This is a genomic window from Stenotrophomonas acidaminiphila, from assembly GCF_001431595.1.
GTDB lineage: Bacteria > Pseudomonadota > Gammaproteobacteria > Xanthomonadales > Xanthomonadaceae > Stenotrophomonas > Stenotrophomonas acidaminiphila.
On the sequence record NZ_LDJO01000026.1, the window covers coordinates 1 to 57,671 of the forward strand.

General features: G+C 70.6%; 43 protein-coding genes, 1 tRNA gene and 2 pseudogenes (1 of these 46 running past the window's edge). 13 read left to right on the forward strand and 33 right to left on the reverse strand.

Features of this window, described 5'->3' with window-relative positions:
- Nucleotides 1–1,158: transglycosylase domain-containing protein (locus ABB33_RS08340; protein ID WP_211260875.1), on the reverse strand; the 1,158-nt coding region annotated here is incomplete at its 3' end.
- A 96-nt stretch (nucleotides 1,159–1,254) separates the two neighbouring features.
- Between ABB33_RS08340 and ABB33_RS08345 the strand changes: the two genes are divergently transcribed.
- Entirely contained in the window at nucleotides 1,255–3,354 is a 2,100-nt protein-coding gene (locus tag ABB33_RS08345; RefSeq protein ID WP_056931821.1) for a glycosyltransferase, read from the forward strand.
- Here the strand turns inward: ABB33_RS08345 and ABB33_RS08350 are convergent.
- Together ABB33_RS08350 and ABB33_RS08355 are read right to left on the reverse strand one after the other, a co-directional pair.
- A complete protein-coding gene (locus ABB33_RS08350) occupies nucleotides 3,351–4,898 on the reverse strand; it encodes a hypothetical protein (protein ID WP_082595038.1) in 1,548 nt (515 codons plus the stop codon). The two genes, ABB33_RS08345 and ABB33_RS08350, sit on opposite strands and share 4 nt — an antisense overlap.
- Nucleotides 4,899–4,944: 46 nt before the next feature.
- Complete coding sequence (locus ABB33_RS08355) at nucleotides 4,945–7,107, reverse strand: RelA/SpoT family protein (protein WP_056931822.1); 2,163 nt, start codon at nucleotides 7,105–7,107, stop codon at nucleotides 4,945–4,947.
- A gap of 63 nt (nucleotides 7,108–7,170) precedes the next feature.
- Here ABB33_RS08355 and ABB33_RS08360 point away from each other — a divergent pair, with 63 nt between their 5' ends.
- Together ABB33_RS08360 and ABB33_RS08365 are read left to right on the forward strand one after the other, a co-directional pair.
- Nucleotides 7,171–7,683 carry a hypothetical protein gene (locus ABB33_RS08360; protein ID WP_056931823.1) on the forward strand — a complete coding sequence of 171 codons (513 nt, stop codon included), beginning with the start codon at nucleotides 7,171–7,173 and terminating at the stop codon, nucleotides 7,681–7,683.
- A gap of 82 nt (nucleotides 7,684–7,765) precedes the next feature.
- Complete coding sequence (locus ABB33_RS08365) at nucleotides 7,766–8,296, forward strand: DUF4124 domain-containing protein (protein WP_082595039.1); 531 nt, start codon at nucleotides 7,766–7,768, stop codon at nucleotides 8,294–8,296.
- A gap of 41 nt (nucleotides 8,297–8,337) precedes the next feature.
- On the opposite strand, the gene hrpA is transcribed toward ABB33_RS08365, so the two are convergent.
- Nucleotides 8,338–12,501: an ATP-dependent RNA helicase HrpA gene (gene hrpA / locus ABB33_RS08370; RefSeq protein ID WP_056931825.1), complete on the reverse strand. Its 4,164-nt coding sequence runs from the start codon at nucleotides 12,499–12,501 to the stop codon at nucleotides 8,338–8,340.
- An 88-nt stretch (nucleotides 12,502–12,589) separates the two neighbouring features.
- Between hrpA and ABB33_RS08375 the strand changes: the two genes are divergently transcribed.
- Both ABB33_RS08375 and recQ read left to right on the forward strand, forming a co-directional pair.
- Nucleotides 12,590–13,138 (forward strand): Dps family protein, encoded by a 549-nt coding sequence (locus tag ABB33_RS08375; RefSeq protein ID WP_054663957.1) that lies wholly within the window; start codon nucleotides 12,590–12,592, stop codon nucleotides 13,136–13,138.
- A 273-nt stretch (nucleotides 13,139–13,411) separates the two neighbouring features.
- Nucleotides 13,412–15,217: a DNA helicase RecQ gene (recQ, locus tag ABB33_RS08380; protein ID WP_056931826.1), complete on the forward strand. Its 1,806-nt coding sequence runs from the start codon at nucleotides 13,412–13,414 to the stop codon at nucleotides 15,215–15,217.
- Nucleotides 15,218–15,224: 7 nt separating this feature from the next.
- Here recQ and ABB33_RS08385 read toward each other — a convergent pair whose 3' ends face one another.
- The 19 genes from ABB33_RS08385 to ABB33_RS08475 form a co-directional block, all read right to left on the reverse strand.
- On the reverse strand, nucleotides 15,225–17,984 hold the full coding sequence (locus tag ABB33_RS08385; RefSeq protein ID WP_056931827.1) for a protein kinase domain-containing protein: 2,760 nt from the start codon (nucleotides 17,982–17,984) through the stop codon (nucleotides 15,225–15,227).
- On the reverse strand, nucleotides 17,984–18,535 hold the full coding sequence (locus ABB33_RS08390; RefSeq protein ID WP_054663948.1) for an ECF-type sigma factor: 552 nt from the start codon (nucleotides 18,533–18,535) through the stop codon (nucleotides 17,984–17,986). The genes ABB33_RS08385 and ABB33_RS08390 overlap by 1 nt, the downstream gene beginning before the upstream one ends.
- Nucleotides 18,536–18,679: 144 nt before the next feature.
- Nucleotides 18,680–18,755 (reverse strand) — tRNA-Lys (locus ABB33_RS08395).
- Between the two features lie 153 nt (nucleotides 18,756–18,908).
- Nucleotides 18,909–19,574, reverse strand: a complete 666-nt coding sequence (gene queC, locus ABB33_RS08400) for a 7-cyano-7-deazaguanine synthase QueC (RefSeq protein WP_054663945.1) — start codon at nucleotides 19,572–19,574, stop codon at nucleotides 18,909–18,911.
- A 79-nt stretch (nucleotides 19,575–19,653) separates the two neighbouring features.
- A complete protein-coding gene (queE, locus tag ABB33_RS08405) occupies nucleotides 19,654–20,355 on the reverse strand; it encodes a 7-carboxy-7-deazaguanine synthase QueE (RefSeq protein WP_054663942.1) in 702 nt (233 codons plus the stop codon).
- A 95-nt stretch (nucleotides 20,356–20,450) separates the two neighbouring features.
- Complete coding sequence (ybgF, locus tag ABB33_RS08410; RefSeq protein WP_054663939.1) at nucleotides 20,451–21,245, reverse strand: tol-pal system protein YbgF; 795 nt, start codon at nucleotides 21,243–21,245, stop codon at nucleotides 20,451–20,453.
- 3 nt (nucleotides 21,246–21,248) lie between these two features.
- Nucleotides 21,249–21,767 (reverse strand): peptidoglycan-associated lipoprotein Pal, encoded by a 519-nt coding sequence (gene pal / locus ABB33_RS08415; protein ID WP_054663937.1) that lies wholly within the window; start codon nucleotides 21,765–21,767, stop codon nucleotides 21,249–21,251.
- 64 nt (nucleotides 21,768–21,831) lie between these two features.
- Nucleotides 21,832–23,151, reverse strand: coding sequence for a Tol-Pal system beta propeller repeat protein TolB (gene tolB / locus ABB33_RS08420; protein ID WP_054663935.1), 1,320 nt, complete (start codon nucleotides 23,149–23,151; stop codon nucleotides 21,832–21,834).
- A 175-nt stretch (nucleotides 23,152–23,326) separates the two neighbouring features.
- The gene (gene tolA / locus ABB33_RS08425; protein ID WP_054663932.1) at nucleotides 23,327–24,403 is read right to left on the reverse strand and encodes a cell envelope integrity protein TolA; all 1,077 of its coding nucleotides are present in this window, start codon (nucleotides 24,401–24,403) and stop codon (nucleotides 23,327–23,329) included.
- Nucleotides 24,393–24,821 carry a protein TolR gene (gene tolR / locus ABB33_RS08430; RefSeq protein ID WP_054663929.1) on the reverse strand — a complete coding sequence of 143 codons (429 nt, stop codon included), beginning with the start codon at nucleotides 24,819–24,821 and terminating at the stop codon, nucleotides 24,393–24,395. The genes tolA and tolR overlap by 11 nt, the downstream gene beginning before the upstream one ends.
- Before the next feature lie 37 nt (nucleotides 24,822–24,858).
- Entirely contained in the window at nucleotides 24,859–25,635 is a 777-nt protein-coding gene (tolQ, locus tag ABB33_RS08435; RefSeq protein WP_054663926.1) for a protein TolQ, read from the reverse strand.
- A 10-nt stretch (nucleotides 25,636–25,645) separates the two neighbouring features.
- Entirely contained in the window at nucleotides 25,646–26,074 is a 429-nt protein-coding gene (ybgC, locus tag ABB33_RS08440) for a tol-pal system-associated acyl-CoA thioesterase (protein WP_056931828.1), read from the reverse strand.
- Complete coding sequence (ruvB, locus tag ABB33_RS08445) at nucleotides 26,067–27,107, reverse strand: Holliday junction branch migration DNA helicase RuvB (protein ID WP_054663920.1); 1,041 nt, start codon at nucleotides 27,105–27,107, stop codon at nucleotides 26,067–26,069. Before ruvB ends, ybgC begins: the two co-directional genes overlap by 8 nt.
- 135 nt (nucleotides 27,108–27,242) lie before the next feature.
- Complete coding sequence (locus ABB33_RS08450; protein ID WP_056931829.1) at nucleotides 27,243–29,159, reverse strand: potassium transporter Kup; 1,917 nt, start codon at nucleotides 29,157–29,159, stop codon at nucleotides 27,243–27,245.
- A gap of 36 nt (nucleotides 29,160–29,195) precedes the next feature.
- Nucleotides 29,196–29,783 carry a Holliday junction branch migration protein RuvA gene (gene ruvA / locus ABB33_RS08455; protein WP_054663915.1) on the reverse strand — a complete coding sequence of 196 codons (588 nt, stop codon included), beginning with the start codon at nucleotides 29,781–29,783 and terminating at the stop codon, nucleotides 29,196–29,198.
- 73 nt (nucleotides 29,784–29,856) lie between these two features.
- Nucleotides 29,857–30,378, reverse strand: a complete 522-nt coding sequence (ruvC, locus tag ABB33_RS08460; RefSeq protein ID WP_054663913.1) for a crossover junction endodeoxyribonuclease RuvC — start codon at nucleotides 30,376–30,378, stop codon at nucleotides 29,857–29,859.
- Nucleotides 30,379–30,453: 75 nt separating this feature from the next.
- Entirely contained in the window at nucleotides 30,454–31,200 is a 747-nt protein-coding gene (locus tag ABB33_RS08465; RefSeq protein ID WP_056931830.1) for a YebC/PmpR family DNA-binding transcriptional regulator, read from the reverse strand.
- Nucleotides 31,201–31,266: 66 nt separating this feature from the next.
- Nucleotides 31,267–31,917 (reverse strand): alpha/beta hydrolase family protein, encoded by a 651-nt coding sequence (locus ABB33_RS08470; RefSeq protein WP_056931831.1) that lies wholly within the window; start codon nucleotides 31,915–31,917, stop codon nucleotides 31,267–31,269.
- Between the two features lie 101 nt (nucleotides 31,918–32,018).
- Nucleotides 32,019–35,099: a TonB-dependent receptor gene (locus ABB33_RS08475; protein WP_056931832.1), complete on the reverse strand. Its 3,081-nt coding sequence runs from the start codon at nucleotides 35,097–35,099 to the stop codon at nucleotides 32,019–32,021.
- Nucleotides 35,100–35,286: 187 nt separating this feature from the next.
- Here ABB33_RS08475 and ABB33_RS08480 point away from each other — a divergent pair, with 187 nt between their 5' ends.
- Nucleotides 35,287–35,781, forward strand: coding sequence for an RNA polymerase sigma factor (locus ABB33_RS08480; RefSeq protein ID WP_182212515.1), 495 nt, complete (start codon nucleotides 35,287–35,289; stop codon nucleotides 35,779–35,781).
- Nucleotides 35,778–36,791: a FecR family protein gene (locus ABB33_RS08485; RefSeq protein WP_082393881.1), complete on the forward strand. Its 1,014-nt coding sequence runs from the start codon at nucleotides 35,778–35,780 to the stop codon at nucleotides 36,789–36,791. Before ABB33_RS08480 ends, ABB33_RS08485 begins: the two co-directional genes overlap by 4 nt.
- 44 nt (nucleotides 36,792–36,835) lie before the next feature.
- Here ABB33_RS08485 and ABB33_RS08490 read toward each other — a convergent pair whose 3' ends face one another.
- Nucleotides 36,836–37,360 carry a GNAT family N-acetyltransferase gene (locus ABB33_RS08490; RefSeq protein ID WP_056931833.1) on the reverse strand — a complete coding sequence of 175 codons (525 nt, stop codon included), beginning with the start codon at nucleotides 37,358–37,360 and terminating at the stop codon, nucleotides 36,836–36,838.
- A 7-nt stretch (nucleotides 37,361–37,367) separates the two neighbouring features.
- Nucleotides 37,368–39,125 carry an aspartate--tRNA ligase gene (gene aspS, locus ABB33_RS08495; protein ID WP_056931834.1) on the reverse strand — a complete coding sequence of 586 codons (1,758 nt, stop codon included), beginning with the start codon at nucleotides 39,123–39,125 and terminating at the stop codon, nucleotides 37,368–37,370.
- 158 nt (nucleotides 39,126–39,283) lie between these two features.
- Between aspS and ABB33_RS19290 the strand changes: the two are divergent.
- Together ABB33_RS19290 and ABB33_RS08500 are read left to right on the forward strand one after the other, a co-directional pair.
- Nucleotides 39,284–39,562: pseudogene (locus ABB33_RS19290) on the forward strand (DUF3011 domain-containing protein); the annotation flags it as partial.
- A gap of 63 nt (nucleotides 39,563–39,625) precedes the next feature.
- A pseudogene (locus ABB33_RS08500) lies at nucleotides 39,626–40,261 on the forward strand (DUF3011 domain-containing protein); the annotation flags it as partial.
- A 34-nt stretch (nucleotides 40,262–40,295) separates the two neighbouring features.
- On the opposite strand, the gene ABB33_RS08505 reads toward ABB33_RS08500, so the two are convergent.
- From ABB33_RS08505 to blaCESS, 4 genes are all read right to left on the reverse strand, one after another.
- A complete protein-coding gene (locus ABB33_RS08505) occupies nucleotides 40,296–40,937 on the reverse strand; it encodes a hypothetical protein (protein WP_056931836.1) in 642 nt (213 codons plus the stop codon).
- A gap of 49 nt (nucleotides 40,938–40,986) precedes the next feature.
- Complete coding sequence (locus tag ABB33_RS08510; protein ID WP_182212516.1) at nucleotides 40,987–43,686, reverse strand: serine/threonine-protein kinase; 2,700 nt, start codon at nucleotides 43,684–43,686, stop codon at nucleotides 40,987–40,989.
- 97 nt (nucleotides 43,687–43,783) lie between these two features.
- A complete protein-coding gene (locus ABB33_RS08515) occupies nucleotides 43,784–45,019 on the reverse strand; it encodes a cation:proton antiporter (RefSeq protein ID WP_056931838.1) in 1,236 nt (411 codons plus the stop codon).
- 70 nt (nucleotides 45,020–45,089) lie between these two features.
- Nucleotides 45,090–45,968 carry a CESS family extended-spectrum class A beta-lactamase gene (gene blaCESS, locus ABB33_RS08520; RefSeq protein ID WP_056931839.1) on the reverse strand — a complete coding sequence of 293 codons (879 nt, stop codon included), beginning with the start codon at nucleotides 45,966–45,968 and terminating at the stop codon, nucleotides 45,090–45,092.
- 171 nt (nucleotides 45,969–46,139) lie between these two features.
- On the opposite strand from blaCESS, the gene ABB33_RS08525 reads away from it, so the two are divergent.
- Nucleotides 46,140–47,009, forward strand: coding sequence for a LysR substrate-binding domain-containing protein (locus tag ABB33_RS08525; protein ID WP_056931840.1), 870 nt, complete (start codon nucleotides 46,140–46,142; stop codon nucleotides 47,007–47,009).
- Between the two features lie 28 nt (nucleotides 47,010–47,037).
- Here ABB33_RS08525 and ABB33_RS08530 read toward each other — a convergent pair whose 3' ends face one another.
- The gene (locus tag ABB33_RS08530) at nucleotides 47,038–48,915 is read right to left on the reverse strand and encodes an ABC-F family ATP-binding cassette domain-containing protein (protein ID WP_056931841.1); all 1,878 of its coding nucleotides are present in this window, start codon (nucleotides 48,913–48,915) and stop codon (nucleotides 47,038–47,040) included.
- Between the two features lie 310 nt (nucleotides 48,916–49,225).
- Here ABB33_RS08530 and ABB33_RS08535 point away from each other — a divergent pair, with 310 nt between their 5' ends.
- Both ABB33_RS08535 and ybaL read left to right on the forward strand, forming a co-directional pair.
- On the forward strand, nucleotides 49,226–51,616 hold the full coding sequence (locus ABB33_RS08535; protein ID WP_054663871.1) for a TonB-dependent receptor plug domain-containing protein: 2,391 nt from the start codon (nucleotides 49,226–49,228) through the stop codon (nucleotides 51,614–51,616).
- Between the two features lie 153 nt (nucleotides 51,617–51,769).
- Entirely contained in the window at nucleotides 51,770–53,467 is a 1,698-nt protein-coding gene (ybaL, locus tag ABB33_RS08540) for a YbaL family putative K(+) efflux transporter (protein WP_056931842.1), read from the forward strand.
- A gap of 23 nt (nucleotides 53,468–53,490) precedes the next feature.
- Here ybaL and ABB33_RS08545 read toward each other — a convergent pair whose 3' ends face one another.
- Nucleotides 53,491–54,396, reverse strand: a complete 906-nt coding sequence (locus tag ABB33_RS08545) for a LysR family transcriptional regulator (protein WP_056931843.1) — start codon at nucleotides 54,394–54,396, stop codon at nucleotides 53,491–53,493.
- Nucleotides 54,397–54,518: 122 nt separating this feature from the next.
- Here ABB33_RS08545 and ABB33_RS08550 point away from each other — a divergent pair, with 122 nt between their 5' ends.
- Nucleotides 54,519–55,169, forward strand: a complete 651-nt coding sequence (locus ABB33_RS08550; protein WP_056931844.1) for an NAD(P)-dependent oxidoreductase — start codon at nucleotides 54,519–54,521, stop codon at nucleotides 55,167–55,169.
- A 90-nt stretch (nucleotides 55,170–55,259) separates the two neighbouring features.
- Here ABB33_RS08550 and ABB33_RS08555 read toward each other — a convergent pair whose 3' ends face one another.
- Nucleotides 55,260–56,546: an O-acetylhomoserine aminocarboxypropyltransferase/cysteine synthase family protein gene (locus ABB33_RS08555; RefSeq protein ID WP_056932008.1), complete on the reverse strand. Its 1,287-nt coding sequence runs from the start codon at nucleotides 56,544–56,546 to the stop codon at nucleotides 55,260–55,262.
- Between the two features lie 153 nt (nucleotides 56,547–56,699).
- Nucleotides 56,700–57,671, reverse strand: the final stretch of a protein-coding gene (gene clpB / locus ABB33_RS08560) for an ATP-dependent chaperone ClpB (protein WP_056932009.1). 1,614 nt of this gene lie beyond the right edge of the window; the window shows 972 of its 2,586 coding nt (coding positions 1,615–2,586); the start codon falls outside the window, past its right edge — the gene reads right to left on this strand; it ends in the stop codon at nucleotides 56,700–56,702.

Sequence of the window (57,671 nt, forward strand, 5' to 3'; positions counted from 1 at the left end):
AAGGCGCCGCACCAGGTCGATATAGGCCGGGAAGCGGTTGGCCGCCACCAGCCCCGGCACCTTCGGCACCCCCAGCGGCGCCTTCAGCGCGCGCTGGTACTCGGCCGCGTCGATCAGGTCGTTCTCGTGCAGCTTGCCCAGCACGAAGTTGCGGCGGTCCAGCGCGCGCTCGGGGTTGCGGCGCGGATCGTAGTAGGACGGCCCCTTCACCAGCCCGATCAACAGCGCCACCTGCTCGGTGGTCAGCGAATTCAGATCGCGCCCGAACCAGAACTCGGCGCCCGACGCCACGCCGTGGATCGCCTGGCTGCCGCGCTGCCCCAGGTAGACCTGGTTGAGGTAGGCCTCCAGGATCACCGGCTTGTCGTAGCGCGCTTCCATGATCAGCGCGTACAGCACCTCGTTGAACTTGCGGGTGAGGGTCTGTTCCTTGCCGATGCCGAGCAGGCCGCTGCGCGCCAGCTGCTGGGTCAGCGTGCTGGCGCCCTGGCGCACCTTGCCGCCGGAGCGCACCGTCACCCAGACCGCGCGCACGATGCCGCTCAGGTCGATGCCGTGGTGGCTGTTGAAATCTTTGTCCTCCACCGCCTGCAGGCCGGTGACCAGCAGCTCCGGCGCATCGGCGATGCGCACCAGCCGCCGCTCCTCCTGCTTCTGCCCGTACAGGGTGGCGATGCGCGCCGGGTCCAGCCGCGCGGCCTTGAGCGCCTTGCGCTGCGTGGCATCGCGCAGCGAGGCGACCTGGCCAGCGGAGACCACCACTTCGATCCGGCGCGGCGCCACGCGCCCGTCGACATCGACATAGCCACGGCTGGAAATGGTGAACCGGCCGTCCTGCAGCCGGTAGGTGCCCGGGCTCTGGCCGATGCCGTCGTCGCGGTAGGCCGACGCCGCCAGCTCGGTCCTGAGCGTGCCGGCGTTCATCGCCACCCCCGGCGCCAGCACCAGCGGCCTGGCATAGACCCGGGTCGGGATCTGCCAGCGCAGCTCGCCGAAGCGCTGGGTCACCTGCGAGTTCAGGTACAGCGTGTACGGGATCAGGAAACCGAGGCCGAGGGCGGCGGCGGCCAGGCCCCAGGTGATCAGCCGGTTGCGCCAGGGCGTGCCCGGCTCGTCGGTATCGTCGTCCAGTTCGTCGGTATCGTAGCGTCGCGGCACGGGGATGCGAGAATGTAGGTTCAGGCGAGTCTAACGCAGCCTCGCGCCACCGCACTGCTGCCGGCCCCCACCTGCTTAAGCTGGAGTTGCAACCGAATGTCGATGTCCCCGGCCGATGCGCGCTACCACCTCGCCCGCATCGTCGGCCTGATCCGCCGCGGCCTGGCCAGCCTGCGTACCCGCGGCTGGCGCGCCACGCTGCAACGCGTCGGCGTGCGCCTGCGGCGGCAGCCGCCGCCACGGCGCGAGCCGCTGTACGCACCTGCCGCTGCCGCCTTCGCGCCGTTCGCCGTGCCCGCCAGCGCGCAACCGGTCGCCAGCATCGTGATCCCGGTCTACAACCATGCGGCGCATACCCTGGCGTGCCTGCGCGCACTGGCCGCGCACCCACCCGCCGCGGCCTGCGAGATCCTGGTGATCGACGATGGCAGCAGCGACGATACCGCGGCCTGGATGGCGGCGATCGACGGCCTGCGCCATCACCGCCGCGCGCACAACGGCGGCTTCATCGCTGCCTGCAACGATGGCCTGCGGCTGGCCCGCGGGCAGTACGTGGTGCTGCTGAACAACGACACCTTGCCACAGCCGGGCTGGCTGGACGCCCTGCTCGACACCTTCGCCCAGGTCCCGGAGGCCGGCCTGGTCGGCGCGCAGCTGCTGTACCCGGACGGCCGCCTGCAGGAGTCGGGCGGTATCGTGTTCGACGACGGCAGCTGCTGGAGTTACGGCCGTTTCGAATCGGCCGAGGACCCGCGCTACGCCAGCCTGCGCGACGCCGACTACTGCTCCGGCGCGACCCTGGCCATTCCGCGCGCGCTGTTCGAGCAGCTCGGCGGGCTGGACGCGCGCTATGCACCGGCGTACTACGAGGACACCGACCTGGCGTTCAAGGTGCGCGCCGCCGGCCGCCGCGTGCTGGTGCAGCCGGGCAGCCGCGTCGTGCACGACGAAGGCACCAGCAACGGCACCGACATCGGCAGCGGGATCAAGGCCTGGCAGGTCCGCAACCAGCAGGTGTTCGCCGACGCATGGCGCGCTGCGCTGGCGCGGCAGCTGCCGGCTGGCAGCGTGCCCGGCCCCGCGCTCGTGCACCGCGGCCAGCGCCAGGTGCTGATCATCGACGAGGCGGTGCCGCGCCCGGACCGCGATTCGGCCTCGCTGCGCCAGTTCAACCTGATCCGCATGCTGCTGGCCGGCGGCGCGCATGTGGTGTTCCTGCCCACCCGCGGCGAACACGGCGGCGCCGCCACCCAGGCCCTGCAGGCGCTGGGCGTGGAGGTGTGGCATGCGCCGTGGCTGCAGGGCGTGGGCCCCTGGCTGCGCACGCATGGCCCGCGTTTCCAGGTGGCGATGCTGGTGCGCCACCATGTCGCCAACGAGTGCCTGCCGCTGCTGCGGCGCCACGCGCCGCAGGCGCGCACCGTGTTCGACACAGTGGACCTGCACTACCTGCGCGAACGCCGCGGTGCCGAGCTCAGCGGCGACCCGCGCCTGGCGCGCGGCGCCGAGCGCACCCGTGCCAGCGAGCTGGCGGTGATGGCCGCGACCGATGTGACCCTGCTGGTCAGCGCCGCCGAGAAACAGCAGTTGGCCGTCGACGCGCCTTCGGTGCGGGTGGAACTGCTGTCCAACCTGCATGAAGTCGCCGGCCAGGGGCTGGACTGGGCGCAGCGGCAGGGGCTGGTGTTCGTCGGCGGCTTCAACCATCCGCCGAACCTGGATGCGATGCAGTGGTTCATCGGCGAGGTGTTCCCGTTGATCCGGCAACGCCTGCCGGAGATCCGCTTCCACTGCATCGGTGCCGACGTGCCCGACAGCCTGCGCGCGCTGGCGGCCACGCAGCCCGGCGTGCAGGTGCATGGCTACGTGCCCGACGTGGTGCCGTGGATGGCGGGCGGCCGCGTCGCGGTGGCGCCGCTGCGCTTCGGCGCCGGGGTCAAGGGCAAGATCAACCTGAGCATGGCCCACGGCCAGCCGGTGGTGGCCACGCACTGCGCCGCCGAGGGCATGCACCTGCACGACGGCGAGGATGTGCTGGTCGCCGACGACGCCAGGGCGTTCGCCGACGCGGTGGTGCGGCTGCATGACGATGAAGCCCTGTGGCGGCGACTGTCGGGCAACGGCCTGGACAACATCGCCCGGCACTTCTCGATGGATGCCGCGCGCGAGGTGGTGGCGCGGGTGTTCCTGGCCTAGCGCCTGGCGTTGCCCAGGCGTTCGGCGAAAGCCGGCAGTTCCGGGGTCGCCGCGTCCAGCGCGCGCGCCTGTTCCAGCGCCCGGCTGGCGAACGCCACGTCGCCGGCGCCGAGCCGTTCGCTGCCGACCGCCAGCCAGCGCTGCGCCAGCCGCCGTCGCGCCGCCGGCAACAGCGGATCGCCCGGCGCCAGCGCCTGCCACGCATCCAGGCAGGTACGCGCGGCCTGCAGGCGGTTGCCCTGCAGATGCCGGTCCAGGCAGTCGCGCGCGGCGGGCAGGATACGGGCACCGGCCTGCTTCACCCGCGCATCGCCGGGCGCCAGCGCCTGCGCGGCCTTGAAACGGTCATAGGCGCTGGCACCGGGCGGCAACAGCCATTGCCCGTGCGACGCCGCGCTGTCCATCTGCGCCAGCAGCACCCGCACCTGGCGCTCGCGCTCGGCAGCGGGCATCCGTGTCTCCAGCGCCCGGCGCGCGCCCTGCGCACGTTGCAGCGCCTGTTCGGCGGCGGCCACCTCGGGGCTGCCCGGCGCCAACGCGCGGGCCTGCTCCAGCACCTGTCGCGCCTGCTCGAAATGGAAGTCGCCGGCCAGTCGTGCGGCTTCACCGGCCCACGCCCGCGCCACCTGCCGCAGCCCCTGGCGTGCCACCGGGTCGTCGCCCGCCGCAAGCACCTGGGCATAGCCGTCGGCGGCCTGGCGCAGGCGCCCGCGCGCCAGGTCACGCGCGGCCTGCGCACGGCGCCGGTCCAGCGCCGCATTCAGCGCGGCGCGGGCCGCGGGCAATTCGGCGTGCCCGGGGTCGTAGCCTTGCACCCGTTGCAACAGGGCCGCCGCCATCTGGGTCTGGTCGCGCTGCGCCGCGGACACTGCCTCGGCCAGCAGGTCGGACAAGGCATCGTCGCGCCCCTGCAGTGCCCGCAGGTGGTCCGGCCGCACCGCCAGCACCCGCTGGTACAACGGCAGCGCGCTGTCGGCCCCCGCGTCCAGCCGCCCCTGCGCCTGCGCCGCCTCGGCATGCCGCAGCAGGTCCTCGACGCTGTCCGGCTCGCGCACCCGGCGATGCAGGCCCGAGGCGATGGCGTCGAGCTCCCCCTGTGGCACCTGCAGCTGCCGCGCAAGTTCCAGCGCCGCGCGCGTGGCCGGCACGTCGCCGGCGGCCAGCTGCCGCCGTGCCTGCTCCAGTGCCGCGCGGCCGGTGTCGGCCAATGCGTCGCGCGCGTCGCCGCGGTCCGGATCCAGTGCCGCCGCTGCCTCGAACAGCTCGCGCGCGCCACTGCCATCGGCCGCGGACAGGTGGCCCTGGCGCAGCGCGCGGTGGCCATCGTCGAGCAGGCGCTGGATCTTGGTCTCCGGCCACAGCAGGTTCGCCAGCGGCTGCCGGAACACCGTCAGCAACAGCGCCAGCAACACCAGCCCGATGGCGATCGAACGCCAGGCACGCGGGCTGTCCCAGCCACGCGCCACCCACCAGCGCGCATACAGGTGCGCGCGGCCGACGGGCAGCGACAGCCATCTGGGCAGGCGGGAATGGGCCTTGTGCATGCGGCCAGCCTAGCAGTCCGCCATGATCTCGCCGGCAACGCCGGCCTCACCCCATGCGCCGCGCTTCGTCCACCCCGGGCAAGGCGTCGAGCTTGCCCAGCAGCGTGGACAGCTGGCCGTAGTCGCTCACCTTCAGCCGCAACCGCAGCTGCATGCGGCCGCTGTCGCGCAGCGGGTCGCTGTTGATGTTGAGCACGTAGGCGTCCTCCTGCGCGATCAGGTTGGTGATGTCCTTCAGCAGCCAGCGCCGGTCCATGGCGCGGACCATCACGTCCACCTCGTAGCCCGCGCCGGCGCGCCCCCACTCTACCGGCAGCGCGCGCTCGGGGTGCGCGGCCGACAGCCGCGCCAGCGCCGGGCAATCGGCGCGGTGCACGGTCACGCCGCGGGTACGGGTGAGGTAGCCGGTGATCGGCTCGCCGGCCACCGGCTGGCAGCAGCGCGCCAGCTGCACCAGCAGGTTGCCCACGCCCTGCACGGTGAAATCGGAACGGCCGATGCCCTCGCGGCGCGCGGTCGGCCGCGGCAGCGGCGGCGCGGCAGCGGCCGGCTGGTGCTTCTCCTTCTCCGCTTCCAGCAACGCGCGGCTGACCTGGCTGGGCCCGGTGTCGCCGAGCGCGACCTGGATGTACAGGTCATCGACACTGTCGGCGTGGAAGCGCCTGGCCGCCAGCATCAGGTCGGCCTGCTGCAGGCCCAGCCGCTTGAGCTCGCGGTCCAGCAGTTCGCGCCCGGCCTGCACATTGCGCGCGCGGTCGAGCTTGTGGAACCAGGTACGGACCTTCTCGCGCGAACGGTTGCTGGCGAGAAAACCGTTGGCCGGCAGCAGCCAGTCGCGGCGCGGGTCGGCGTCGCGGGCGGTCATGATCTCGACCCGGTCGCCGCTGCGCAGGCGATAGGTCAGCGGCACGATGCGGCCGTTGACCTTGGCGCCACGGCAACGGTGCCCGACCATGGTGTGCACGTGGTAGGCGAAATCCAGCGGCGTGGCGCCGGCCGGCAGATCCATCACCTCGCCCTTGGGGCTGAGCGCGTAGACCCTGTCCTCGATCAGCTCGGCATCCAGCGCGCCGGCCAGGTCCTCGGGATTGGCCGCGTCCTGCGCCTGCTCCAGCAACTGCCGCATCCAGGTGATCTTACGGTCGAAGGCCTTCTCCGCGCCCTTGCCGCCCTCCTTGTACTTCCAGTGCGCGGCCACGCCCAGTTCGGCCTGCGCGTGCATCTCGTGGGTGCGGATCTGCACCTCCACGGTGCGCCCTTCCGGGCCGATCACCGCGGTATGCAGCGAGCGGTAGTCGTTGGCCTTGGGCCGGGCGATGTAGTCGTCGAATTCGCTGGGGATCGGCGTCCACAGCGCGTGCACCACGCCCAGCGCGGCATAGCAGGCGGCCACGTCGTCCACCATCACCCGCACCGCGCGCAGGTCGTAGAGCTGCTCGAAGGCCAGCTTCTTCTTCTGCATCTTCCGCCAGATGCTGTAGATGTGCTTGGGCCGGCCGCTGACCTCGGCGCGGATGCCGTGCTCGCCCAGTGCCGCCGACAGGCGCCGCTTGACCGCTTCGACGTAGCGCTCGCGCGCCAGCCGGGTTTCGTCCACTTCGCGTGCGATGTGGCGGTAGGTATCCGGTTCCAGGAAGCGGAACGCCAGGTCCTCCAGCTCCCACTTCAACTGCCAGATGCCCAGCCGGTTGGCCAGCGGCGCGTGGATGTCGCGGGTCAGCTGCGCCAGCGCGCGGCGCTGTTCCTCGGGGCTGCGGTCGGCCGCGCGCATGCAGGCCAGTTGCCGCGCCAGCAGCACCGGCACCACACGCAGGTCGTGGACGATGGACAGCAGCAGCCGGCGCAGGCCTTCGCTGTTGCGGCCGGCCTCGCGCCCGGCGTGCAGCGCCCACACTTGGTCGGCGGCATCCTGCCCGTCGAGCAACCCGCGCACCGCGGCCGTCGCGTTGCCCAGCGGCAGCTCCGCCAGGCGCGCGCGCAGGCCCGGCAGATCGAACAGCAGCGCGGCGGCGATCACCGCCTCGTCGGCGGACAGCAGGGCCAGCGCATCGAGCGTGTCGGCCAGCACCGGCCACGGCAGCCGCGGCTGGGTGTCGGTCCCGGGCTGCCGCCAGGCGGCCAGCAGCGCCTCCCGCAACGGATCGGAAAGGGCGCCACAGGACGGGCGTTGCAGCAGGGCATCCAGGCCGGAGAGGGAAGAACGGTTCACAGCGGTTGATGGCGGGCGGATGCCCCTACACTAGCGCCCAACCATCCACGGGAACAATCGCCCATGCAGCCCTCGCGCCTTTCCCTCCTGCTCACAGCCACCCTGCTGCTCGCGCCGGCCTTCGCCGCACAGGCGCAACGCGTCGTCGAAGGCGACCTGCAGCAGCAGATGTCCACCGCCGAGTTCAAGGCCGCCGGCCTGGACAAGCTCTCGCCCGACGAGCTGGCCGCGCTCAATGCCTGGCTGCAGGGCAAGGTGCGCAATGCCACCGCCACCGCGCTGGAACAGGCGCGCGAGGAAGGCCGCCAGGAAGTGATCGTGAAGAACCGCGGCTTCTTCGATTTCGGCTCCAGCGAGCCGATCAAGGCCACACTGGTCGGCGAGTTCACCGGTTTCGGCAAGGGCCGGCAGTACACCCTGGACAACGGCCAGGTATGGGAACAGACCGACGACGCCCGCGCTCCCGGCGTCCGCAAGCAGTCGCCGGGGGTCCAGATCAGCCCCGGGCTCATAGGGGTCTGGTACCTGCAGGTGGACGGGCTCAACACCCGCGCCAAGGTGCGCCGCACCAAGTAACCTGCGCCCATCCACGCGCCCGCGCTGGCGGGCGCTCCTCAGCGCCGCGAACCACGGCGCCCGCACCCTGCCCCGGTCCGCCATGCCCGCCATGCCCACCCAGCTGTTGCTCATGCTGCTGTTCCTGCTGCCGGCAGGAGCATCGGCCCAGGTCTACAAATGCAAGGGAAAGTCCGGGGAAACCGCCTATTCCGAGCACCCCTGCGACGCCAACGCGCAACCCATGAAGCTGCGCAGCGAGCGCCTGCCGGCGGCGCCACCGCCGGCGCCGCCCATGGAGACCGGCGAGCCGGAACCATCGCCGCTGCGCGAGAGCGGAAGCCCGCCGCCGGCGCCGGCGGAACTGGATCGCAGCGCCGAGCGCGCGTGCATCGCCACCGCGACCGCATCGATCTACGGGCCCTCCAACGACCGCGTGGCGACCTACCAGCAGCAGATGGCGATGCTTGGCGAGCAGCTGGACAACGCGCCCGACGCCAAGCGCACCCAGGCACTGCAGGCACGCATGGACAACCTGCGCCGCGCCATCGGCCGCGAGCATGCCTACGCCCACGACCAGGTCAATGCCGCACGCCGGCGCTGCGTCGAGCAGCACCGCGCGGCGACACCGTAGCTGCGGATGCGGCCCGCCGCCGGGCGGGCCCGGCCGGAGGGTCAGCCGCGCAGTGAAGCGACCCGCTGCGCCAGCTTCTTCGGCGAGATGCCGGAGCGGAAGCCCAGCTCCTGCGCGAACAGCGATACCCGCAGTTCCTCGATGTCCCAGCGCAGCGCCGACCATTGCGGGTGCGTGGCCTGCCCCTGCAGCCGCGCCTCTTCCAGCGCATCGACGAAGGGCTTGAGCTCGAGCATGCGCGCCTGGTCGCGCGGCGGGTCGCGCTTGGCGCGTTCGCTGCGCAGGATCATCGCCTTCAGGTAGCGCGGGAACTGCGCCAGCGCGTCGGCCGGGGTCTGCCGCAGGAAGCCGGCGTGGACCAGCGACGCCAGCTGCCGTTCCATGTCGTCGAGATTGCCGCGCGCCCAGCCCATCAACGGCGCTTCCAGCAGCGGCTTGAGCTCGCCTACCAGGCCGAGGATGGTCTCGGCCAGGCGCAGCCGCTCCATCGCTTCGCCGAACAGGCGCTTGCCGGCATCGGCACGGCGCAACTCGAAAGCCTCCGCCGAGCGGATCTCGCCCAGGCCATCGGCCAGCACCGCGTTCATGGCCGCATCTACCAGGTCGCCGCGCAGCCTTTCCTGCGATTCGATGGCCGCGTACAGCAACCCGGTCTTGGGCGATACCGGCAACTGCTTGCGGGCCTGCTTGACCTTGTCGGCCAGGGCGATCTCCAGCAGGCGCCGCACCCCGCCCGGATGCGCCAGCAGCGCCTCGTTGCGATCGGCGAAGATGCGCAGCGCCGCCGTCTCGCCGGTATCGACCAGCGCCGGATACGCCGGCACGCCGGCTTCGCCGGGCACCTGCCCGGGAATGGCGCCGGCCGGGAATTCGCGCAGCCCCTCGGCAGCCAGCGCCTTGCCGGCACGCGCCGCGAACGCCTGCCCGGCGCGCTCGCCGAAGCGTGCGCGCAGCGCATCGAGATCACGCGACATCGCCAGCAGCCGGCCCTCGGCATCGGCCAGGCGCAGGTTCATGCGCAGGTGCGGCTCCAGCGCCGCCTCGTCGAAATCGGTGGCGGCCACCGCCGCGCCGGTGGCTTTCGACAGGAACCGCGCAAGTTCGCCGCGGATGTCGTCGGCCGAGGGCTGCGGCCATGCCTCGAAGAAGGCGCGGGCGAAGTCCGGCGCCGACACGTAGTTGCGGCGCATCGCCTTGGGCAGGCTGCGGATCAGTGCCGCGGCCTTGTCGGCGACGAAGCCCGGCGCCAGCCATGACAGCCGCGCCGGGTCCAGCGCGTTGAGCAGGTGCAGCGGCACGTCGAGGGTGACGCCGTCGTCCGCCGCGCCGGGCTCGAAGCGGTAATGCATCGCCAGCCGCGCATCGCCCAGCGCGAAATACTTCGGATAACGCTCCTGCTCGCTGCCTTCGCCCGGCAGCAGGTCGGCCAGCGACCAGCGCAGCGTGCGCTGCTGCCCGGGCGGCAGCGCCTTCCACCAGGCATCCAGCCCACTGGCCGAATGGATGTCGGCCGGGATGCGGTCCAGGTACCAGCGCGCCTGCCAGTCCTCGTCGGCGACGATGCCGGCGCGGCGCAGCTTGGCTTCCTCCTCGCGGGCCTGCTCCAGTACCTTGAGGTTGTCGGCGACGAAGCCGGCACGGGTGTTGATCTCACCGGTGACCAGCGCCTGCCGCACGAAGATGTCGTGCGCTTCGCCGGGGTTGATGCGGCCGTAATGCACCGGCTTGCGCGGCGCCAGCACCAGCCCGAACAGGCTGATCTGCTCGGCCGCCAGCACCTGGCCCTGGGCACGCGACCAGTGCGGGTCGAAATGCTTGCGCGCCAGCAGGTGCGGCAGCTCGGCGATCGCCCAGTCCGGTTCGATGGCGGCGTTGGTCAGGCCCCATACGCGCTGGGTATCGAGCAGGGTCGCGCTCAGCACCCACGGCGGCGGCCGCCTGGCCAGCGCCGAGCCCGGGAACAGGTGGAAGCGGCGCTGGCGCGGCGCCTGGAAGTCGCCCTTCTCGGTACGGTGGCCGATCTGCGTCGGCAGCCCGGCGAGGATCGCCCGGTGCAGCGCCTGGTAGGCCGCCACCCGCACCTTCTCCGGTACCGGGGCGGAACCGGGCTCAGAGTCGGTTTTTGCCTTGCCTGGCCGGGCGCCTGCGCCGGCCCCCGGGACATCCGGCCCGGTCACCGATTTCGCCGGCTTCGCGCCTTCGCGTGCCAGCCGCGCCGCCTTGTGCAGTTCGCCGCGCGTGGCCTTGCGCCTGGCTTCGCCATCGCCGCCTGCCGGCAGCGCGGCCGGCGCGGCAAGCAGCGCCTTGCCGAAGGCGCCATCGCTGCTGCTGTCCCAGCCCAGCTCCTCGCACAGCAGGCGCAGCTGACGGTGCAGTTCGCGCCATTCGCGCATGCGCAGGAAGCCGAGGAAATGCCGGCCGCACCAGTCGCGCAGTTTGGATTGGGTCAGGTCCTCGTGCGCGGTCCGGTAGCCCTCCCAGAGGCGCAGGATGCCGAGGAATTCCGAGCGCGGGTCGGCGAAGGCCGCATGCGCGTTGTCGGCGGCCTCGCGCGCTTCCGGCGGCCGTTCGCGCGGGTCCTGGATGCCCAGGAAGGAGGCAATCACCAGCATCTCGTGCAGGCAGCCGGCCTTCTGCGCGGCCACCAGCATGCGCGCCAGCTTCACGTCCACCGGCAACCGCGCCATCTGCCGGCCGATGGCGGTGAGCTTGCGCTCGCCGTCGATCGCACCCAGCTCGGCCAGCTGCTGCCAGCCGTCGGCAACCGCGCGTTCGTCCGGCGGCTCCAGGAACGGGAAATCCTCGATCCGCCCCAGGCCCAGCTGCAGCATGCGCAGGATCACCCCGGCCAGCGAGGAACGGCGGATCTCCGGATCGGTGAATTCCGGGCGCGCCTGGAAATCGGCCTCGGCGTACAGGCGGTAGCACACGCCCTCGGCGATGCGCCCGCAGCGGCCCTTGCGCTGGTTGGCGCTGGCCTGCGACACCGGTTCGATGTGCAGCCGGTCCAGCTTCTGCCGCGGGCTGTAGCGCTTGACCCGGGCGTAGCCGGGATCGACCACGTACCGGATGCGCGGCACCGTCAGCGAGGTCTCGGCGACGTTGGTGGTCAGCACCAGGCGCCGCTTCGGCCCCGGGTTGAACACCCGGTCCTGGTCCTTGGCCGAGAGCCGCGCGTACAGCGGCAGCACCTCGGTCTCGCGGTACTTGCGCCGTTCCAGCGCCTGGTGCGCGTCGCGGATCTCACGTTCGCCGGGCAGGAACACCAGCACGTCGCCGCGCGGATCCAGGCGGGTGATCTCGTCGACCGCGGCGACGATGGCGTCGTTGACCGACACCGGGTCCGAGTCGGCATCGTCGCCGCGCCCGCGTCCACCGCCCCTGCCCTCTGTGGCCGGCGCCGGCCGCGCCTCGTCCAGTGGCCGGTAGCGCACTTCCACCGGGTACGTGCGGCCCTCGACGCTGACCACCGGCGCATCGTCGAAATGCCGCGAGAAGCGCTCGGTGTCGATGGTCGCCGAGGTCACCACCAGTTTCAGGTCCGGGCGCCGGCGCAGCAACTGCTTGAGATAGCCGAGCAGGAAATCGATGTTGAGGCTGCGTTCGTGCGCCTCGTCGATGATCAGCGTGTCGTAACGCGACAGCCAGCGGTCGGACGCGATCTCGGCCAGCAGGATGCCGTCGGTCATGAACTTGATGCGGCTGTCCTCGCCGACCTTGTCGGTGAAGCGCACCTGGTAGCCGACCACCGTGCCCAGTTCGCTGCCCAGTTCCTCGGCCACGCGGGTGGCCACCGCGCGCGCGGCGATGCGCCGCGGCTGGGTACAGCCGATCATGCCGGCCTCGCCGCGCCCGGCGGCCAGGCACAGCTTGGGCAGCTGAGTGGTCTTGCCCGAACCGGTCTCGCCGGCGATCACCACCACCTGGTGGTCGCGGATCAGCGCGGTGATCCGCTCGGCTTCACGCGCGATCGGCAGCGCGTCGTCCATGCTGATCGCGACCGGCTGCGCCGCACGCTGCCGGCGCTGGCCCCGGGACTGCTCCAGCAGGCCGCGGAACGCCGCTTCGGCGGCGGCATCGGCCGGCCGGCCCTGCCAGCGCGACCACAGCCCGAGCAGTCGCCCGCGGTCGCGGCTCATCGCCCCGTCGATGGCCGTGCGGGCTTCGCGCAGGCGCGCGGCAGTGTCCTTTTCGATAGCGCTCATCAATCGTTCAACGAGAAAACTTGAAATACCGGTATGGTCCCGATGGCGCTATTGTGAAGCCATTCAACCCGACAAGGAGTAAAGCGTCATGGCCAAGGCCAAGAACAGCAGCAAACCCGACGCCGGCAAGAAGAAGCTGGCCGCCTCCGCGCCGTCGGCGCCGGGCATCGATATCGGGATCAAGGACGCCGATCGCAAGAAGGTCGCCGACGGTCTGTCGCACTTTCTCGCCGACGCCTACACGCTGTATCTGAAGACCCACAACTTCCACTGGAACGTCACCGGGTCGATGTTCAATTCGCTGCACACCATGTTCGAGGCGCAGTACACCGAACAGTGGACCGCGCTGGACGAGATCGCCGAACGCATTCGCGCGCTGGGCTTCAACGCCCCCGGCTCGTACCGCGAGTTCGTCGCCCTGACCTCCATCGCCGAGGAACCGGGGCTGACCGACAGCGCCGACTGGCGCGAGATGGTGCGGCAGCTGGTACAGGGCAATGAGGCGGTGTGCCGGACCGCGCGCAGGGTCCTGGAACAGGCGGAGAAGGCGGGCGACGCTCCCAGCGAGGACCTGCTGACCCAGCGCCTGCAGACCCACGAAAAGTACGCCTGGATGCTGCGCTCGCTGCTGCAGTAAACCTTCGGGCGTTCGCCCTGCGGTTTTCCAGGGTTGCGCACGGCGCACCCCTGGACCCTGCTTCATCCGCCTGCCAGATCCCCCCGCCTTCGGCGCGCCCCCTTTCGTGAAGCGGGTGCGCAGGATGGCCGTTGTTCCCGGTCCGGTGCGGTAACGCGTGCACGCGCGCCGCCTCGTGCCCTGCGCCGAACATGAACATGCCCCGGTTTTCCCGACGCGGACACGGGGTGCGAGCGGGCGGCCGGGCTTGACCGGGCAGTTATCCTAGTCGGCATGTCTTCCCCCGCCCACGAACTGCTGAAGCGCGTCTTCGGCTACGACGCCTTCCGCGGCAACCAGCAGGCCATCGTCGAACACGTCACCGCCGGCAACGACGCGCTGGTACTGATGCCCACCGGCGGCGGCAAGTCGCTGTGCTACCAGGTGCCGGCCCTGCTGCGCGAGGGCTGCGGCATCGTGGTCTCACCGCTGATCGCGCTGATGCAGGACCAGGTCGAGGCATTGCGCCAGGTCGGCGTGCGTGCCGAGTTCCTCAATTCCACGCTGGACGCCGAGACCGCCGGCCGGGTCGAGCGCGAGCTGCTGGACGGCAGCCTGGACCTGCTCTACGTCGCGCCCGAGCGCCTGCTGACCGGGCGCTTCCTGTCGCTGCTCGAGCGCAGCCGCATCGCCCTGTTCGCGATCGACGAGGCCCACTGCGTATCGCAGTGGGGCCACGATTTCCGCCCCGAATACCGGCAGCTGACGGTGCTGCACGAACGCTGGCCGCAGGTGCCGCGCATCGCCCTGACCGCCACCGCCGACCCGCCCACCCAGCGCGAGATCGCCGAGCGCCTGGACCTGGCGCAGGCCGAACACTTCATCAGTTCCTTCGACCGGCCCAACATCCGCTACACGGTAGTGCAGAAGGACAACGCCCGGCGCCAGCTGCTGGATTTCCTGCGCGGCCACCGCGGCGAGGCCGGCATCGTCTACTGCATGTCGCGGCGCAAGGTCGAGGAGACCGCCGACATGCTGCGCGGCGAAGGCCTGGACGCCCTGCCCTACCACGCCGGCCTGCCGGCGGAAGTGCGCGCGGCCAACCAGCGCCGCTTCCTGCGCGAGGACGGCGTGGTGATGTGCGCCACCATCGCCTTCGGCATGGGCATCGACAAGCCGGACGTGCGCTTCGTCGCACATACCGACCTGCCCAAGTCGATGGAAGGCTACTACCAGGAAACCGGCCGCGCCGGCCGCGACGGCGAGCCGGCCGAAGCATGGCTGTGCTACGGACTGGGCGACGTGGTGCTGCTCAAGCAGATGATCGAGCAGGGCGAAGCCGGCGAGGAGCGCAAGCACCTGGAGCGCGCCAAGCTCGACCACCTGCTCGGCTATTGCGAGTCGATGCAGTGCCGCCGCCAGGTGCTGCTTGCCGGCTTCGGCGAGACCTATCCCCGGCCCTGCGGCAACTGCGACAACTGCCTGACGCCGCCGGCCGCCTGGGACGCCACCATCCCCGCGCAGAAGGCCCTGAGCTGCGTCTACCGCAGCGGCCAGCGCTTCGGCGTCGGCCACCTGATCGACATCCTGCGCGGCAGCGACAGCGAACGCATCCGCCAGCTGGGGCACGACACGCTCAGCACCTTCGGCATCGGCAAGGAGCTGGACTCACGCAACTGGCGCGGCGTGTTCCGGCAACTGGTCGCCGCCAGCCTGCTGCAGGTGGACCCCGAAGCACATGGCGGCCTGCGCCTGACCGACGCCAGCCGCGACGTGCTCAAGGGCCGCCGCCAGGTGATGATGCGCCGCGAACCGCCGGCCACCCGCGGCGAGCGCGACCGCAGCAGCACGCCGCGCACCGGCGTGGCGGTGCAGCCGCAGGACCTGGCGCTGTTCAACGCGCTGCGCGACCTGCGCGCCGAACTGGCACGCGAACAGAACGTGCCGGCGTTCGTCATCTTCCACGACAGCACCCTGCGCAACATCGCCGAACAGCGCCCGACCAGCCTCGACGCGCTGGGCCGGGTCGGCGGTATCGGCGGCAGCAAGCTGTCGCGCTACGGGCAGCGGCTGGTGGAGATCGTGCGCGAGCAGGGCTAGGCCGCGCTCACCCCTGCCCGCCGCGGGCCAGCAGCCGCAGGCCATCGAGCCTGCGCCGCGCGGGTGCATCCGCGAGCAGGCGGCTCTCAAGCGCGGGCGCCGCCTGGCGCAGGGCGTCCAGCGCCGGCTGGCGATGGCCCAGCCGTAGCAGTGTTTCGGCCAGGTCGAGGTGGCAGGTCGCGGTTTCGACCCGGTCGTTGCCGTGCAGCGAACGCGCGTACTCCAGCGCGGTGCGGCGCAGCGCCAGCGTTGCCGCGCCTTCACCGCGGCGTTCGGCCAGGTCCGCGCGGGCACGCAGCAGGCGCAGCTGCAGGCTCGCCGGCACCTGCCCGCCCAGTTGCCGCAGCAATGCCTGCGCCTGCGTGGTGTCGCCGCGCAGGATGTGCCAGTCGATGCGGTTCAGGCGCGCCTCGATGCGTCCGGGCGCGTCCGCCGGCAGCACTGCGTCCAGGCCGGCATCGGCATGCACCAGCAGCGCGCCGGCCTCGTCCATGCGCGCCTGGCGCATCAACAGCGCGCCCAGCCCGGACTCGGCACGCAGGCTGGTGGGCGATTGCCCACCGAGCCGCTCGCGGCGGATCGCCCAGGCCTGCCGGTAGAGCCGTTCGGCCTGGGCGAGGTCGCCACGCAGCTCCTGCAGCTCGCCATAGTTGAACAGCCCCATCGAATACTCCACCGACCCGGTGCCGTCGATGATCCCGCTCAGGCGCAGGCGCAGCTGGTACTGCTGTTCGGCAGCGGCGTAGTCGCCCCAGTCGCGGTACAGGTCGGCAAGCCCGTCGTGCTGCATCAGCACGAAGCTGCTCTCCGGCCCGTACAGTTCCTCGGCATGGCGCAGGCCGGCCTGCAGCAGCGGCAATGCCTGCGCGAAGCGCCCCTGCTCGCGCAGGATCTGCGCCAGGCGCATTTCCGCGGCCAGGGCCATGCTGGTGCCGCGGCCCTGGCTTCCGCCCAGCACGTGGCGCAGTTCGCGCTCGGCCGACGCCAACCGCCCCCAGCGCAGGTACATCAGGCCCTTGTTGTAGGACAGCGCCAGCTTCTCGGTGGCCACGCTGTAGTGCGGCAGTTTCGCGTACAGGCCCATCGCCGTGTCGAAGGCGGCCTCGCCGCGGTCGAACTGCTGCTGGTTCACCAGCGCCAGCCCGCGCGCGCCGTGCAGCCGCGCCCGGGTGGGCGTGGCCGCGGTCGCCGGCAGCAGCGCGAGGCCGCGCTCGGCCAGCACCTGGCCCAGCGCGCCGTTGCCGCCCTGGGTCTTCTGCAGCGACAGTTCCACCAGCACCGCCGCCGCATCCGCCGGACGATTCACCCGCGCGTCCATGAAGCCGTCGTAAGCCTGCTGCAGCAGCACGTCGGCCTGGCGCGGCACGCCGGAATTGCGGTACGCCGTCCCCAGCACCGCGCGCATCCGGGCCAGCTGCGCCGGCGCATCGGCCAGGTCCTGGGAGACGCGCAGCGCCGCCTTGTCCAGCAACTGCCGCGATGACAGCTCCGGCTGTCCGCGCCCGGTGCGCAGGAACGGGTCGGCGGTCTCGAACACGCCGACCATGAAATCACCGACCTGGTGGGCGATGGCCGCTTCCTCCTCGGCCTGCCGGCGCGCCTGCACCAGGCCGGCCACGAAGACCAGCGCGAGCGACAGCGCGCCCGCCGCGACCGCCAGGCCACGTCCATTGCGTTGCACGCCGCGCACCAGCCGGTACAGGCGCCCGGACTGCCGCGCGGCCACCGGCCGCCGCTCCAGATAGCACGTCACGTCGGCCATCAGCGTCTCCACCGAACGGTAGCGGGCGGCGACGTCGCGGGCACACGCCCTGGCGGCGATGGCATCGAGGTCGCCGCGCAGCGCCCTGCGCCAGCGCAGGCCCTGCGGCGCGTTGGCCGAAGGCAGGACCACCGGGGCCTGGTTGTCCTGCAGCGTACGTGCGCAGCGGCGCGTGGACAGCAGCTCCACCAGCAGCACGCCGAGGCTGTACACATCGCTGGCCACGCCCACCGGCCCGCCGTCCACCAGCTCCGGGCTGGCATAGCCGGGCGTGCAGTAGCCCGCTTCTCCGCGCTCGCGCGCATCGTTGAGCAGGCGCGCCAGGCCGAAATCGAGCAGCACCGGCCTGCCATCGGGCCGGACCAGCACATTGCCCGGCTTGAGGTCGCAGTGCAGCACCAGGCGCTCATGGGCCGAGCGCACGATCGCGCAGATGTCCAGGAACAGCCGCAACCGTGCCGCCAGGCCCAGCGCATGGCTGGCGCAATGGCGGTCCAGTGGCAGGCCCTCGACGTACTCCATCACCAGGTACGGATAACCTTCGGGCGTGGTGCCGCCGTCGTAGAGCTGGGCCACGTCGGGCAGGTTGAGCCCGGCCAGCACCTGCCGTTCGGCCTGCAGCCGCTCCACCTCGCCCGCGCCCGGCATGCCATGCAGCAACTTGATCGCCACCGTGCGGCGGTAGACGCCGTCGTCGCGCTCGGCCTTGAACACGGTGCCCATGCCGCCGCCGGCGATGCGCGCGGTCAGCCGCCACGGTCCCAGCCGCTGGCCCACCGCCAGTTCCGGGGTGAGCGCACGCGCCAGCGCGGTGTCCAGCCGGCTGCTGATCCGGCTCAGGCCCTGGGTCTGCGCATGCAGCAGCTGCAGCACTTCCTCGGCCAGCGCCGGGTCGCCACAGTACTCCTGCACCTGCTGCCGCCACTGCGTGCGTGGCAGGTCGCAGACGGCATCGAACAGATCGCGGGTCTGGCGCCAACGCGCCGCCTCCTCCGCGTTCGGCATCAGGCCAGCTGTCGGTTGAGCCAGGCCCTGGCGAAACGCAGGTCGCGGTCCACGGTGGGTGCCGAAACCCCCATCACCATGGCGATCTCATCGCGACTCATGCCGCCGAAATAGGTCAGCTCGACCATGCTCGCCGCGCGCGGCTCGAGTTCGGCCAGCTGGCTCAGCGCCTGGTGCAGCGCCATCACGTCGTAGGCATCGCCGTCGTCGTCGGGCACGTCGCTGGCATGGGACAGGGTCAACTGGACGAGGTTGCCGCCGCGCTTGTCCGCGGAGCGCGCGCGCAGGTGGTCCACCAGGACCGAACGCATCTTCAGTGCCGCCACCGCGATGAAATGGGCGCGGTCCTTGAAATCAACCTCCGAACCCAGCAGGCGCAGCAGCGATTCGTTGACCAGCGCCGCCGGCTGCAGGGTGCCGCCGGTATCGTTGAACAGGCGGTTGCGGGCAACCAGCATCAGGTCCGAATACAGGGCTTCGAACAACTGCTCCCGCGCCTGCGCGTCGCCTCCCTGCCAGCGATGCAGGAGTTGCGTGATCTGGGTACCCAAGCGTCCCCCAATGTTGCCGTGAAACCTGACGAACTCCATGGTAGGGCCGGCCCGTGCCGCGGCGAGCTGCCGCAGTTCACAGAAACCGTGCGCCACCCACTGCAAAAACAAAGGCCCCGGATGTGCGGGACCTCTGCCTGATCATGGTGGGCCGTGAAGGATTCGAACCTTCGACCAAAAGATTAAAAGTCTTCTGCTCTACCGACTGAGCTAACGGCCCAAACAAAGACCCGGCATGGCGCCGGGGTGGGCATTCTAGCGCAAGATGCCTGAAAACAGAATTCGGAACGGCGCGCGTTCTACCCGGTGAATCGGCCACAACGGCATCGCGGGCGGCCCGCAATCCGGCACCCGCGGCGCGGCGCGGCCACGCTCAGGCGTAGTGGGTCGGGTCGGGCAGGCCGGCGGCGGCGAACCCATCGGCGCGCAGGCGGCAGGCATCGCAATGGCCGCAGGCACGCCCCTGCGCGTCGGCGCGGTAACACGACACGGTCAGCCCGAAGTCCACGCCCAGCCGCGCGCCTTCGCTGGCGATCTGCGCCTTGCTCAGGTACTGCAGCGGCGCATGCACGCGGATGCCCGCGCCTTCCACGCCGGCCTTGGTCGCCAGGTTGGCCAGCGCCTGGAAGGCGGCGACGAACGCGGGGCGGCAATCCGGGTAGCCGGAATAGTCCACCGCGTTGACGCCGCAGAAGATGTCGTTGGCGCCCAGCACCTCGGCCCAGCCCAGCGCGAGCGAGAGCATGATGGTGTTGCGCGCCGGCACGTAGGTGACCGGGATGCCATCGCCACCGGCGTCGGGCACGTCGATGTCGTCGGTCAGTGCCGAGCCGCCGATGCTGCGCAGGTCGACGTCCACCACCTTGTGCGCGGCCACGCCCAGCGCCTGCGCCACCCGCGCGGCGGCGTCCAGTTCGGAGGTATGGCGCTGGCCGTAGCGCACGCTGAGCGCGTGCACGGTGAAGCCCTGTTCCTGGGCCATGGCGACGACGGCGGCCGAATCCATGCCGCCGGAAAGAAGCACGACTGCCTTCTTCATGGAGTGATATTCCGGTTGGGGAAGGAACGCCAGCACGCTGTCCCGCGCCGGTATGGAAGGGGCACCGCGGTACCCCTGGTCACCTGCCCGGCTCGTCGTTCCAGAGCAGCTTGTGCAACTGCATCTGGAAGCGCACCGGCAGGCGGTCGGCGACGATCCAGTCGGCCAGGACCCGCGCATCGAGCCGGTCCTTGCACGGCGAGAACAGCACCATGCAGCGCTCGTGCAGGCGCTGCGCGGCCACCATGTCCCTGGCCCAGTCGTAGTCGGCGCGGTCGCACAGCACGAACTTGAGCTGGTCGCGCGCGGTCAGCAGCGGCAGGTTGTCCAGCCGGTTGCGGGCCAGTTCGCCGGAGCCGGGGGTTTTCAGGTCGACCACGCGCGACACGCGCGGATCGACGCCGCCGATGTCCAGCGCGCCGGACGTCTCCAGCGAGACCTCCAGCCCCGCGTCGCACAGCGCGCGCAGCAGCACCAGGCAGCGCTTCTGCGCCAACGGCTCGCCGCCGGTCACGCAGACGTGGCGCACGCCATGGCCGAGCACCTCGGCGACGATGTCGTCGATATCGCGCCACTGCCCGCCATGGAAGGCGTACTCGGTGTCGCAGTAGCCGCAGCGCAGCGGGCAACCGGTCAGGCGCACGAACACGGTCGGCCAGCCGGCGGTGTCGGCCTCGCCCTGCAGGGACAGGAAGATCTCGGTGATCTTCAGCCGCGGCAGCGGCGACTGCACGATTTCGCTGGGCGTGGCGGCGGCGCTGGAAAGGGAAACGACGGTCATGGCGGGAACTTCTGGAGGGGCTGACGGCATCGGCCATGCCGTAAACGACGGCAGCCGGGCATGGCCCGGCTCCCTGGAAACACCGCCGCCCGGACTCAGCGGATCTGTTGGCCGAGCCGGATCGACTGCAGGCGGTCCTGCGCGGTCCGCGCGGCATCACTGCCGGGGAAGCGGGTCACGACCTGCGCCAGCGTCTGCTCGGCCTTGGCCGCATCGCCCTGGCCGAACTGGGACAGGCCCAGCTTCAACAGGCCGCCAGCGGCCTTGTCGTGGGTCGGATAGCGCCCCACCAGGTCGCGAAACTGCGCCTCGGCCAGCTGGAAATTGCGGGTGGCGTAATAGCTCTCGCCCAGCCAGTACAGCGCGTTGGGGGCGTAGACGCCACTGGGATACTGCTCCAGGAACCCCTGGAAAAGACGCGCCGATTCGTCGTACTTGCCGGCCTTGAGCGCATCGAAGGCCACGTTGTAGGCGCTGCGTTCGTCGCCGGCCGCGGCAACCGCGCCGGCATCGCCGCGCACGGTTGGCGGCTTTTCCGCCGCCGCCGGGTTGGCCGCGGAAGGGGCCGGCACGGCCGGCGCTGGCGCCTGCTCCGCGCCACCTTCCAGGCGGTTCAGGCGCCCATCCAGGTCCAGGTACTGGTCCCGGCTGCGCTGCTTGAGCTGTTCGTTCTCGTGCTGGAGCTGCTCGACCGTTGCCTGCAGCGCCTGCATCCCGCTGCGCAGTTGCTGCAGCTGGTTGAGCATGTCGGTGTTGGCCTGGTTGTTCTGGACCTGCTGCTCGAGTGCGCCGACGCGGTCGGCCAGGCTCTGCCGCTGGGCATGAGCGGGTGCGGCAGCCACGAGGGCTGCCGCAACCACGAGCATCATCGCCTTGATGCCGGTACGCATCGATTACTGCGCGGTGTAGACGATTTCGACGCGGCGGTTCTGCGACCAGCAGGACTCGGCCGATTCGGTGCAGACCGGACGCTCTTCACCGTAGGACACGACGGTCAGCTGCGAAGCCGAGCCACCGTTGGCCTGCAGTGCCGAGTTCACGGCATTGCCACGACGCTCGCCCAGGGCCTGGTTGTAGGCACGGCTGCCGCGCTCGTCGGTGTGGCCCTGCAGGGTGATGCGCGAGGACGGACGGTCACGCAGGTACTTGGCATGGCAGGCCATGATGGCCTGGAACTCGGACTTCACTTCTTCCTTGTCGAAGTCGAAGTAGACCACGCGCTGGCGCAGGCAGGCGTCGGTGTCCAGGTCGCCCGGACCGTACAGGCCGGAAGTCGACGGACCGGTCGACGGAGTGGTCGGGGTGGTGTCGACCGGCGGCTGGGCCGGCTGTTCCTTCACCTTCTTCGAGCAGCCGGCCAGCGCGGCAACCGACAGAAGCGAAACAAGCAGAACGCGAGTGGACTTGTTCATGGCGATACCTAAAGGCTCCTGAGCCAATGATGGGGTTTAATGCGGATCAGATATTAACATTTTATCAACGCGCGGTGCGGTACGGGCCCCATGCGGGCTCACGCACATCACCGTCTGCCAGGACCAGGCGCTGGCGGACCCGCGCGTCGGCCGAAACGGCATACAGCACTCCACGACCACCCTCGCGGGCGGCATACAACACCATGCTCGCATTGGGCGCGAAGCTGGGCGATTCGTCCAGCGAACCCGGCGACAGCGTGCTCCAGCGCGGCGAACCCAGGCTGCTGTCCATCAGCGCGATCCGGTAGCTGTTGCCGCTGCCCTGCGCCATGGCCAGCTTCTTGCCGTCATAGGACACGGTCACCTTGGCGTTGTAGTTGCCCTGGAAGGTCACGCGGCTGGCGCTGCCGCCCGACGCCGGCACCTGGTAGATCTGCGGGCGGCCGCCACGGTCGGAGGTGAAATAGATGGTGTTGCCGTCGGCGCTCCAGGTCGGCTCGGTATCGATGGCGAAGTGGTTGGTCAGCTGGGTCAGCTGCTTGCTGCCCAGGTCCATCACGTAGATCTCCGGGTTGCCGCTGCGCGACAGGGTCAGCGCCAGGCGGCGGCCGTCCGGCGAGAACGCCGGGGCGCTGTTGATGCCGCGGAAGCTGGCGACCAGATCGCGCGCGCCGGTGGAAATGTTCTGGACATAGATCGCCGAATTGCCGCGCTCGAAGCTGACGTAGGCCAGGCGGTTGCCGTCCGGGCTCCACGACGGCGACAGCAGCGGCTCGGCGGAGCGGACGATGGTCTGCGGGTTGTAACCGTCGGCATCGGCCACCATCAGCGCATAGCGCATCGCGTCGCCGCGGCCGCTGGCGGTGACGTAGGCGATGCGGGTCCAGAACGCGCCGCGCACGCCGGTGATCTTCTCGTAGATGGCATCGGCCATCTGGTGGGCGACATCGCGCATCGCGTTGGAGCGGGCGGTCATCGCCAGGCCGAGCATGCGCTCGCCCTTGGCGACGTCGAACAGCTCGTACTCGACGCGGTAGGCGCCGGCACCGGCGTCGAGCACGCGGCCGACGACCAGGTAGTCCTGCTTGAGCGCGCGCCAGGCCGGGTACTGCACCTCGCTGCCGCGGGTCGGGCGCTGCACGATCTGCGCCTCGGGCAGGGTCCGGAACTGGCCGGAGCGGTCCAGGTCCGAGCGCACCACCGCGGCGACGTCGGTGGCCGGCGCACCGGCGCTGCCCTGGTAGGGCATGGGCACCACGGTGATTGGCAGGGCCGACGCGTTGCCGCCGATGATGTCGATCTCCAGCCCCCGTTGCTGCGCCATCGCCACCAGGGGCAACAGCAGTACGGTCAGGGCGGCCAGCCAGCGAAGCGGTTTCTTCATGGGGTGCTCAACGATCGGATGAACAGGGGGTAAGGGATAGCAGCAGGCGGATGAACATTTTCGCAATCGTGAACGAAAATCCGGTGAAATCCAGCCCCGGCTGCGGCATTGCACGCGAAAAGCCCGTTGCAGCGCGCCGCCAAGGGTGCCGGAATCTGCGTGAAGCCGCCGCGATTCAGCGGTCCTGCGCCTCGAATGTGAAGTTCAGCGTGCGCTGGAACACCGACTCGAAACCGCGGTATGGCAACGGCTGGGCGCGCAGCACCGCGGCCTCGACCGAACGCCGGCCGGCGTCGTCGTAGGGGCAGCCGGCAGCGAACTGCACGTCGACCACCTCGCCGCCCGGCAGCTGGCGGATGGTCAGCCGGCAGCGCTGGCCGCGCGGGATCGTGTCCGGACGCACCCACTGGTTGAGTACCGCCTGCTGGATCGCGGCGGCGTACTTTGCGGTCAGGTCGTTGCTGGTGCCACCCTGCCCCGGCGACGCCTGCGGCGTGCCGCTGGCCGGCGAGGCGCTGGACGCGGCGGCCTGCGCGCGCGCGCGGGCATCGGCCACCTGGCGCTGGCGCTGCTCGGCCAGCTTGAGCTCGCGCTCGGCCTGCTCGCGCTTGCGGCGGATCTCGGCGATCTTCTGCTGGCGCTCCTGCTCGGCCTTGGCCTCGTTGGCCTTGCGCTGCTCGTCTGCCAGCTTCTTCTGGCGGTCGGCCTCTTCCTGCTGTTTTGCCAACCGCAGCTTCTGCTCGGCCTCTTCCACCCGCTTGCGTTCGGTCAGGTCGATCTGCTCCTGGCGGCGCTTGGCTTCCTGCTCCTGCCTGGCCTTTTCCTCGGAGATGGCCAGCGCGCTGACCCGCTCCTGGTCGACCGTGTCCGGCTGCGCGATGCGCTCCTGGGCATTGTGCTGCTGCGGCGTGGGCGCGTCCTGCGGCCGCGGCTCGGGAATCGGCTGCGGCGGCGGCAGGGTGTCTTCCGGAACCGGCTCGGGCTGTACGTCCGCTACCGGCTCGGGCAACGGCGGCAGCTTTTCCGAGGCACGCAGCGCGCTGCGTGCGGCGGCGGCTTCGGCCGCCGACAGCTGCAGGCTCGCCTCCACCACCGGGTCGCCCGCGGCAGCCTCGGTGCTGCGCGACGGCGACCACACCCAGGCGATGATGAACACCAGCGCGACCAGCACGTGCACCAGCAACGCCAGTACGACGGGCATGCCCCATTCGTTGCCGGGGTCGCGCGGCGGCGGCAGAGCGTCAGCGTGCATCGGTCGCCAGGCCCACCTTCTCGATCTTCGCGGCCTTGATCACGTCCATCGCCGCCACGACCTTTTCATAGGCCACCGCGCGGTCGGCGGCCACGATCACGCGCAGGCCCTTGTCCTGCGCGGCCATCGCGCCCAGCTGCGCCTGCAGCGTGGACGCGTCGATGCGCTCGGGGTTCTTGGCATCGGGCAGCTTCAGGCTCAACTGGCCATCGGCCAGCACCGAGACGATGACCGGGTCCTGCTTGCCCTCCAGCGCCTTGGCGTGCGAGGTGGGCAGGTCGACCTCGAAGCTGAGCGTCAACAGCGGCGCGGTCACCATGAAGATGATCAGCAGCACCAGCATCACGTCGATGTACGGCACGACGTTGATCTCTGATTTGAGCTTGCGGCGCTTGCGCCGGGAAATGCCGGAAATCATGGGCGGTTCCTGTGCGGGCTCGTGCGCGTGGCGCGCATCATTCGTCGGCGCCGGACTGGCGCTGCAGGATCGAGCTGAACTCCTCGGCGAAGGTCTCGTAGCGCACCGACAGCCGTTCCACGCGGGTGGTGAAGCGGTTGTAGGCCCATGTCGCCGGGATCGCCACGAACAGGCCGATGGCGGTGGCGAACAGCGCCTCGGAAATGCCCGGCGCGACCGAGGCGATGCCGGCCTGTTCGCCGCTGCTGATCATGTCGTGCATGGTCACCATGATGCCGAACACGGTACCGACCAGGCCCACGTACGGCGCGTTGGAGCCGATGTTGGCCAGCAGTTCCAGGTTCCGCTCCAGGCCGTCGACCTCGCGGGCGAAGGTGGTGCGCATGGCGCGCTGGGTGCCTTCCAGCTGGGTGCGGCTGTCCAGCCCGCGGCGGCCATTCAGGCGACTGTACTCGCGGAAGCCGGATTCGAAAATCGCCTCCAGCCCGTCCACCGAGCGGTTGCGGTCGGCGGCCGAGGCATACAGCTTGGCGAGGTCGGCGCCGGACCAGAAACGGTTCTCGAAGTCGTCGGCGGCGCGGTCGGCGGCCTTGAACACGCGCGCCTTGCGGAAAATGATCACCCAGCTGATGAACGAGCCGGCCAGCAGCAGCAGCACGATCAGCTTGACCGGGATGCTGGCCTTGAGCATCAGGTCCAGGTAGTTGATGCCGCCATGGCTGGCGCCGGCCACGGTCTGCGCCGCGGCGGCGCTGACATCCGCCGGCAGCGCCTCGGTCACGGTGGCCTGCAGGGCCAGAAGCAAAGCGATCATCCGATGTTCCTCAGTCTTGCGCGTGTTGGGTTTCGAATTGTTTGAGCGTGGCGTACAGCGTGTCGTCCATGGCCTGCGGGCGGAAGTCGCGGGCACCGACCGCGGCCAGCCGCACCTGCGCGGTCACCAGCGGCTGCTCGCCGCGCAGCACCGCCTGGCGGATCACCAGGCTGGCACGGCGGCACTGCAGCAGCTCCACCGTGGCCAGCAGCGCGTCGTCCAGCCGCGCCGGCCGGAGGAAATCCAGCGTCATCGCGCGGACCAGGAACACCTGCCCGTCGCCGCTGCGCATGGCTTCCTGGCCATAGCCCATCGCCCGCATCCACTCGGTGCGCGCGCGTTCCATGAAGGCCACGTAGCGTGCGTGGTACACCACGCCGCCGGCGTCGGTATCTTCCCAGTAGATGCGTGTCGGCCAACTGAACCGGAGCTCACTCATTGTCCGGCTGCTCCACGAACAGATCGGCCGGTGCCGCCCGCGGCTTCAGGCCCATGTGCCGGTACGCCTTGTGGGTGGCCATGCGGCCGCGCGCGGTACGCACCAGGAAGCCCTGCTGGATCAGGTAGGGCTCGACCACGTCCTCGAGCGTGCCGCGCTCCTCGGACAGCGCCGCGGCCAGCGATTCGATGCCGACCGGGCCGCCGTCGAAGTACTCCACGAGGGTCCGCAGCAGGCGCCGGTCCAGTTCGTCGAAGCCTTCCGGGTCGACCTTGAGCATCTGCATCGCCGCCTGCGCAACGGCCTGGTCGATGTGGCCACCGGCCCTGACCTGGGCATAGTCGCGCACGCGCCGCAGCAGGCGGTTGGCGATGCGCGGGGTGCCGCGCGAGCGGCGCGCGATCTCGCCGGCGCCCTCGGCGCTGCAGTCGATGCCGAGGATGGTCGCCGAGCGGCGCACGATGCGGGTCAGTTCATCGGCCGAATAGAACTCCAGCCGCTGCACGATGCCGAAGCGGTCGCGCAGCGGCGCGGTCAGCAGGCCGGCACGGGTGGTGGCGCCGATCAGGGTGAACGGCGGCAGGTCGAGCTTGATCGAGCGCGCGGCAGGGCCCTCGCCGATCATGATGTCGATCTGGAAGTCCTCCATCGCCGGGTACAGCACTTCCTCGACCACCGGCGACAGGCGGTGGATCTCGTCCACGAACAGCACGTCGTACGGCTGCAGGTTGGTCAGCAGCGCGGCCAGGTCGCCGCCCTTCTCGATCACCGGCCCGGAGGTCACCCGCAGGCCCACCCCCAGCTCGTTGGCGATCACGTGGCTCAACGTGGTCTTGCCCAGCCCCGGCGGGCCGAAGATCAGCACGTGGTCCAGCGCCTCGCTGCGCGACTTGGCCGCCTGGATGTAGATGTCCAGCTGTTCGCGCACCGGCGCCTGGCCGAGGTAGTCGGCCAGGCGGCGCGGGCGGATGCTGGCGTCGGCGGCGTCGTCCTCGCGGGTGGCGCCGGCGGCAATGATGCGGTTGTCGGTCATGGGGACCAGGGGCCGGAGGCCGGAGGCCGGGAAAAGGCGGACAAGCGTTCGGGCATGTTCATCAGCGGCGATTGTAGGCACAAGCGGCCAGGACTGCCCGTATTTTGCGGGCCCTGGCCGCAGGCCGCGACCCCATCAGATCTCCACCTGCGCGCCCAGTTCCACCAGCCGGTTGCCGGGGATGCGGAAGAAGTTGCTGGCCGGGGCGGCATTGCGGTGCATGAAGGCGAACAGCTTGTCGCGCCAGACCGGCATGCCGCGGTTGGCGGTGGCGACGATGGTCTCGCGGCTGGCGAAGAAGGTGGTGTCCATCGGATCGAAGTAGACCCCGCCGTGGTCGCACGAGCGCATCAGCGCCAACGGCACGTCCGGCGTCTCCATGAAGCCGAAGCGCACGTGGATGCGGTAGAACTCGTCGCCGACCGGCTCGATCTTCAGCCGCTGGCCCGCCGCCGCGTACGGCAACGGCAGGGTTTCCACGTGCAGGAACACGTTGCGCTCGTGCAGCACCTTGTTGTGCTTGAGGTTGTGCATCAGCGCGTGCGGTACCACCGTCGGGTCGGCAGTCAGGAACACCGCCGTGCCCGGCACCCGTACCGGCGGCGCCAGCATCAGCCCGGGCAGGAAGGTGTCGATGCGGATACCGTCCTTGCGCACCTCGTCGCGCAGCAGCTCGCGGCCGCGGCGCCAGGTGCGCATCATCGTGAACAGCGCGATGCCCAGCACCACCGGGAACCAGGCACCCTGCATCAGCTTGGCGCCGTTGGCGACGACGAAGCCCAGGTCGATGACGAAGAACACCGCGCACAGCGCGACGATGCCGTGGCGGGCACGCGGCCACAGCGTGCGCGCCACCAGCGCCAGCAGCAGGGTGTCGATCAGCATCGTTCCCGATACCGAGATGCCATAGGCCACGGCCAGGTTGCTGGAGCTGCGGAACGCCAGCACCAGCCCGAACACCATCAGCGCCAGCCCCCAGTTGATGCCGGGGATGTAGATCTGACCGATGGTGTCGTGCGAGGTATGCAGGATGCGCATGCGCGGGATGTAGCCCAGCTGCATGGCCTGGCGCGCGACCGAGAACGCGCCGGTGATCACCGACTGGCTGGCGATCACCGCGGCCATGGTCGCCAGGATGATCATCGGGTACAGCCCCCATTCCGGCACCGCCTCGAAGAACGGGTTGGCCACCGCGTCGGGCCGCTGCAGCACCAGCGCGCCCTGCCCCAGGTAGTTCAGCATCAGGCACGGCAGCACGAAGAAGTACCAGGCGTGGCGGATCGGCGGCGCGCCGAAGTGGCCCATGTCCGCGTACAGCGCCTCGCCGCCGGTCACCGCCAGCACCACCGCGCCGAGGATGAACACGCCGTGCCAGCCGTGCTCCAGGAAGAAGCGCACCGCCCACCACGGATTGAAGGCCTTGAGCACCTCGGGCGCGGCGATCACGTTCCAGATGCCGACCGCCGCCAGCGCCAGGAACCAGGTCAGCATCACCGGCCCGAACACCTTGCCCACCTTTTCGGTGCCGAAACGCTGGGCGGCGAACAGGATGGCGAGCACCACCAGGGTGATCGGCACCACGAACCGGCCGAGCCCGGGCGCGGCGACCTCCAGGCCCTCGACCGCGCCCAGCACCGAGATCGCCGGGGTGATCACGCCGTCGCCGAAGAACAGCGAGGCGCCGAAAATGCCGAGGATGCCGACCACGTAGGCCGAGCGCGAGCCGTTGCGCAGGGTGCGCTGGGCCAGCGCCATCAGCGCCATGATGCCGCCCTCGCCATCGTTGTCGGCGCGCATGATGATGGTCACGTACTTGAGCGTGACCACCATGATCAGCGCCCAGAACGCCAGCGACAGCACGCCCAGCACCGTGTCGTGGTCGCTGGTGAGCCCGTAGTGCGGCGAGAACGCCTCCTTGAGCGTATACAGCGGGCTGGTGCCGATGTCGCCGAACACCACGCCGATGGCGCCGACGATCAGCGCCAGGCCGGCGGCGGTGCCGGGCTTGCCATGGTGGCCCGGTGTTGCAGGCGGGGAAGCAGCGTGGGACATGGTTTCGGTCGCCCGGGAATGTAGGGGGATGTGAGGTCAGCGCAGCGCCGATTGCAGCGCCCTGCGGATCACCATGGCGACATCGTCGCCATCGGTCGCCGCATCGCGCGCCATTTTCGCCGCCTCGGCCGGCTTGTAGCCCAGCTGCTGCAGGGCCACCGTCGCCTCGGACACCGGGTCGGTGGCCGCCGGCCCGGCCAGCGGCGCGCCGCCACCGGCAAAGTCGGCCGCCTTGTCGCGCAGTTCCACGATCATGCGCTCGGCGGTCTTCTTGCCGATGCCGGGAATGCGGGTCAGCGCGGTGATGTCGCCGGCCTGGATCAGGCGGCCGAACTCGTCCACGCTGGCGCCCGACAGCACCGCCAGCGCGATCTTCGCGCCGATACCGGTGACCTTCTGCACGTCGCGGAACAGGCGCCGCTCGCCCTCGCGCAGGAAGCCGTACAGCGACACGCTGTCCTCCTTCTGCGCATAGTGGGTGAACAGCACCACCTCGCGGCCGATGTCGGGCAGGTCGTAGAAAGTGCTCATCGGCGCCTCCAGCTCATAGCCGACGCCGCCCACGTCGATCACCAGCCACGGCGGGGCCTTGTGGGCCAGGATGCCACGCAGGCGACCGATCACGGGAACGCCCTCCGCGAACCGGGGAACCGGGGCCGGAGCCCGCGGCATGCACAGGCGTGGCCAACAAAAACCGTCATTTGCGACTCCAGGCAGAACGCACGTCCACGCCCAGCCGTCCGGCCGTGGCGCGCACGTGCGCATGGGTGATGGCCACGGCCAGCGCATCGGCGGCGTCGGCCTGCAACCTGCCCTGCAGGCCCAGCATCAACCCCACCATGTGCTGCACCTGCTGTTTCTCGGCACCGCCGCGGCCTACCACCGCCAGCTTGATCTCGGTGGCAGCGTACTCGCTGACCGGCAGGTCGCGCAGCACCACCGCGCACAGCGCCGCGCCGCGCGCCTGGCCGAGCTTGAGCGCCGAATCGGGGTTCCTGGCCATGAACACCTTCTCGATGGCCACTTCCTGCGGCCGGTACTCGTCGATCAACGCGTGCACGCCATGCACCAGCCGCTTCAGGCGCTGGGCGAAATCCGCCGCGCCCAGCAGCACCAGCGGCTGGTGGTGGACATGGCGGGCACGCCCGGCGGCATCGATCTCGATGATGCCGATGCCGGTGCGCTGCGAGCCGGGGTCGATGCCGAGGATGCGGGTCATTGCCATGGCGGCCGGAAGGAAACGGCGGCCATCATCGCCGGCCGCCGTCTCACGTGACGGGACGCAGGCGCGCCGTCAGGCCTGCTCCAGCCCGGCCTGGTCGACGTTGGAATACACGTCCTGCACGTCGTCCAGGTCCTCGAGCATGTCCAGCAGCTTCTTCACCTGCAGCGCGGTGTCGCCGGCGACGGCGATGTCGTTGTCGGCGCGGAAGGTGATTTCGGCGTGGTCCGGCGCCAGCCCGGCCGCCTCCATCGCGTCCTTCACCGACGGGAAGTTCTCCGGCGCGGTGACCACGTCGATCGAGCCGTCGTCCGGGTACACGACGATGTCGTCGGCACCGGCCTCGATGGCCGCCTCGGTGATCCGGCTTTCAAACGAGGAGGCCTCGTCCGCGCCCGGGGCGTACGTCAGCACGCCCAGCCGCTTGAACATGAAGGCCACCGAGCCTTCGGTGCCCATGTTGCCGCCGCACTTGGAAAAGGCATGGCGCACGTCGGCCACGGTCCGCACGCGGTTGTCGGTGAGGCAGTCGACGATCACCGCCACGCCGCCCGGGGCGTAGCCTTCATAGCGCACTTCCTCGTACTCGACGCCTTCCAGCTCGCCGGTAGCCTTCTTGATGGCGCGCTCGATCACGTCCTTGGACATGTTCGCGGCCAGGCCCTTGTCCATGGCCACGCGCAGCCGCGGGTTGTTGTTGGGGTCGCCTCCACCGCCGCGGGCGGCCACGCCGATCTCGCGGATGATCTTGGTGAAAATCTTGCCACGCTTCGCGTCCGACGCGTTCTTGCGGGCTTCGATGGAAGGACCTCTACCCATGGGGATCTACCGTACATCTGTAGGGAACAAGGGGCGGATTCTACCCGATCCCCGCACCCCGCCCCGTCAGGCCGCCCGCTGCGCGGCAGCCGCGCCGAAGCGTCCGTCGCGCAGGAACGCCGCGACCAGGGCCGCCACCTCGGGCGACAGCACCAGCCCGCTGTGGCTCGCCGGCACCACGCAGTGGTCGGCCAGGCCCGGCAGGCGGGTTTCGGCCAGCGCCACGGTGCCGTCGGAATCGCCATGCAGCGCGCCCATCAGCGCCCCCAGGCCATGCGGCACGCTGCCGGCCACCAGCCCGACCTGCGCCCGCCCGCGCCAGGCCGGCAGGCCGTGCTGCAACAGGCCGCCGCTGCGTCCCAGCGCCGCCGCCCAGCCGTGCCCGGCCAGCGCCCGCGCGGTTTCGCTGCCGCACAGCGGCGAGCCCAGGCAGACCACCCGCGGCACGTCCAGGTCCGGCGCCTGGCGCAGCGCCTCCAGCGCGACCAGCCCGCCCAGGCTGTGCCCGACCAGCGAGACCGGGCCCTGCCCGCGCAACCGCCCGATCAGCGACGGTACCGCCACGTCGGGCCCGCCGAACACGCTGGGATAACCGAACACGCCGACCTGGAAACCGCGCGCGCGCAGGCGCCATGCCAGCGGCCCGACCCATGCCCGCGCGTTCCAGATGCCGTGCAGCACAATCACGCGGGGCTTGTCTGCAGACACGGTGTTCATGGCGCCAGTGTCCCGCATCGGGATGGCGGACGTCATCACCCGGCATCCACGCCGCGCGCGCGGAACACCCCGGCGCGGGGTGTTCCGCACACCTCGCCGCCTCAGTGCAGGCGGTACTCGAACTGCACGGCCACTTCCCGGCCCACCGGGCTGTAGACGTCGTAGAAGTACGGGAAGCTGCTGTTGGTCTCGTCGTGCGGGTGCAGGCTGTTGAACACGTTGTTGACGTACAGCTTCAACGCCGCCTTGTCGGTGATCTGCCGGCCGAGGTTGGCATTCCACAGGAAGTGCACGCCGGTGCGGCCGACGCCGCCGTACTTGGGCAGGCTGCCGTAGCGGGTGCCGAACACGCCGGCCGACCAGTCGCCCAGCCGCCAGTCCACGCCGGTGGTGATGCGGCTGCGGAAATCCAGGTTGTCCGGGTCGTCGCGCCAGTCCTTCTGCACCGCGTCGGTGGCCTGCACCTGGCGTTCGGAGGCCAGCGTGTGCGACCAGTTCAGGCGCAGGTTGTAGCGCCCCAGCCGCGCCGTCTGCAGCCGCCAGTTGAGCCCGGCGTCGATGCCGGCCACGCGACGGTACGACTGGTTGATCGGCAGCGAACGGATCTCGGTGACGCGGCCGATGCCCTGGCCCTCCTCGGGGGTACGCGTGACCAGGCTGGTGACCAGCTGGCAGTAGCCCGAACCGGCGGCGAACTCGAACGGCTGGCCGTTGAGCTTCAGGCCGGTGCGGCAGCCGGCCTCGCCCTCCAGGATCTCGGCATTGGCCATGCGCTCGAGCGCGCCGTTGAGCTCGATGTTCCAGTAGTCGACATTGACCGCCAGCCCGTCGGCGATGTCCCACACCACGCCGGCGCTCCACGATTTGCCGGTCTCCTCTTCCAGCGCCGGATCGCCACGGGTGACCGAGAACATCGAATAGCTGTAGCCCGAACACCCCGGGTTGGCGCCGCCGTCGATGCAGCGCCACGGGTCGACGCTGGTGCCGTAGCTGCCGCTGCCCTCGCTGAACACCCAGTGCATGTCCGGCGCCTTGAAGCTGGTGGCGTAGCTGGCGCGCGCCAGCAGCGATTCGAACGGGCGCCATTCCAGGCCGGCATTCCAGGTCTTGGCGTCATTGACGTCGGTCACGTCGTCGTACTTGTCGAAGCGGCCGGCCAGGCTCGCCCTCAGCGTATCCACGATGGGAATGCTGAACTCGATGCCGGCTGCGTAACGGTCGTGCTCGCCGCCGCCGTTGGTACCGGTCAGGTTGTACAACTGCACCACGCCCGGCTGCACCCGCGGGTCGCTGTCCAGCGCGTAGCCCTGGCGGCTGGCTTCCGTCACCACCGCCATTCCCAGCGGCCCGGCCGGCAGCTCGAACAGGTCACCGGTGAGCACGAAGCTGCCGGTGGTCACCCACGACTCGGCCTCGTAACGGGCCAGGGTGGAGATCGAGGCGTACTCCTGCGGCGTCAGCGGCCGCAGCCAGCGATCGAGGTTCAGCTGGTGGATCGGCACGCCCTTGGACGTGCTGCCCAGCTGGGGGCCGAAGAAGAAATCGTTGACCAGGTTGCCGACCATGCGCCGGCGGGTGCGCTCGAAGTCGTATTCGGCGCGGCTCAGGGTCGCGTCCCAGTCGAAACGCTCGGCCAGGCGCCCGCGCAGGCCCACGGCCAGGTCCACCGAGCGCTCCTTGTAGTGCTGGTTCATCTCCGCCACGCCGCCCAGGTCCACCGGCGACAGGTAGCGGGTCGGAGCGATCACCGCGCCGAACTGCGGGTCGTAGAAGTCGCCGCGGCGTCCCACGCCATCGGTATGCGGACCGGTGATGCTCTCGAAGCCGCCCAGCGATTCGGCCTTTGAATCCCACACCTGCAGCGACGCCCAGGCCTGCAGCGCGTCGTTGAAGTCGTAGGTGCCGAACACATAGGCGGCGGCCTCCTCCTTGCCCTTGCTCAGGTGCACGTAACGCTCGTCGTTCCAGCTGCCACAGGCGTCGCCCAGGGTCTGCACCTTGCCGCCGCTGATGCGACGGTAGGTCCAGTCGATGAACTCACCGCCCCACTTCTGGCAGGTCCCTTCCGGCAGCGCGATCAGCGGGTTGCTGCTGCTGGTGCCGCCGCGGCGGATGCGCAGCATGGCGGAGGGCTCGGCGCCGATGCGCGGGTCCGCCGCCGGATTCCGTCGCCGGTCCCAGTCGCTGCGCTGGAAGCCGTAGAGCAGCTCCTGTTCGTAGTACTGCAATGCGTAGGTCACGCTCCAGTCGTCGCCGCGGCGGCCACCGGTCCACTGCAGGTCGGCGCGGTCGCGCCCGCCCATCGTGCTGGTGCCGCCACGCAGCTTGAAGACGTCGCCCTCGTAGTTGCGCTTGAGCACCACATTGACCACGCCGGACACCGCATCGGCGCCGTAGATCGCCGACGCGCCGCCGGCCAGCACCTCGATGCGCTCGACCGCGCCGGAGGGGATGTTGCCGAAGTTCTGGAAGTTGCTGCGGCCACCGTAGGGAAACGGATAGTCCGCCGCGCGGCGGCCGTCGATCAGCAGCAGCGAGCGTCCCGGCCCGAGGCCGCGCAGGTTGAGCGGATGCGCATTGGCGGAAAAGCCCCCCGACAATTCCGTCTCCACCGCACCACCGGCCATGACCAGCGACTCCAGCGCCTCGAACACGGTGGCATGGCCTTCGTTCTCGATCTGCTGGGCCGAGATCACCATCACCGGCGACGGCCCTTCCACCTCGGCGCGCTTGATGCGCGAGCCGGTGACCTGCACGGTCGACAGCTCCTGGGTTTCGGCGGGGTTGGCTGCCGCAGCCGGCGGCGACGGCCGCGGCGCGGCCGCGGGCGCGGCGGCGCGCGCGATGGTGATCACGCCACCGCGGGTGCTGCGATGGACCAGCCCGGTACCGGCCAGCAGCCGGTCCAGCGCCTGCTGCACGGTGTACTGCCCGGCAAGCGCCGGCGCGGTGTGGCCGCGGACCAGGTCCGGCGGCACCATGATCTGCACGCCCGCGGTCTCGGCCAGGCGGTTGAGCGCTTCGCCAAGCGGCTGGCTGGCGACGGCGAACTGGTGGGTGGCCGCCGGCTGGGCGAAGGACGCCGGCGCCATGCCCAGCAGCGAGAGGCCCAGCGCCGTGGCCAGCGCGCTGGCGACGACGGTGCGGCCGGGACGGTTCGACGCCCGTGTGGTGTTTCTCATCTGGTTCCCCTAAGCGATGTCGGATGGCGGCCTGTGGCAGGCTCCCCTCTTCGCAGACGCAGCGCGACGCACATCCCTCACCCCACCGCCGCACGGTTGCGCGGGTGCCACGCCAGCGCTTACCGTCGGCGGGTCATCCGCCTTGGATTCCTTCGCGATGCCGTTCACCGCAGACCAGGTCCTGGCCATGCGATGGGAGCCGGACCACGTCCGCCACTTCCGTCCCATGCTGCTGCGTTACTTCCGCCGCCATCTGCAGCACGACGCCGATGCCGAGGACCTGGCGCAGGAGGCGCTCATCCGCCTGGCGCGCTCGCCGACACGCGTGGACAACGCCGAGGCCTACGTGCTGCGCATCGCCTCCAACCTGCTGCGCGACCGTTTCCGTCGCGACCGCAGCCACCACGTGGTACAGCACGAGCCGCTCGATGCCAGCGTGCATGAACTGCCCAGTGAGGAACCGGCCGGCTATCACGTCTACGCGGGCAGGGAGCGGCTGCAGCAGTTGCTGTCGGCGCTGGACGAACTGCCGCCACGCTGCCGGGAGGTATTCCTGCTGCAGCGCTACGAAGGCATGACCTATGCCGCCATCGCGCTGCAGCTCCAGGTGAGCGTGAGCGCGGTGGAAAAACACATGATGCGCGCACTGCTGCACCTGCAGTCGCGACTGGCGGAAACATGAGCAGACCGGACACTCCCGCCCACGACGGCGGCAACCCCGTGGAGCAGCAGGCGACCGCCTGGTTCGTCCGCCTGCGTGCCGACGACACCAGCGAGCGCGACCGCCAGGCCTGGCAGCGATGGCTGCATGCCGATCCACTGCACCAAGCCGCCTATGGCCGCATCGAGGCGTTGTGGTCGTCGCTGGGTGAGTTCGCCACCGCGCCCGAACTGGCGGTGCGGGTGCCGCGCCCACGCCCGCGCGCGGCGGCGCACCGTGTACCGCGCCGCCGCCGCTGGCTGGGCGCCGCCGCGGCCGCACTGGTGCTGGCCTGCGCCGGCGGCATGGCGTTCGTGCTGCTGCCGCCACGGGCGGTCGAGAGCTCCTACCGCACCGCCATCGGCGAGCGCCGTTCGCTGCAGCTCGAGGACGGTACCCGCGTGGACCTGGACGCGGACACGCGGGTGCAGGTGCGCTACGACCCGCGCGGTCGCCTGGTGCGGCTGGACGGTGGCCGCGCGTTCTTCCGCGTGGCACGCGACAGCGAACGCCCGTTCGTGGTCCAGACCGCCGCCGGCAGCGTGCGTGCGCTGGGCACCCAATTCGAGGTCTCGCAGCTTGGCCAGGCCGCCGACGTGACCTTGTACGAGGGCAGCGTGGAACTGCGTGGAGGCAACGACGCAACGCGGCCCGCCACGCGCCTGGGCGTGCTGGTCCCCGGACAGCGCGCGCGCATGGCCGCGCAGCGCCTGCAGGTGACGGATGCTGCGGTGGCGGCCGGTTCGGCACCGGGCTGGCTGTCCGGGCGGCTGGTGTTCAACGACACGCCACTGCCCGAAGCGGTGGCCGAGTTCGGCCGCTACAGTTTCAAGCCGGTGCTGCTGGCCGATCCGGGACTGGCGTCCTACCGCGTCAGCGGCGTGTTCCGCGGCGAGGACGTGGACGGCTTCATCCAGGCGCTGGGCGAGGTCTACGGGATCCCCGAGCACCACACCGCCAACGGCTCGCACGTGCTCGGCAAGGCGCGCTGAGCGCCACACGCCCGCGCCCTGGGCACGGCGTGCGGCGGCGCCAGTCAGGCGCCGCGCGCTGGGCGGCGCAGGATGAACTCGCGGTCGCGCGTGCGCCCGACCGGGAACGCGTATTCGCCGACCGTGTCGAAACCGTGGCGGGCATAGAAGCGCTGGGCGCCGAAGTTCTCCGACCAGACGCCGATCCACAGCGTGCGCGGCCCGCCTTCCAGCAGCCATTGCTCGGCCTGCGCGAACAGCGCGCCGCCCCAGCCGCCGCCCTGGTGGCCGCGCAGCACGTACAGGCGCTTCAGTTCGCCATCGCCCGGGCGGACGTCGGCGTGCGGAAGCCCACAGGGACCGGCGAAGGCGAAGCCGACCGGCTCGCCGCCGACCTCCAGCAGCCAGGCGGCGTAGTCGCCCGACTGCAACTGGCTGCGCTGCAGCTCCGGCGGATAGGCCGTGGCCAGGTAATCGGCCAGGTCCTGCGGCGGGTACAGGTGGCCGAACGTCTCCACGAAGGTACGCTCGGCCAGCGCGCACAGCACGCCGGCGTCGTCGGGCGATGCGCGACGGATGACGCCGGCCATCGGCCGCTCAGCCCTTGGCCGGCTGCGGACGCACCTGCACGTGCACTTCGGCCAGCTGCGCGTCGGCGATCGGCGACGGCGCGTCGGTCATCAGGCACTGCGCACCGGTGGTCTTCGGGAACGGGATCACGTCGCGGATCGATTCGGTGCCGGCCATCAGCGCGGCGATGCGGTCGATGCCGAAGGCGATGCCGCCGTGCGGCGGCGCGCCGTAGTTCAGCGCGTCCAGCAGGAAGCCGAACTTGGCGCGCGCCTCCTCGGCACCGATGCCGAGCAGTTCGAACACCGCGCTCTGCATCTCCGGGCGGTGGATGCGGATCGAACCGCCGCCGATCTCGTTGCCGTTGAGCACCATGTCGTAGCCGCGCGACACCGCGGTCCGGGCGTTGGCGCGCAGGTCGGCCACGTCGTCCACCGCCGGCGCGGTGAAGGGGTGATGCAGGGCCACGTAGCGCTGCTCCTCGTCGTCCCACTCGAACATCGGGAAGTCGGTGACCCACAGCGGGCGCCAGCCTTCAGTGACCAGGCCGAAGTCCCTGCCGGCCTTCAGCCGCAGCGCGCCCATGAAGTCGGAGACCTTGTTGTAGCCGCCGGCGCCGAAGAACACGATGTCGCCGTTGCCGGCGCCGACGTGGGCGACCAGGGCGGCGAACGCCGCTTCGCTGAAGAACTTCTGGATCGGCGAGCTGACCTCGCCGTTGTCGGCGATCTTGATGTAGGCCAACCCCTTGGCGCCGTACTTGGCGGCATGGGCGGCGTACTCGTCGATCTGCTTGCGGCTCAGCGACGCGCCACCGGGGATGCGCAGCGCGGCCACCCGGCCATCGGGATCATTGGCCGGGCCGGTGAACACGGCGAAACCGCTGTCCTTGACCAGCGCGGCGACGTCCACCAGCTCCAGGCCGATGCGCAGGTCCGGCTTGTCCGAGCCGTAGCGGCGCATGGCTTCGGCCCAGGTCATGCGCGGGAACTGCGCGTCGAGTTCGACGTCGACCACTTCCTTGAAGATCGAACGGATCATGTCCTCGACGAAATCCTGCACGTCGCGCTCGCGCACGAAGGCGAACTCCATGTCCAGCTGGGTGAACTCCAGCTGGCGGTCGGCCCGCAGCGCCTCGTCGCGGAAGCAGCGCGCGATCTGGTAGTAGCGGTCGAAGCCGGCCACCATCAGGATCTGCTTGAACAGCTGCGGGCTCTGCGGCAGCGCGTAGAACTCGCCCGGGTGCATGCGCGCCGGCACCAGGAAGTCGCGCGCGCCTTCCGGGGTGGCCTTGGTCAGGATCGGGGTCTCGATGTCCTGGAAGCCGCGCGCATCCAGGTGGCGGCGCAGCGCCTGCACCAGCTTGATGCGGGTGCGCTGCATGCGCTGCATCTCCGGACGGCGCAGGTCCAGGTAACGGTACTTCAGGCGGGTGTCCTCGCCCGGGTTCTCGTGGGCGTGGAACGGCAGCGGCGCGGCCTTGTTGAGCACGGTGATGCGGCTGGCGATCACTTCCACCCTGCCGGTGCGCATCTTGTCGTTGACCGCGTGGCGGGCACGCACCACGCCTTCGACCTGGAGCACGTCCTCATAGCCCAGCGACGCGGCAACCGCGAACACCTCGGCGTTGTCGATCTCCACCGTTACCTGCACGATGCCTTCATGATCGCGCAGATCGATGAAGCAGACGCCGCCCTGGTTGCGGGCAACGTCGGTCCAGCCAGCAAGGGTCACGGTTTGGCCGATCAGGGTCTCGTCGACCAGGCCGCAGAAGTGGGTACGCATGGAAAGCTCCGCAGGGGAATACCGGCACGGGAGGGTGCCGGCGAGCCGGCTATTTTGCGGCCGGCCGGCGAGCGGAGCAAATCCGCGGCGCAGTCACGCCCGCTTAAGCCAGACTCTTCCTATAGTTCGCCCATCCAAACCTGAACAGGGACGCCGCCATGAACCGCCCGCTTCTGCTCGCCGGACTCACCGCCCTCCTGCCCGGCGCCCTGCTCGCCACCAGCGCCGCCGCGCAGTCGCCCTATGGCAACGGCCCCGGCACCGTGGCGGCAGTGCGCTGCGAGAGCATCAACAACCGCCAGCAGGTCTGCAATACCGGCTGGCGCGACGCCATCATCGTCCGCCAGCTGTCCAGCACCCGCTGCATCGAGGGACAGAACTGGGGCAGCCGCGATGGCACGGTGTGGGTCGGCAACGGCTGCCGCGCCGACTTCGGCCCGGGTCGCGGCGGCTGGAGCAACGGCGGCGGCAACGGCAACTGGGGCGGCAACGGCGACACCATCCGCTGCGAGAGCAACGACAACCGCCAGCGCGTGTGCAACACCGGCTGGCGCGGCGCGGTGCTGGTGCGCCAGCTGTCCAACACCCAGTGCGTGGAAGGCCGCAACTGGGGCAGCGGCAACGGCAGCGTGTGGGTCGACAATGGCTGCCGCGCCGAGTTCGCCGAAGGCCGTGGCGGCAACTGGGGCGGCGGCTGGGGCGGTGGCAATGCCGGCAACGGCGACACCATCCGCTGCGAGAGCAACGACAACCGCCAGCGCGTGTGCCGCACCGACTGGCGCCGCGCCACGCTGGTGCGGCAGTTGTCCAAGTCGCAATGCATCGAAGGCCGCAGCTGGGGCAGCAGCAACGGCGCGGTCTGGGTCAGCGACGGTTGCCGTGCCGAGTTCGCCGAAGGCCGCGGAGGCGGCTGGGGCGGCGGTGGCAATGGCAACTGGGGCGGTTCCAACTACAGCATCGAGTGCAGCAGCGAAGACAACCGCATGCGCTCCTGCGCCTGGGAACGCCGCCAGGGCCGCCCGGTACTGATCCAGCAGCTGTCCCGGACCCAGTGCGTGGAAGGCCGCAACTGGGGCTACAACGGCAACAGCGTATGGGTGAACGGCGGCTGCCGCGCGCGCTTCGGCGCACGCTGAGGGCGGCTGTCGGGCTGGAACCGAAGGGCGCCGGTCAGGCGCCCTTTTCCGTGGCGGCGGCATCGGCGCCCCACGGCGGCGGCGGTGCCGCCACCGGCCGGGTGAGGTCGAACTCGACCTGGAACAGGCGCCCGTCCGGTCGCGACAGTTCGTACAGGAAGCGCCGCCCCGGCTCGACTTCCATCGCCCAGGTGTTGCGCACCGACCCGGCCAGGCCCTCGCGCTCGAACATCGCCACCGACTCGGCGTCCACCGGGAACGCCTGCCGCTGCGCGGTCCCCGGCTCATGGGTATCGCCGCCGTAGAGGGTGACCTTGTCCGGGCTGCCATCGGCATGGCGGTGATCGTGCTTGAGCCGCAGGCGATCGCCGACGCGGGTCAGCACCCAGGTCCGCGAACGATCCTCGCCGACATGGAACGGCACGCGCAGCTCCTGCGCCGGCGCATCGCACCCGCGCACGTGCATCACCAGCACCTGGCCTTCGAAGGGATCGGGCGTGGCGCTCGTCGGCTGGTTGGCCACCACGCGGCCGGCGAAGGCCTGCCCGCAATGCTGGGCCAGGGCCGCCAGGAACCCGGCAGCGCCGGTATCGGCGGCGGAGGGAGCCGGTGCCGCCATGGACACCGGCGGAGCGAGCAACAGCGGCAGGAGACCTGCGAGGAAAGAGCGCTTCATGCCCCGACCCTAACCGCTGCGTCCGGTGGCGGCAAGCCGCGCCGGGCCGTCACCGCGACGGCGGCAGCTCGCGCAGCAGCGGGCTGCGGGCGGCCAGTTGCGCGCGCAGTACCGGCGCCGCCCGCGCCGACTCCTGCTCGCCACGCCCGCCGGCCGCGGCCAGCGCCCCGGCCAGGGCCAGCCGCCAGCGCGCCGTCCGCGCCGAATCGGCACCGGACAGGCGCGCACTCGCGGCCACCACCTCGCGCCATGCAGCGACGGCCGCCGCATCGCCTTCGCGCTGCAGCAGCATGGCCTGCAGCACCTGCTGGCGCAGTGCGGTCTCCGGACTGGCCGCCGCGGCCTCGGCGGCCATCGCCGCCAGCGCCGCCCGGGCGTCGTCGCGGCGGTCCTTCAACAGCAGCCATTCCGCCCAGCCCTGGCGCACGCGCAGGCCATTGGCGCTGCCGGCGGGGATCCGCGGCAACCACGCCGCATGCGCATGCCGCACCAGCGCATCGCCTTCGGCGTGGCCGTGGCGGGCCAGCAACAACCCCAGCTGCAATTCCAGGTCGAGCGTGTCCGGGTGCCCGTCGCCGATCGCCGCGCGGCGTACCGCCAGCGCCTCGCGCCACGCCGCCTCGGCGGCTGCCGGGTCGTCACGGGCCTCGGCCAGCTGCGCCGCCGTTTCCAGCATCGCCGAGTAGTTGAAACTGTCCTTGCCCATCACCTCGGCCGACAGCCGCAGCGCGGTACGCACATGCCCGTCGGCGCGCAGGTAGTCGCCCCTGCGGATCAGCGCACCGGCCAAGCGGTTGTTTTCGCTGACGTAGTACACGCTGCGCTCGCCGAAGATGCGCGGCGCGCGCACCAGGTTGGCCTCGAACGCGGCGATGGCCTCGTCCAGCCGTCCCTGGTCGAGCAGCACCAGGCTGCGCTCGCTGTGGCTGGACCAGTAGTCGAACGACGTCGGTCCGAACATGCGCAGGAAGATCGGCGTCGAACGCTCGAACATCGCCGCCGCCGCGGCCAGTTCGCCCTTGCGTCGGTACATCATGCCGAGGTTGTCCAGGGTCACGCCGATGAACTGCTCGCGGCGCGCCAGTTCATGCCGCTGCAATGCCTGCCTGAAGGCCGCCTCCGCTTCGCCGTAGCGCTGCTCGGACAGCAGCGACAGCCCCAGCGAGTTGTAGGACTGGGCGACCCGGAAGCTGTCCGCCGGCTGCTGCCCGAGCAGGGCCAGGGCGCGCCGCGCCAGCGCCTCGCCCTCGCGGCCGTCGCGGTTGTTGGCATGGCTGCCGGCCAGCAGGTTGAACTGGCGTGCGGCCTCGTCGATGTTGCGCGCGCCACCGCGCGCGGCCAGCGCCTCGGCAGAGGCGCGCATCATCGGGTTGGCGCGCTTCAGGTCGCCCATGTTGCGGTAGGCCAGCCCGATCACGCCCTTGAGCCGGGCCTGCACCTCGGGCGATGCCTCAAGCTCGGCGTCCACCCGCGCCGCGGCGCGGTCGAGCACCTCGCGCGCGCTGATGTCGTCGCCGGCACGCGCGCCCTTTTCGCGCGGGTCGGCGGCTTCGAACATCGACACCAGGAACGCGCTCACCTGTTCGGCGACCTGCGCCTGGCGCTCGGCCTCGGCGCGGGCCTCGGCCAGCCAGCAGACGAAAGCGCCCACCAGCAGCAGGACACCGGCCAGCGCCGCGGCGCCCTTCCAGTTGCGCCGCAGCCAGCGCCCGCCGCGGTAGAACCCGCCGCCGCCGCGGGCCAGCACCGGCCGGTGCTCGAGGTAGCGGCGGACATCGGCCGCGAGCGCCTCCACCGAGGCGTAGCGCGCCGGCGCCGCGGCGGCGACCGCGCGCATGGCGATCGCGTCCAGGTCGCCGCGCAACGCGCCGCGCCAGGCGCAGCGCGCATCGGCCAGGCGGCTCGGCGGCAATGGTGCCTGCCCCGCCGCCGGGCCGCGCGCGGCATCCTGCGCGGCCAGCAGCCCGGCCAGCACGATGCCCAGGCTGTAGACGTCGCTGGCCATGCCCTCGGGTTCGCCCGCGCGCAGCTCGGGCGCCGCATAGCCCGGGGTGAAGAACGGCTGGCGGCCCGGGTTGCCGTCGTTCTCGATCAGCCGCGCGATGCCGAAGTCCAGCAGTACCGGCTCGCCGTCGGCACGCACCAGGATGTTGGCCGGCTTGAGGTCGCAGTGCAGCACCAGCCGCGCATGCGCGGCCTGCACCGCCGCGCACACCTTCAGGAACAGCGCCAGCCGCTGGCGCAGGTCGAGGCGACGTTGCCGGCAATGGACGTCCAGCGCCTGGCCGCGGACGTACTCCATCACCAGATAGGGCTGGCCACCGGGCGTGGTGCCGCCGTCGTAAAGGCGCGCGATGTTGGGGTGCTGCAGCCCGGCGAGGATGCGCCGCTCCGCGGCCAGGCGCTCGGCGATGCGCGGCTCGGGCGCGGCATGCAGGACCTTGACCGCCACCTCCTGCGCGTACAGGCCGTCGGCGCGCTCGGCGCGGAACACCACGCCCATGCCGCCGCTGGCCAGGCGCTCGCACAACCGCCACGGCCCCAGCCGCTCGCCTTCGCCCTGCTCGACCTGCGCGCCGGCCGCACGCAGGCCGCGCAGCGGCGACTGTGCGCGGGACAGGTCCACGGTCTGCGCCTGCAGCAGTTCCAGGGTTTCGGCGACCACCGCCGGGTCGGCGCTCATGCGCGCCAGTTCGGTCCGCCACTGCGAGGGATGCAGGTCGCAGACCGCATCGAAAAGTTCACGCACGCGCTGCCAGTTGTCGCTATCCACTCACCCGCCCCGGTCGACATGCCGCCCATGGTGCGGCGGCTCCCGGGAGCGGATCATAGCCGCAGCGCGCGGCCTAGCCGGAAGGCGGCCGGGCGGCATCGATCACCGCCGATTCGGCGCTGCGTGGCGGCACCGGCGCCGGCTCGGCCACCGCCACGTCGTGCGCGGCGTCCTTGCCCAGCGGATCCACGCCCAGCGGCGCACGCAGCACCAGCGACGGCAGCAGCGTGTTCAATGCCGCATACAGCAGCAGCGCGCCGTACAGCACCGCCGGGGCGTCGAAGCGTTCGCGCATGATGCCGGCCAGCACCAGGGTGAAGATCAGGGTCGGCGACAGCGCCAGCGACACCCGCAGGCTGGACATGAAACTCTCGCCGAACAGCACCCGCCGCTGCAGCCAGACCACCGCGATGCGCAGCGGCAGCACGACCAGGGTGATCACCACGCCCAGCCCCAGCGCCTCGAAGCTGAGCGCGTCGCCGGGCACCTTGGTACCGGCGTTGAAGAAATAGAACGGAACGAAGAACGAGGCGAACAGGCGCAGCGCGTGCAGGTTCTCGTGCGAGGCCAGCAGCGGCATGCGCTGCTGCAGCAGGCGCGCGACCAGCCCGGCGATGAAGGCGCCCACCAGGTAGTACACGCCCAGCGAATAGGTGATGTAGGCCGCGAGCAGGCCGACCATCACCAGCAGCGAGAACTCCGAGCCCGGCGCATGCGGCGCCACCCAGCGGCCGAGGCCGACGAACAGCAGCGGCAGGCCCACCATCATCGCCAGCAGCACCAGGCTGGACAGCGCCATGTGCGCGGGATCGCCGGCCTGCAGCACCACGAACAGCGCCGCCAGCGCCAGCAGTTCGCCGGCGATGGCCTTGCTGCTCACCCAGAACCGTTCCGCCTCGTCCAGGCCCAGGCGCGCGAGCGAATCCATGATGAAGCCGGTCGACGGGGTCAGCAGCGCCAGCGCCAGCAGGCCCGCCGCCTGCCACTGCAGGCCGCCGTAGCGCCACCCCAGCCAGGCCACGCCGGCCAGGGTCAGGCTGCGGATCAGCAGGTGCACCAGCAATGGCCACATGCCACGCCGCAGGTCCTTCAGGTCCACCTCGAGGCCGGCGAACAGGAACAACGAGGAAATGCCCAGCGTGGCCAGCAGCCCCACCACCGGGTCGTGCGCGCCATCGCCCAGCCACAGCATCACGCCGATGCCGAACACCAGGCAGGTCAGCGGCGCCGGTACGCAGAAGCGCTGCAGTGCGCGCGGAATCACCAGCAGCGCGAAGATCAACAACAGGTAGACCAGCTCGCGGCTCATGCGCGCGGTTTCCTTTCCCCAACTGGCGCACAGGGTACACGTGCCGCTGCCGCCGACGCACCGCCGCGGCTCAGCCCAGGTACGCGGCCGCCCGTTCGCCGACCCGGCGCAGGATGCCATCGCGACCCGCGTCGTCCAGCGTGGACCCCTGCAGGAAAGCGGCCAGCACCCAAGGCGTACCGCCGCGCCGCGGCCACAGCACGGCGATGTCGTTGCTGGTGTCGCGGCCGTTGCTGCCGGTCTTGTCGCCCACCCGCCAGCCCGGCGGCAGCCCCGCGCGCAGCCGCGCGTCGCCGGTCTCGTTGTCGATCAGCCAGTCGGCCAGTTGCCGGCGCCCGGCCAGGGCCAGCGCATCGCCAAGCACGAAGCGCTGCAGATTGCCGGCCATCGCCGCCGGGCTGGTGGTGTCGCGCGGATCGTCCATCGCGAAGCGGTTTGCGTCCGGCTCGTAGCGCGCCGCCAGGGTGACCGCATCGCCCTGCGCGCGCAGGAAGGCGGTGAGCCCGGCCGGCCCGCCGACCAACGGCAGCAGCAGGTTGGCCGCGGCGTTGTCGCTGGTGGTCAGGGTCGCCCGGCACAGGTCGCGCACGCCCAGGTCCTTGCCGACATGGCGCGCGGTGACCGGCGAATGGGCGAGCAGGTCCGCCGCCCGCACCGGTACCCGCTGGTCCAGCGACAGCGCGCCGCGCCCGGCCCGCTCCAGGACCGCGGCCGCGAGCAGGAACTTGAAGGTGCTGCACATCGGGAAACGTTCGTCCATGCGCTGGCCGAAACGCGCGCCGCTGGCCGGATGCCACAGGCACACGCCCAGGCGCCCCCCGCTTTCGGCCTCCAGCGCGGCAAAGCCGGCCGCCGCCGGCGCAGACACGGCGCGGGCCAGCAGGGGCACGGCGGCAATGCCGGCACACGCGGCACCGCCGAGGGCGAGAAACTGGCGGCGGTCGATCATGCAGGCGCGCTCCGTGGGTGTGGATGGCCACGATTATCGGAAGCGGCGACCGCGCCCGACCAGCGCGAAAAACCAGCAGCAGCCATTAGATAAATAAGGGTCAAAGCCCCGATTTACGCACCCATAACGGGAATAATGCGATTACCCATCACCGGTCGTTATGGCTCAGGCATGATCCGCCCCCAGCTTCCGCTCAACGCCCTGCGCGCCTTCGAGGCCGCCGCACGCCACCTCAATTTCACCCGCGCGGCGCTGGAGCTGTGCGTCAGCCAGGCCGCGCTGAGCCACCAGATCCGCAGCCTGGAAGAGCGCCTGCAGGTCACGCTGTTCCACCGCCTGCCGCGCGGGGTGGCGCTCACCGACGAAGGCGCGGCGCTGCACCCGGTGCTCACCGACGCCTTCGACCGCATAGCCATCGCCCTGGACCGTTTCGCCGGCGGGCGCTTCCGCGAGGTGCTGACGGTGGGCGTGGTCGGGACCTTCGCCACCGGCTGGCTGCTGCCGCGGCTGGGCGATTTCGAGGCTGCGCATCCGGATATCGAGCTGCGCCTGCAGACCCACAACAACCGCATCGACCTGGCCGGTGAGGGCCTGGACCTGGCGATCCGCTTCGGCGAAGGCGACTGGCAGGGCCAGGACTGCACGCCGATCGTCGACGCGCCGTTCGCGCCGGTATGCGCGCCGTCGCTGGCGCGACGCCTGCGGCAGCCACGCGACCTGGCCGCGGTGCCGCTGCTGCGCTCCTACCGCAACGACGAATGGCCGCGCTGGCTGCAGGCGGCCGGGGTGGTCGGGGTGGAGCCACGCGGCCCGGTGTTCGACTCCTCGCTGGCACTGGCCAGCGCCGCCGCCGCAGGCGCCGGGGTGGCGCTGCTGCCGCTGCGCATGTTCGAGCAGGACCTGGCCGACGGCCGCCTGCTGCAGCCCTTCGCGCAGACCCTGGTGCTGGGACGCTACTGGCTCACCCGGCTGCGCTCGCGCGCCGAACGCGAGCCGCTCAGGCGTTTCCGCCTGTGGCTGCAGGCGCAGGGCCAGGCGTAGCCGCCGGCGCGCGCCCACGCGACACGCCCTAGTCGAGCAGCTCCATCCACGCCGCTTCGGCCTGCTCCAGCTGCTGCGCGAGCACCTCGCGCTCGCTGCCGAGCCGGCCCATCTTCGCCGCATCGGCGTAGTTGGCCGGGTCGGCCAGCTGGCGGTCGATATCGGCCAGCGCCGCGCCCAGCTGCTCGACCTTCTTCTCGGCCGCCTCCAGCTTGTGCGGGTTGACCGGCTTCTTCGCCGGTGCCGGCTGCGCGGCCACCGGCGCAGGCGCCGGTTCGGCCGGCTTTGCGCCCTTGTCGGCGCGGTCGGCCTTGCTGCGCGCGCCCTGCGCGCTGGCGCGGGTGCGCAGCCACGCGGCGTACTCGTCGAGGTCGCCGGCAAACGGCTCGACCACGCCGTCGGCCACGCGCCAGAAGGTGTCGCAGACCAGGCCGATCAGGTGGCGGTCGTGCGACACCATGACGATGGCGCCCTCGAACACGCTCAGGGCTTCGGCCAGCGCCTCGCGCATTTCAAGATCGAGGTGGTTGGTCGGTTCGTCGAGCAGCAGCACGTTGGGCTGCTGCCAGGCGATCAGCGCCAGCGCCAGGCGCGCGCGCTCGCCGCCGGAGAAGCCGTCCACCGGCTCGAACGCGCGGTCGCCGGGGAAGTTCCACTTGCCGAGGAAGTCGCGGAAGTTCTGGTTGACGCCGTCCGGGTCGATCTCGCGGAAGTGGTCCATCGGCGTGGCGCCCTCGCGCAGCGACTCCACCGTGTGCTGGGCGAAGTAGCCGATCTTCATGTCCGGGTGCGCGCTGCGCTCGCCGGCCAGCGGCGGCAGGTCGCCCACCAAGGTCTTGACCAGGGTGGTCTTGCCGGCGCCGTTCGGGCCGAGCAGGCCCACGCGCTGGCCGGCCTCAAGGCCGAAGCCGACGTCCTTCAGGATCACCGCGTCCTGGCCGTAGCCGGCCTCGACGTGGTTCAGGCGGATCAGCGAGAACGGCAGCTTGGCCGGCTCGGAGAACTCGATGCGGAACTCGCGCTCGGCGCGCACCGCCTCGGTGCCGGTCATCTTGGCCAGGCGCTTCATGCGGCTCTGCGCCTGGGTGGCCTTGCTGGCCTGCGCCTTGAAGCGGTCGATGAAGCTCTGCAGGTGGGCGCGTTCGGCCTGCTCCTTCTCATGCGCGATCTGCTGCTGGCGCAGGTGTTCGGCACGCTGGCGCTCGAAGTCGGTGTAGCCGCCGGTGTACAGCCGCGCGGTGCCGCCGTGCAGGTGCAGGGTGTGGGTGGCGACGTTGTCGAGGAACTCGCGGTCGTGCGAGATCAGCAGCAGCGTGCCCGGGTATTTGAGCAGCCACTGTTCAAGCCAGTACACCGCGTCCAGGTCGAGGTGGTTGGTCGGTTCGTCGAGCAGCAGCAGGTCGCTGGGCATCATCAGCGCGCGCGCCAGGTTCAGGCGCGCACGCCAGCCACCGGAGAACGCGGCCACCGGGCGGCCGTGGGTCTCGGCCGGGAAGCCCAGGCCATGCAGCAGCTTGCCGGCCCGCGCCTCGGCGTCATAGGCGCCCAGTTCGGCCATCTTCTGGTGCGCGTCTGCGACGGCTTCCCAGTCCTCGCGCGCGGTCGCGGCGGCTTCCTCGGCCAGCACCGCGGCCACCACGTCGTCGCCGCCCAGCACGAAATCGATGGCGCGGTCGGGCAGCGCCGGGGTTTCCTGGGCCACGTCGGCGATGCGGATCCTGCCCGGCAGCGACACATCCCCCTTGTCGGCTTCCAGTTCGCCACGCACGGCGGCGAACAGGCTGGACTTGCCGGCGCCGTTGCGCCCGACCACGCCCACGCGGTAGCCGGCATGCAGGGTGAGGTCGACGTTGGACAACAGCAGGCGCTCGCCCCGGCGCAGGGCGAAATTACGAAGGGAAATCATGAGGGGGTCCGTTATAACGAAAAGGAATGTACACCTGAGCAACATTCCTGCGACGCGATTCTAGCGTTAACGAATACTTGACTGACGCTTCCCTCGCATCGGTTTCGTGCCGGGATGCCCTCCCCCGAACCCCGCCGGGTGCCACGTCTTTTCGGTCGAAATGCTTTCAGCAGCAACGACATAGGCGGGCCAAACGGCATTTGACACCGCGTAAAAATTCCATTAATCCATGATGACGCACCGTACGCCCCCTCGTGACGGACATCCTGTCGCCGCCGGTGCCGCTCATTCATACCGGAGCTGCAATCTGATGAACCGCAAGTCCAGTACGCTCGCCGTTGCCGTCGCCATCGCCCTCGGCCTCCCGGTTGCCCCTGCCTTCGCCCAGTCCGGCGCCCAGACGCTCGACACCGTGATCGTCACCGGTACCCGCGTGGCCGACCGCACGGTGGCCGAATCGCAGTCGCCCATCGACATCATCACCCCCGAGGTCCTGCAGGCCACCGGCTCGACCGAGCTGGCCACCGCGCTGTCGCGCGCCCTGCCCTCGCTCAACTTCCCGCGCCCGGCCCTGACCGACGGCACCAGCGGCGTGCGCCCGGCGCAGCTGCGCGGGCTGTCGCCGGACCAGGTGCTGATCCTGATCAACGGCAAGCGCCGGCACCTGTCCGGCCAGCTCAACGTCAACGGCAGCATGGGCCGCGGTTCCTCGGCCGTGGACCTGAACACCATCCCGGTGGCGGCGATCGAACGCGTGGAAGTGCTGCGCGACGGCGCCTCGGCCCAGTACGGCTCGGACGCCATCGCCGGCGTGGTCAACATCGTGCTCAAGGGCGCCGGCAAGGGCGGCAGCCTGGCGCTGGACCTGGGCCAGTATTCGGCCGGTGACGGCAGGCAGTACCAGCTCTCCGGCGATACCGGCGTCAGCTTCGCCGACGGTCGCGGCACGGTGCATTTCGCCGGCCAGCTCTCGCACCAGGACCGCACCAACCGCGCCGGCCCGTTCAACGCCTACGGCCTGCCGGGCAACCCGACGCCGAACACCGGCAACTACCCGGGCGTGGGCGTGAAGGCGTTCGTGGTCGGCGACCCGGAAGTCGATACCCGCGCGGTGTCGGCCAATGCCGGCTTCGATTTCAGCGACAACCTGCATGGCTACGCCACCGCCATCGCCAGCAACCGCGACATCACCTCGTTCGCGTTCTACCGTTCGCGCAACCACAACGCCGCGACCAAGCTGCTCTACCCCGACGGTTTCGTGCCGGAGATCAACCAGTACCTGAAGGACCGTTCGCTGGTCGCCGGCCTGAAGGGCAGCACCGAAGGCGGCTTCAACTGGGACGTGAGCTACAACTACGGCTACAGCCGCATCGACTTCGCCACGCGCAACACCATGAACTACGCGCTGGGCGCCAACAGCCCCACCAGCTTCCGCGACGGCGCGCTGGAGTACACCCACAACATCGTCAATGCCGATTTCTCGCAGGCGCTGGACTGGGGCCTGGCCTACCCGGTGACGCTCTCCTTCGGCGCCGAGTACCGCCAGGAGAAGTGGAACCAGTCGCCGGGCGAGCCGAACTCCTATTTCGGCAGCGGCGCGCAGGGCTTCGCCGGCTTCACCCCGATCAACGCGGTGCACGCCGACCGCCACAACTACGCCCTCTATGCCGGCCTCGAGGCCGACCTGACCGACAAGCTGTCGGCCGGCGCCACCGCGCGCTACGAGGACTACTCCGACTTCGGCAGCAAGACCTCGGGCAAGCTCTCGGCCCGCTATGCGTTCACCGACACGGTGGCGCTGCGCGCCACCGTCTCCAACGGCTTCCGCGCGCCGTCGCTGGCCCAGCAGAGCTACCAGGTCATCACCAGCAACTACTCCAACGGCGTGTTCGTCGAGTCGGGCACCTTCCCGGCCACCAGCGTCGTGGCGAAGGCGCTGGGTTCCAAGCCGCTGCAGGCGGAAACCTCCACCTCCTACAGCCTGGGCCTGGTGCTGCAGCCGGCCGAGCGCCTGTACCTGACCATCGATGCGTTCCAGATCGACATCGACGACCGCATCCTGCTGTCGTCCACCATCAACACCAATCCGGCGACCAACGCGCTGCTGACCTCGCTGGGGATCAACAACGTCACCGCCTTCCGCTACTTCAACAACGCCGCCGACACCCGCACCCGCGGCGTGGACGTGGTCGGCAGCTACAACATCCCGCTGGCCGCCAGCGCCCTGGACCTGACCGCCAGCTACAGCTACAACAAGACCGAGGTGAAGCGGCTGGCGCCGTCGCCGGGCGTGCTGACCGGCCTGGGCCTGACCACGCCGCTGGTGGCGCGCGACGAGATCGGCCGCCTGGAAGACGCCTTCCCGCGCGACAAGGCCATCGTCGGCGGCACCTGGACCCTGGACCGCTGGGTGCTGGGCCTGAACGCCACCCGCTACGGCCGGTTCACCGTGCGCCAGACCAACCCGGCGTTCGACCAGAGCTACGACCCGCAGTGGGTGATGGACGTGTCGGCCAGCTTCAAGCCGAGCGCGCAGTGGACGCTGACCGTGGGTGCGGACAACGTGCTCGATTCGCACCCGGACAAGGTCAACCCCGCGTTCACCAGCGTCAACGCCTGGGGCCAGATGCCCTACAGCAACTATGCGCCGGCCGGTTTCAACGGCGCCTACGTCTACGGCCGCATCGGCTACAAGTGGTAAGCGGCGCCTGACGCAGCGGATGTTCCGCGCAATGCCCCGGGAAACCGGGGCATTGTTTTTTGCGTGCGCCACGTCCGCATCCGGCGCGGTGTTTCCTTGTCTGCGGCGGACGCGCCCGTAGAATCGTCACATCCCCCACCCCTGCGAGTTCCGATGCACCATGACACCGCCCTGATCAACATGATCGCCATCGGCCTGGGCCTGGCCTTCGTGCTTGGCGCCCTGGCCAACCGGCTGCGGCTGTCGCCGCTGGTGGGCTATCTGGTCGCGGGGGTGGTGGTCGGGCCGTTCACGCCGGGCTTCGTCGCCGACCAGGCGCTGGCCAACCAGTTGGCCGAGATAGGCGTGATGCTGCTGATGTTCGGCGTCGGCCTGCATTTCTCGCTCAAGGACCTGATGGCGGTGAAGGCCATCGCCATTCCCGGGGCCATCGGCCAGATCGCGGTGGCCACGGTGCTGGGCTGGGGGGTGGCCACGCTGATGGGCTGGCCGCCACTGCACGGGGTGATCTTCGGCTTCTCGCTGGCCACCGCCTCGACCGTGGTGCTGCTGCGGGCGATGGAGGAACGCCGCCTGCTGGAGACCACCCGCGGCAAGATCGCGGTCGGCTGGCTGATCGTCGAGGACCTGGCCTGCGTACTGGCGCTGGTGATGATGCCGGTGATCGCCGGCGTGTTCGGCCCGGAGGCCCAGGGCCGCAGCCACAGCCTCGGCAGCGTGCTGGCGTCGATCGGCTGGACCTTCGTGCAGCTGGGCCTGTTCGTGGCGGTGATGCTGCTGGTCGGGCGCCGGGTGATCCCGTGGATCCTGGAGCGCATCGCCGGCACCGGTTCGCGCGAACTGTTCACCCTGGCGGTGCTGGCCATCGCCCTGGGCGTGGCGTTCGGCGCGGCCGCGCTGTTCGGGGTGTCGTTCGCGCTGGGCGCGTTCTTCGCCGGCATGATGCTCAACGAGTCGGAGCTGAGCCACAAGGCGGCGCACGATTCGCTGCCGCTGCGCGATGCGTTCGCGGTGCTGTTCTTCATCTCGGTGGGCATGCTGTTCGACCCGATGATCGTGGTCGAGCACCCGTGGCAGGTGCTGGCCACGGTGGCGATCATCATGTTCGGCAAGTCGGCCGCGGCGTTCTTCATCGTGCGCGCCTTCGGCCATTCCAAGGCCACGGCGCTGACCATTTCCGCGTCGCTGGCGCAGATCGGCGAATTCGCCTTCATCATCGCCGGGCTCGGCGTGGCGCTGAAGATCCTGCCCGGCACCGGGCAGTCGCTGGTGCTGGCCGGCGCGCTGGTGTCGATCATGCTCAACCCGCTGGTGTTCGGCCTGCTCGACCGCTGGCAGGCGCGGCACAAGGAAACCCTGCCGGTGCCGGAAGCGCCGGACATCCCGCCCGGACCGTCGCTGGACCTGCACGACCACGCCATCGTCATCGGCTACGGCCGGGTCGGCAGCACCCTCGCGCAGGTGCTGCGCGATCGCGGCGTGCCGGTGCTGGTGATCGACGACAACCGCGACCATGTCGAGCGCGCGCACGCCGCCGGCATCCCCGGCATCCGCGGCAGCGCCGCCGCCGACCTGGTGCTGGCCGAGGCCCATCCCGAACGCGCCAGCATCGCCATCCTCGCCATCCCGCAGCCGCTGGAAGCCGGCGAAGCGCTGGCCAAGCTGCGCGCGATCAACCCCAACCTGACCCTGCTGGCGCGCGCGCACAGCGATGCCGAGGTCAAGCACCTGCTCGAGCACGGTGCCGACGGCACGGTGCTGGCCGAGCGCGAACTGGCGCACTCGCTGGCGGAAATGGTCATGGCCACGCCGCCGTACCGCGCGCTGCGGGCAGGCACCGCCGCCGGCTGAGGGGGCCGCGATGCCGGGGCCGCTCAGGCCCCGCTGTCGCCAACGCCGGGTATGCCCGCCAGGTAGCGGCCGAGCAGCTCGATCGCCTGGCGCACCTTGGCCGGCTGGGTCTGCCGGTGCGGCGTCACCGCCCACACCGGCAGCGCCGGGACGTCCCATTCGGGCAGCAGCCGGACCAGCCGGCCATCGGCCAGCAGCGGCATGACGTCCAGGCAGGTCAGTACCGCCACGCCCAGTCCCGACACGCACAGCTGGCGCACTGCCGGCTGGTTGTGGCTGACCAGGCGCGGATGCGCCGGCACACGCCGCTCCTGCCCCGAGGCGCGGTGCCGCCACGCCAGCCCCGGAACCTGCGCCAGCCCCAGCCATTCGCCGGCCGGCACCTGCAGCGGATCGGCCGGCGGGCCATGCCGCCGCAACCAGTCCGGCGCGGCGCAGGGCCAGCGTTGCAGGGTCCCCAGGCGCTGCGCCATCCAGTCGCTGTCGGGCAACTGGCCGAAGCGCAGCGCCAGGTCGATCCGGGCCTGCACCAGGTCGGTCCAGCCATCCTCGAAATGCAGGTGCAGGCGCAGCTGCGGGTTGTCGCGCAGCCACGCCCCCAGTGCCGGCCCGACATGGTCGGCCATGCCCAGTGGTGCGGACAGGCGCAGTTCGCCGCTGGGCGCGTGGCGGGCCGCCGACAGCTCGGCCGCGGCCTCGCCGGCGGCATCCAGCAGGCGCGCGCAGGCCGCGTAGTAGCGGCTGCCGACGTCGGTCAGCGACAGCTGCCGGGTCGAACGGTGCAGCAGCGCGACGCCAGCCTCCTGCTCCAGCGCGCGCACCTGCTGGCTGATCGCCGAGGTACTCATGCCCAGCGCCCGCGCCGCGGCGCTCATGGAGCCGTGCTGGACCACCTGCGCGAACAGCGCCATGCGCCTGAGATTCTCCATCGCCCCTCCTGCCGCCGCGCCATCGTGAAGCGTGGCTTCAAGGTGATTGTGGCCCCGGGAGACTGCCGCCGCCACCATGCGGGGAGGACACTGTGGACCTCCCATCCACGCGAGGAATCGCCATGAAAGTCGCCCTGATCGGTGCCACCGGCTTCGTCGGCCGCGCCCTGCTCGAAGAACTGCTGTCGCGCGGCCACGAGGTCACCGCGCTGGCCCGCCACCCGGACAAGCTCGCCGCGCGCGAACGCCTGCGCGTGATCCGCACCGACGTGAGCGATGCCGCACAGGTACAGGCCGCGGTGGCCGGCAACGACGCGGTGCTCAGCGCCTACAACGCCGGCTGGGGCAACCCGGACATCTACCACGACTTCATGCAGGGCTCGCGGGCGATCGTCGCCGGCACCCGCGCCGCCGGGGTGAAGCGTTACCTGGTGGTGGGCGGCGCCGGCAGCCTGTACACCGCCGACGGCGTGCAGCTGGTGGATACGCCGTCGTTCCCGCCGGCGTTCCATGACGGTGCCCGCGCCGCGCGCGACGCGCTGGAAGACCTGAAGGGCGAATCGACCCTGGACTGGACCTTCCTCAGCCCGCCGGTGGCCTTCCACGACGGCGGCCCGACCGAGCGCACCGGCCGCTACCGCACCGGCAGCGACACGCCGCTGATGGCCGCCGACGGCCCCGGCACCATCAGCCCGGCCGACCTGGCCGTGGCCCTGGTCGACGAGCTGGAACAGCCGCGGCACCTGCGCCAGCGCTTCACCATCGCCTGGTAAGGCCGCCTGCGCGATGCACGGCGGCGGGTGGCGCAGCGGACGCGCGCCACCCGCGCCCGGGGAGCTCGGGGGCCCGTTGAACTCCCGCGCTCAGGCCTGCGCCAGCGCCTGTTCCAGGTCGGCCAGCAGGTCGTCGATGTGTTCGATGCCGACCGACAGGCGCACCGTGTCCAGCGTCACCCCGGCCTTCTCCAGCTCGGCCGCATCGAGCTGGCGATGGGTGGTGGAGGCCGGGTGCGTGGCCAGCGACTTGGCGTCGCCCAGGTTGACCAGCCGGGTGAACAGCTGCAGTGCGTCGAGGAAGCGCGCCCCGGCCTCGCGGCCGCCGGGCAGGCCGAAGGTCAGCACCCCCGAGCCGTGCCCGCGCAGGTACTTGCGCACCAGCGCATGCTCGGGGTGGTCGGGCAGCGCCGCGTAGTTCACCCACGCCACCTTCGGGTGCTGCTGCAGGAAGGACGCGACCGCCAGCGTGTTGCTGTTGATCCGGTCCATGCGCAGCGCCAGGGTCTCGATGCCCTGCAGGATCTGGAAGGCGTTGAACGGCGAGATCGCCGCGCCGGTATTGCGCAGCGGCACCGCGCGTGCGCGGCCGATGTAGGCTGCCGGCCCCAGCGCCTCGGTGTAGACCACCCCGTGGTAACTCACGTCCGGCGTGTTGAGCCGCGGGAAGCGCTGGCTGTGTTCGGCCCAGGGGAAGCGGCCGGAATCGACGATCGCTCCGCCCAGGCTGGTGCCATGCCCGCCCAGGTACTTGGTCAGCGAATGCACCACGATGTCGGCGCCGAAGTCGAACGGGCGCAACAGGTAGGGCGTGGCCACGGTGTTGTCGACGATCACCGGCACGCCATGCGCGTGCGCGATCGCGGTGATGGCCTCGATGTCGGTGATGTTGCCGCGCGGGTTGCCGATGGACTCGACGAACACCGCCTTGGTGCGCTCATCGATCAGCGCCGCGAACGCCTGCGGATCGCGGTAGTCGGCGAAGCGGGTCTGGATGCCGAACTGCGGCAGCGTATGCGCGAACAGGTTGTAGGTGCCGCCATACAGCGCGCTGGAGGCCAGGATGTTGTCGCCGGCCTCGGCGATGGTCTGGATCGCGTAGGTGATGGCCGCCTGCCCGGATGCCAGTGCCAGCGCGCCGACGCCGCCTTCGAGCGCGGCGATGCGCTGCTCCAGCACGTCGGTGGTGGGGTTCATGATGCGGGTGTAGATGTTGCCCTGGACCTTCAGGTCGAACAGGTCGGCGCCGTGCTGGGTGTCGTCGAAGGCATAGGCCACGGTCTGGTAGATCGGCACCGCCACCGCGCGGGTGGTCGGGTCGGGACGGTAGCCGCCATGCACGGCGATGGTTTCGGGCTTCCAGTTCGGCGTGGACATCACAGGCTCGATGCGGGTGTGGCCCATGACCATAGCCGAGCCGATGCCGGCCATGGCCGCTGGTTGCAACGGTTACTGCTGATCCGTGGTGATCAGCCGATAACCCGCAGGCATGAGTGGACACCCCGCGTACGGAGTGTCCACCGGGCGCGATCAACCCTTGGCGAAACGCAGCTGGCCGCCAGCGGCCTCGACGTGGATGGTGTCGCCGCTGGCGAACTCGCCGCCGAGGATCCTCGACGCCAGCGGGTTTTCGAGCTGCTGCTGGATCGCGCGCTTGAGCGGACGCGCGCCATACACCGGGTCGAAGCCGACGTTGCCCAGCAGGTCGAACGCCGAATCGGCCACGTCCAGCTTCAGCCCGCGCTCGCCCAGCCGCTTCTCCAGCCCGCGCATCTGGATCCGCGCGATCTGCTTGATCTGCTGCTTGTCCAGCGGGTGGAACACCACGATGTCGTCCAGCCGGTTGATGAACTCCGGGCGGAAATGCGCCTGCACCACACCCATCACCGCCGCCTTCATCTGGATGTAGGCCTCCGGCGAGTCGTCGCCGCTCATCTCCTGGATCTGGTGCGAGCCGAGGTTGCTGGTCATCACGATGACGGTATTGCGGAAGTCCACGGTGCGGCCCTGGCCATCGGTCAGGCGGCCGTCGTCGAGCACCTGCAGCAGGATGTTGAACACATCCGGGTGCGCCTTCTCCACCTCGTCCAGCAGGATCACGCTGTACGGGCGGCGGCGCACCGCCTCGGTGAGATAGCCGCCTTCCTCGTAGCCGACGTAGCCCGGGGGCGCACCGATCAGGCGCGCCACGCTGTGCTTCTCCATGAACTCGCTCATGTCGATACGCACCATCGCGTCGGACGAATCGAACAGGAAATCGGCCAGCGCCTTGGTCAGCTCGGTCTTGCCCACGCCGGTGGGGCCCAGGAACAGGAACGAGCCGCTGGGACGGTTCGGGTCGGACAGGCCGGCACGCGAACGGCGCACCGCATCGGACACCACGCGGATCGCCTCTTCCTGGCCGACCACGCGGGTGTGCAGCACCTGCTCCATGCGCAGCAGCTTGTCGCGCTCGCCTTCGAGCATCTTGCTGACCGGGATGCCGGTCCAGCGCGCGACCAC

Coding starts and splice junctions, on each gene's coding strand:
- ABB33_RS08345 (WP_056931821.1), top strand. CDS start 1,255: ATGTCGATGTCCCCGGCCGATGCGCGCTACCACCTCGCCCGCATCGTC.
- ABB33_RS08350 (WP_082595038.1), bottom strand. CDS start 4,898: ATGCACAAGGCCCATTCCCGCCTGCCCAGATGGCTGTCGCTGCCCGTC.
- ABB33_RS08360 (WP_056931823.1), top strand. CDS start 7,171: ATGCAGCCCTCGCGCCTTTCCCTCCTGCTCACAGCCACCCTGCTGCTC.
- ABB33_RS08365 (WP_082595039.1), top strand. CDS start 7,766: ATGCCCGCCATGCCCACCCAGCTGTTGCTCATGCTGCTGTTCCTGCTG.
- hrpA (WP_056931825.1), bottom strand. CDS start 12,501: ATGAGCGCTATCGAAAAGGACACTGCCGCGCGCCTGCGCGAAGCCCGC.
- ABB33_RS08375 (WP_054663957.1), top strand. CDS start 12,590: ATGGCCAAGGCCAAGAACAGCAGCAAACCCGACGCCGGCAAGAAGAAG.
- recQ (WP_056931826.1), top strand. CDS start 13,412: ATGTCTTCCCCCGCCCACGAACTGCTGAAGCGCGTCTTCGGCTACGAC.
- ABB33_RS08385 (WP_056931827.1), bottom strand. CDS start 17,984: ATGCCGAACGCGGAGGAGGCGGCGCGTTGGCGCCAGACCCGCGATCTG.
- queC (WP_054663945.1), bottom strand. CDS start 19,574: ATGAAGAAGGCAGTCGTGCTTCTTTCCGGCGGCATGGATTCGGCCGCC.
- queE (WP_054663942.1), bottom strand. CDS start 20,355: ATGACCGTCGTTTCCCTTTCCAGCGCCGCCGCCACGCCCAGCGAAATC.
- ybgF (WP_054663939.1), bottom strand. CDS start 21,245: ATGCGTACCGGCATCAAGGCGATGATGCTCGTGGTTGCGGCAGCCCTC.
- pal (WP_054663937.1), bottom strand. CDS start 21,767: ATGAACAAGTCCACTCGCGTTCTGCTTGTTTCGCTTCTGTCGGTTGCC.
- tolB (WP_054663935.1), bottom strand. CDS start 23,151: ATGAAGAAACCGCTTCGCTGGCTGGCCGCCCTGACCGTACTGCTGTTG.
- tolA (WP_054663932.1), bottom strand. CDS start 24,403: ATGCACGCTGACGCTCTGCCGCCGCCGCGCGACCCCGGCAACGAATGG.
- tolR (WP_054663929.1), bottom strand. CDS start 24,821: ATGATTTCCGGCATTTCCCGGCGCAAGCGCCGCAAGCTCAAATCAGAG.
- tolQ (WP_054663926.1), bottom strand. CDS start 25,635: ATGATCGCTTTGCTTCTGGCCCTGCAGGCCACCGTGACCGAGGCGCTG.
- ybgC (WP_056931828.1), bottom strand. CDS start 26,074: ATGAGTGAGCTCCGGTTCAGTTGGCCGACACGCATCTACTGGGAAGAT.
- ruvB (WP_054663920.1), bottom strand. CDS start 27,107: ATGACCGACAACCGCATCATTGCCGCCGGCGCCACCCGCGAGGACGAC.
- ABB33_RS08450 (WP_056931829.1), bottom strand. CDS start 29,159: ATGTCCCACGCTGCTTCCCCGCCTGCAACACCGGGCCACCATGGCAAG.
- ruvC (WP_054663913.1), bottom strand. CDS start 30,378: ATGACCCGCATCCTCGGCATCGACCCCGGCTCGCAGCGCACCGGCATC.
- ABB33_RS08465 (WP_056931830.1), bottom strand. CDS start 31,200: ATGGGTAGAGGTCCTTCCATCGAAGCCCGCAAGAACGCGTCGGACGCG.
- ABB33_RS08470 (WP_056931831.1), bottom strand. CDS start 31,917: ATGAACACCGTGTCTGCAGACAAGCCCCGCGTGATTGTGCTGCACGGC.
- ABB33_RS08475 (WP_056931832.1), bottom strand. CDS start 35,099: ATGAGAAACACCACACGGGCGTCGAACCGTCCCGGCCGCACCGTCGTC.
- ABB33_RS08480 (WP_182212515.1), top strand. CDS start 35,287: ATGCGATGGGAGCCGGACCACGTCCGCCACTTCCGTCCCATGCTGCTG.
- ABB33_RS08485 (WP_082393881.1), top strand. CDS start 35,778: ATGAGCAGACCGGACACTCCCGCCCACGACGGCGGCAACCCCGTGGAG.
- ABB33_RS08490 (WP_056931833.1), bottom strand. CDS start 37,360: ATGGCCGGCGTCATCCGTCGCGCATCGCCCGACGACGCCGGCGTGCTG.
- aspS (WP_056931834.1), bottom strand. CDS start 39,125: ATGCGTACCCACTTCTGCGGCCTGGTCGACGAGACCCTGATCGGCCAA.
- ABB33_RS08505 (WP_056931836.1), bottom strand. CDS start 40,937: ATGAAGCGCTCTTTCCTCGCAGGTCTCCTGCCGCTGTTGCTCGCTCCG.
- ABB33_RS08515 (WP_056931838.1), bottom strand. CDS start 45,019: ATGAGCCGCGAGCTGGTCTACCTGTTGTTGATCTTCGCGCTGCTGGTG.
- blaCESS (WP_056931839.1), bottom strand. CDS start 45,968: ATGATCGACCGCCGCCAGTTTCTCGCCCTCGGCGGTGCCGCGTGTGCC.
- ABB33_RS08525 (WP_056931840.1), top strand. CDS start 46,140: ATGATCCGCCCCCAGCTTCCGCTCAACGCCCTGCGCGCCTTCGAGGCC.
- ABB33_RS08530 (WP_056931841.1), bottom strand. CDS start 48,915: ATGATTTCCCTTCGTAATTTCGCCCTGCGCCGGGGCGAGCGCCTGCTG.
- ABB33_RS08535 (WP_054663871.1), top strand. CDS start 49,226: ATGAACCGCAAGTCCAGTACGCTCGCCGTTGCCGTCGCCATCGCCCTC.
- ybaL (WP_056931842.1), top strand. CDS start 51,770: ATGCACCATGACACCGCCCTGATCAACATGATCGCCATCGGCCTGGGC.
- ABB33_RS08545 (WP_056931843.1), bottom strand. CDS start 54,396: ATGGAGAATCTCAGGCGCATGGCGCTGTTCGCGCAGGTGGTCCAGCAC.
- ABB33_RS08550 (WP_056931844.1), top strand. CDS start 54,519: ATGAAAGTCGCCCTGATCGGTGCCACCGGCTTCGTCGGCCGCGCCCTG.
- ABB33_RS08555 (WP_056932008.1), bottom strand. CDS start 56,546: ATGTCCACGCCGAACTGGAAGCCCGAAACCATCGCCGTGCATGGCGGC.